Here is a 55861-nt window from a genome sequence, read left to right as displayed (position 1 = left end):
GCCGGGATCGTAGATATCGCTGCGCTCATATCGCGTGAAGACCTCCTTCAGTGCCGTGTCCCTGCTCCGCCCGAGATAGACCAACGGAGCCGTCAAAGCCCCGGCGCTAACCCCGGTGACGAGATCAAACTCAGGTCTCGTGCCGGCATCGCCCCAGCCGACCAAAAGACCGGCGCCAAAGGAACCATTATCTCCCCCGCCAGAGATTGTGAGAATATTCAGCCGGCCCGATTGAAATGCCGCGGCACCTGGCGCTGTCCCCGGCTGCTCGGTCGTGGAGAGCGCGGCAAGCGCTTCCGGCGGAGCGTCTCCCCATACCCGAATGTTCGGCATTCCCGCGAGTTCGGCCTCGTCGATGAGGCGTTTCGGAACAACATCGCGCGGAAACAGGGAGGGCGCATCCGCAAAGAAGAACGGTCGTCAAAAGGAGCGCGAACAAGCGCATGACCAATCTGGACAGGCACACAGTCGTCACGATCAGCAAGCCTAATCCGACTCGCGAGAAGGCTGAGGAATGATTGGGATGGTCATCCGGGCCATCCCGTCCTGAACAGCGAAAAACCAACATAAGCTACAGCCCCGTACACGACGGCGAGGATGACCGTCATCATGGCGACCTTCGCGGTTGATCCGTGCAGGCAGCGTCCGTCGTTCCGGTCGTCCATAGCCGCGTCACCGCTTTCGCGTCGCCGCCGGACCGTCGTCGGTCCATTCAGGAGGAAGTCCGAGCTTGCCGCCGACCAGGCCAGCGATGCCAGGCGCTCGGCCATACACTTCGCAGGCCACGTATTTGGGGGCGAGACCGATGTTCGAACCGACTTTCTCCAAAGAGGGTATGTCGATGCTGAAGCCCTCGAAGGGGCTTTCGCCCTTACTGAGCATCTTCGCAAAGTCGTCGCCGAAGTCCCGGGCGAGGTCGTAGGCGTCACTCGCTTTCGATGCCCTCGGTGTACTGAAAAAGGCGGTCGCTCCTCTTCCCCAGACCATGGCGGCCTGCTGCCGCCCCGCGGCGTCGACGGCCTCAGCTTCGATGGACATATCCCCCAAGCCTACGGGAATGCGCGGCACCGGAATCGGCACGCTCGCATCGACGAAGCTCGATCCGAGACTCGCAGCAGCCGAGACGCCAGCGGCGACTTCATCAGTCGGCGTAGCGCGCGTAATGGCCGCACGCACCGTCAAATCTGCCCGCTGATCGGGCGGCACCAGTCTGAATCGATCGCTCAAGTTGATGCACAGGGCGCGACTAACCGTATTGGCAACAAGGACGCGCTGTTCGTGCGTCAGGTCGGGCGCAACATGCGCTGGGAATGCTGTCGGTGCGACGTTGATGGTTTTTGCTGCCGCTACCTGCTCCTTCTTCACCTGAAGGCGGGACTTGGTGATCTTTCCGTCGGACTGCTTCAACCCATCGTATGAGGAGAGGCCGTTGCCCTGCACCAGTGCGGGAGTCGCGCAGCCAGGTAGCACGGCAAGGATCGGCACGGCCGCCAACCACATCGCCTTGTTTCGGGCACCCACCGTTTGCTTCCGGCTCGCAGCGATCTCGGCGCAGAGCCGGTTACGCGGGTCGTATGGGATCTTCGCGCGCGCCTGCCGGCACAATAGCAGTCTCAGAGGCCGGAGAGCGCGGACGATCAGGAAGAACGCACTTGGAACGTTCTCGCCGAAAGCGTGCGTCACCGGGATCGCCACAACCCGAAGGAGCGAGCACGACATGCCGAGCAGCCGCGATACGCCAAATCCAAGAGGCCCCCGGCGCTGGTACGGAAACGACTTATGTGACCGAGACTGGTTAAAACCGGCGGCGGAGCGCATTCAGACCCCCATATTGTGACCCTGCGCTTTTGATAGACGGGCTACATGGCTCGGAATCTGGCCGCGGATGACCTAATGTTGCTACTCGACCGCCATTTGTGTCGAAAGATGTCCACGCGAATTGGGGGACAGCCTTCGTTACAAATAATACTCTTCCAGTTGCTCGAACCGGACTAAACCGGCCCTATGCACGTTCCACAAATCCTTGTCGTCGATGATGATTTAGAGATCCGAAAGCTCCTTGCTCGCTACATCAAGGAGCAAGGCTTTCGGGTGCAGCTCGCGTCGAGGTGCGCCGAGGTGCACGAGCGGATCGCCACGAGCCAGATCGATCTGATCGTGCTTGACGTGATGCTTCCCGACGGATCCGGCCTCGATCTTTGTCGCGATCTCCGGTCCAGACGATCCCGAGTCCCCGTCATTCTACTCACCGCTCTGAAGGAAGACGTGGATCGGATCATCGGCCTGGAGATCGGCGCCGACGACTATCTTGGCAAGCCGTTCAACCCGCGCGAACTGATCGCCCGCATCCGGGCCGTCCTCCGGCGGGGCGAGAATGATCGCTCCTCTCCGGGCGGAAAGGGGCGCTATCTCTTCGAGGGATTCGCTGCCGACCCGTCCGCCCGGTCGGTGATCAGTCCGCAAGGTGGTTCGATCGACTTGACCGGCGCCGAGTTTGATCTCCTGTTGACCTTTCTCGATCGTCCCGGTCGCGTGCTGTCCCGAGATCAACTGCTCGAGCTGACACGCGGGCGCGACGGAGACGTCCTCGACAGATCCATCGATGTGCTGATCAGTCGACTGCGGCGCAAACTTTCAGAGAATGGCGCGAACCACATTTTCAAGACGGTGCGCAATGGTGGCTATCAGCTCGCCGCCAAAGTCACGTATCTGGACGAGCACTCTTAAGGCTGCTGCCCCGCAGTCCTCCGACCAGTGATGCTGGGTTTGAATTCCTGCTTGGTGCGACCGAGGCATGAAGCTGCGGGATCGCGCCGACATCCACGCCTCTGGTCGGTTCATCGAAGATGATCAGCGACGGCGGCGCGCCGACGCCGGTTGCCACCATCGAGATGCTGGCGGCGAGACTGCCGCATCTGCAGCTGCTCAGCGCCTATGGGGCAACCGAGACAACCTCGCCCGCGACCATCATGCCGCGAACGCAGTGGCGCGGACATATCGACAGCGTCGGAATGAGCGTACCTTGCGGCCGGATCAAGCTCGTCGATGACACCGGTATCGAAGTTTCCAGGGGCACGCCGGGCGAGCTGTGGATCGCCGGACCGATGGTTGTCCCCGGATATTGGCAGCGGCGATCATGCTGCGCACGACACCGCTGCCGCGCAATGCAAACGGCAAGGTTCTGAAAGCTGAGTTGCGCGAGAGCAAGACATGAAACCGCCCCGATTGTCAGGGGCCTGCAAATCTTGAGACGCCTGCTGACGTTACTGTCGGAAGACTTTCCTTGATCCAGGTGCGCACGTCGTGCAAGCTATTCGACAGGCGGCAGGTGATCGAATTGACCTGGCACGTGTCGCGGCCTGGCACAATGGTGCAATAAAGTTGTACTGGCCCTTTCCACCCTACGACCCCGCCTTCCCCTTGCGCGCAGCGATCTGCTGAAGCGCCCAGCGCGCGTTCTTGCGCACGTCGGGATCAGGATCGTTGGCGATCACCACGAGGTATGCCTCGCCCTCGGGGGCGGCGATCTCGCCGAGCGCGGCAGCCGCCTCCTTCCGCAAATTCGCCTGCTCATGGTTGATGCAGTTACCGATCGGACGCAGGGCGCGCTCGACCTTCATCTTGCCGAGGCTGCGGATCGCCTTGAGCCGCACCTGCCAAAACTCGTCGGCAAGTGAGACGATAAGCTGATCGGCGGCGAGCGAACCATTGACGTTGAGCCCGAGGGTCTCGGCTGCCATCTCCCGGACCATCCAGTCCGCATCCCTGAGTGCGCGGGTGATCGTCTCGGCCGCCGGCTTCATCTGCGAGAAGGCGAGCGCGCTCACGGCGGCGCGGCGTACATGGGCGTCGGGATCATGGATCAGCGCGGTGAGCGCCGGGATCGATTCTTCGAGCTTCAGGAAACCGATGACGCCGATCGCCTGCACGCGGACGGCCGCGTCACCATCCTGGAGCGCTTCCAGCGCGGGCTTCAGCGTGTCCTTGCGGCGCAACTCCTTGAGCGCGCGCAGCGCGCCCATGCGGACGAAAGCGTGGGCATGCTTGACCAGCGGCAGGATGATTTCGGCGCAGGCGGGGTCCTTGAATTCGGCCACACTGTCGGCTGCGGCCGACGCCACGATTCTCTCAGGGTCGACGAGCAGCTTGACGAGTGCACTCGCCGCTTCCCGCCCGTCGAACTCGCCAAGCGCCATCGCGACCTGCTGGCGCACGCCCGCGTCGGGATCTGACACCATGTTGGCGAGATGCGTAACCGCAACCGGATCGCCGGAATGGCCGAGCGCAATGATGGCGACGCGCCGCTCGGCTGGATCTGCGGCTTGCAACCGCTCGTCGGCGTCTTCGAGATCGTCATAGGATTCGAACGGGCTCGACATGACTACCTCAAGAGATAGGGAATGTTCACGGTGACGGCGCCGGTCGGGCAATCAGCCTCGCAGGGCATGCAGTACCAGCACTCGTCATAGGCCATATAGGCCTTGTTGGTCATGTCGCTGATGCGAAGCACGTCGAGCGGGCAGACGTCGACGCAGACGGTGCAGCCCTTGTCGGCGATGCACTTGGCGTCGTCGACGACCACCGGGACCGATGTCTGATAGGACGCGAGAGGCATCGTTGATCTCCTGTTGCTTGTCGTTGGCGGTGGATCAGGCGGTCGCGCGGATGCGCTGCTTGTCGTAGAGATCCTTCTCGTCGTCCGCGATCGGGACGACATAGGGTTCGACCGCGCGCTTCTCGCTGGTCATCCTTCCGTTCTGTTTGCTCAGCAGGGTGTGGCAGAACCATTTCTCGTTGTCCTTCTCCGGGAAGTCCGTGCGCCAGTGATAGAGACCCCAGCGGCTCTCCTCGCGGTAGAGCGAGGCATGTACCGCCATGTCGGCGCAGTCCATGATCGACTGCACTTCAAGCGCGCGGAGCAGCTCGTGTGCGTTACGCGCAATCATGTGTTCCTGCATGTCTTGCCGCGCCTCGGCGAGGCGGCGCATGCCGAGCTCGTATTTGCGCGTGACCTTCGGCGGCTGGAGATAGTCGTTGACGAGACGGCGGGTCTTGTACTCGACCTGGTTCGGCGGAATGCCGTCCTCGCGCCTGGTCGGCGCCATCACGCGGTCGCGCTCCCTGGCCACGTCGGCGGCATCGAAATCCGCGAAGTCGTGGCTGTCGGCGAACTCCATCGCGTCGATGCCGGCCACCGCGCCGTTGGTGAAGGCGCCGAGCATGTAATTGTGCGGCACGCTCGCCATGTCGCCGGCGGCGTAGAGGCCGGGCACGGTGGTGCGCGCATTGTCGTCGACGAACACGCCGGAGGCGCTATGGCCGGAGCAGAAGCCTATCTCGGAGATGTGCATCTCGATCGAATCGTTGCGGTAATCGACCCCGCGTCCCTGCTGGAACAGGCCACGCGTCGGCCGCTCCACCTTGTGCAGCGTTGATTCGATTTCCGAGATCGTATCCGGGTGGAGATGCTTGAGCTGGAGGAACACCGGGCCCTTACCCGACAGCAGCTCGTTGTAGAATTCGAGCATCATCTGTCCGGACCAGTAGTCACATTCGATAAAGCGCGATCCCTCGTTGTTGGCGGTAAAGGCGCCGAAGGGACCGGCGACATAGGCGCAGGCGGGACCGTTGTAATCCTTGATCAGCGGATTGATCTGGTAGCATTCGAGGTTCGCAAGCGCGGCGCCGGCGTGATAGGCCATCGAATAGCCATCGCCGGAATTGGCAGCATTCTCGTAGGTTCCGAACATGTAGCCGGAGGTCGGCAGACCCAGGCGGCCGGCCGCGCCCATGCACAGGATCACGGCCTTGGCCTTGATCACCAGCATCTCTGCGGTACGCGTATTGACGCTGATCGCGCCAGCGATGCGCCCATCTGCCGACTTGAGCAGACGCGTCGCCATGTATCGGTTTGAGATCAGGATGCGGGCACGCCGGAGCTGGCGGTAGAGCGCCTTTTTCACTGTCTCGCCGTTCGGCATCGGCAGCACGTAGGTGCCGATGTGATGCACCTTCTTGACGGCGTAGTCGCCGTTCTCGTTCTTCAGGAAGCGGATGCCGAAACTGTCGAGCTCTTCGATGATTCCGTAGCAGTTCTGCGCGTATTTATAGACCGCCTTCTGGTCGACGATGCCGTCATTGGCGATGGTGATTTCCTTGGTGTACTGCTCCGGCGTCGCATAGCCGGGAATGACGGCGTTGTTCAAGCCGTCCATGCCCATCGAGATCGCGCCGGAGCGCTTGACGTTGGCCTTTTCGAGCAGGACGACGTTGGCCTTCGGATTCTTCAGCTTCGCCTTCAGCGCCGCCATCGGGCCGGCCGTGCCGCCGCCGATGACCAGCACATCGCAGGAAACCTCCGAAAGTCCGTCGACGATCTGATCTAGTGCCATCGCTTGCTCCTGGTTCGCCGGCATTTCCGGCGCCTTTGCATCAGATTTGTTCAGAGGGCGTCTCGGCGATAGCAATTAGTTGTCGCCGGGACGCGATTTGCGCCTCAGCGCTCGACGAAGGCTTTCTCGATTACGAAATGGCCGGGCTGGCTGTGGTTTCCTTCGACGAAGCCGTGCGCGGAGAACATCGCGGGGAGCTCCTCCAGCATCGCCGGGCTACCGCAGAGCATGATGCGGTCGGTCTCGATATCGAGGCTGCCCTGCCCGATATCGTCGAAGAGCTGGCCCGAGGCGATCAGATCGGTGATGCGGCCACGATTCCTGAACGGCTCTCGGGTGACGGTCGGATAGTAGACGAGCTTGTCGCGGATCAGCGGTCCGAAGAACTCGTGATTGCGAAGGCCTTCGACCACGTGCTCGCCATAGGCGAGCTCCGAGACCTGGCGGCAGCCGTGGGCGAGCACGATGGCCTCGTAGTTCTCGTAGACGTCTGGGTCCTTGATCAGGCTGGCGAACGGCGCGAGCCCCGTGCCGGTCGAAAGCAGCAGGAGGCGCTTTCCCGGAATGAGGTTGCCGGTGATCAACGTCCCCGTCGCCTTGCGGCCGACCAGAATGATGTCGCCTTCGCTGATCTTCTGGAGGCGCGAGGTCAGCGGACCGTCCTGCACCTTGATCGAGAAGAACTCGAGCGCTTCCTCGTGATTGGCACTCGCCATGCTGTAAGCCCGCATCAATGGCTTGCCCTCGACCTCCAGCCCGATCATGGCAAACTGGCCGTTCTGGAAGCGAAAGCCGGGATCGCGCGTCGCGGTGAAGCTGAACAGGGACTCGGTCCAGTGCCTGACCGACAGAACCGTCTCTTTCTGAAATGCGCTCATCCGCCGTCTCTCCATGCCTCGTTTGCGCACAAGGTTTCGGAGAGACGAGAATCCGGCAACGCGGAAGTGAATTTCCCGGTCGATTAGTTTCACATTTCGCGGGCGATGATCGGAGAGCAGCCGGCGTTGGCAACTAGTTGCTATTCGCGCGCGTCCGCGACGACGTAGAAGGGGGTCGGAGATACGCCATGACCGCGACATTGGTAGCACCGACCGTGGCCGACTACGAAGCGAGCGCCGATCTGGCGACGCTACTCGTCCGCACCACACAGGATCACGCGCTGAGCGTCCCTGCCGAAAAACTTCGCCTCTCCTGCAAATGCGCCCACTGCACCCGCGCCCGCTTTGACGGCCGCTTCCCCGAGCACTTTACCGGCATCGCCATCACCGAGATCGGCGACCTCGGCTATGGGCTGAACATCTCGTTTTCGGACGGGCATAACAGGGGGATTTATCCGAAGCCGTATCTGCTGAGTTTGGCGGGGGATGACCCATAACTGGGGTCGTCATTCCGGGGCGCCCGAAAGGCGAGCCCTGAGTGGCGCAGAAAGTTAATCACCCCCAATCTGGCACGGACATTGCTCCTCTTTAGAACGATTTGAACGTTCCGGAGGCAGATGATGTTGCAGGCGGCGAATGCGGTTCGCGGGGCTGTTCCCCCGGCAGTCCGGCCTGCAGGCAGCTCCTCGCTGCTGCTCACCGAGAACCAGCAATGGATCGGCGGGCCCCCGCCGCTGATGGACAAGCTCTCCCCGCGCGAGCGGGAGCAGGTGCTGAAGCAGGGCCGCCGAAAAGTGCTCAACCGCGGCCAGACGCTGTTCAGCCAGGGCGGCAAGCATGACGGCATCTGGCTGATCGAGAGCGGCCGTATCCGGGTGTTCTACACCTCCCCACTCGGGCGCGAGATCACGCTGGCCTATTGGCACGTCGGCAATTTCGTCGGCGGGCCGGAAGTGTTCGAAGGCACCGTGCATCAATGGTCCGGTGTTGCGTCCAGCAATTGCAGCGTCGTGCACCTTCCCGGAAAGGAGCTGCGATCCCTTGCCGTCGAGATCCCGAACCTTGCGATCGGCCTGATCGAAGGCCTGACGTTCAAGGGCAAATGCTATTCGGCTCTCGCGCAGATGCTGGGAACGCGCTCGATCACGCAGCGCCTTGCGCATTTGCTGCTGCATCTCGTCGAGCTCTATGGCGTCGAGGACGCCGATGGCCGGGTGATCGCGGCCGCCTTCACCCATGCCGACATCGCACACATGGTCGGGGCCACCAGGCAATGGGTCACGATCAGCCTGAAGCGGATGCAGGAAAAGGGAATCGTACAGACCAAGCGGTCACAGATCGTGGTCTGCCGGACGGACGTGCTGGAGGAGATGCGCGGCCACGCATCCGACTGACCGAATTTGCGACCATCGCCCCTGCACAGGCAAGCGGCTTTATAGTGCAGAACTGCTCAAGGAGTATGCAATCAGCTTTTCCCGGCAACTAATCGACTGCAGCGCTCATTCCGGATTTGCCCTGTCCGGGCCCTCACCCAATCATGGCAACCACAGCACATCCAACCGAATGAGGATGAGAATGGTCCGCCGTCTTCCCACGCTCTCGATCGCGACGTCGGCGACGTCGCTGGCCCTTCTGGTCGCGCAGCCGGCCTCGGCGGAAACCGTCACGCTCGGCATTGGAACGCAGGATACGACAACCAACACGGTGACCGCCGGTGTCGTCATCCGCCAATTGCACCTGCTCGAGAAATATCTGCCGAAAGACGGCAAATACAGCAACATCAAGTTCGAGCTGGAGTGGCAGAACTTCACCTCCGGCCCGCCCGTCACCAACGCGATGATGGCGAACAAGCTGCAGATCGGCATGATGGGCGACTATCCGCTGATCGTGAACGGCTTCACCTTCGAAAGTAACCCGGAAAGCAAGAGTCGGCTGATCGGTATCGCCGCCTACAGCCTGTCCGGCTCCGGCAACGGCATCGTCGTTCACAAGGACTCGCCCTACTATGATCTCGCCGATCTCAAGGGCAAGCTCGTCAGTGTGCCGTTCGGCTCCGCCGCCCATGGCATGGTGCTGAAGGCGATGCAGGACCGTGGCTACACGTCCGACTTCTTCCAGCTCGTCAGCCAGAGCCCGGAGGTCGGCTCGACCAATCTCCAGGAAAAGAAGATCGACGCCCATGCCGACTTCGTTCCCTTCGCCGAGTTGCTGCCGTTCCGCGGCTTCGCGCGGAAGATCTTTGACGGCGTCGAGACCAATGTCCCGACCTTCCACGGCATCGTGGTCCGCACCGATTTCGCCGAGAAATATCCGGAGGTCGTCACCGCCTATCTGAAGGCGGTCATTGCCGCCAATCAGTGGCTGCGCGACGATCCCAAGATCGCCGCGGAAAAAATCCAGGAATGGACCGGCATCAGCAAGGAAGTCGTGTACATCTTCCTGGGACCCAGCGGCAACATGACCACCGATCCCACGGTCAAGCCGGCATTGATCGACGCCGCCACCGCCGACGTCAAGGTTCTGCAAAACCTCGGCCGGATGAAGGAATTCGATCCGAAGAAATGGGTCGACGATGGCTATATCCGCAAAGCCTATGCCGAGATGAAGCTCGATTACGACGCTCAGCTCGCGAGCACCAAGAATTACGAGATCGCTGGCGCGGACGCCTTCTGCAAGAAGCCGATCACCGATCCGCGCAAGGCCGGCGAGGTCTGGGTGGATGATGCCGGCATCATGCCGTTTGCGTCAGCGGCGTGCACCTTGGGGGCCTATGCCGACTTCAAGGCCAAGGGCAAGAAGATCAACGTCGCCTACGTCTTCGACACCACGCGCGGCATCAAGCTATTCGCCGACCAGGCCTTCTTCGCGGTCGGCGATGGCGACGTCGCGCCGTTCCTGCTGAAGAAGGACGCAGAAGCCTATGCCGCCAAGTTCGGCGGCAGGGTGCTGGGCTTCGACGACGCGGTGAAGGCGGCAGTCGGCGGAGGCAAGACGTGAGCAGTCCCGCCATCCTCAGACATCCCGAGGACAGCATGCCGGCAACAGCCATTGCGGAGACGGGTCCGGAGCCCGTCGCCACCCCGCCCTCCTTCGGAACGCTCGCGCTGCGCTGGTATCGACTGAACCGCAGCGGCCTGCGCGCGATCGCGATCGGCATCACCTCGCTGCTGGCGTTCCTCCTGGTCTGGCACCTGCTCACGACCTATCGCGTCGTGTTCTTCGTGCGCTTCACCAACGTGCCCTCGCCGCTCGCGGTCTATGCCAGCTTCATCAAGGCGATCCACGATCCCAAATTCCTGATGCACATCGTCTTGAGCTGCCGGCGCATCCTCGTCGGCTTCTCCCTCGCAGCCATCATCGGGGTGCCGCTCGGTCTGGTGATGGGTCGCTTCAAGCTCGTCCATGAGGTCATCTTCCCGGTCGCCGAAGTGCTGCGACCGATCCCGGCAATCGCGTGGGTGCCGATGGCGATCATGCTGTGGCCGACCAACGAGCAGAGCATCGTCTACATCACCTTCCTCGGCTCGTTCTTCCCGATCCTGGTGAACACACTTCACGGCATGACGCTGGTCGATCCCGTGCTAGTGCGCGCTGCGCAGTGCCTCGGCGCGAGGGAGCGCTCGATCTTCCGCGAGGTGTACTTTCCGGCATCGCTGCCGCACATCTTCACCGGTCTTACGGTCGGCATGGGCGTGGCCTGGGTATCGCTGATCGCGGCCGAGATGATCTCCGGCCAATACGGCATCGGCTATTTCACTTGGGAGGCCTACTCGCTGGTCCAGTACGCCGACATCGCGCTCGGCATGATCGCAATCGGCGTTCTCGGCCTGGGATCGAGCCTGCTGATCCGGGGCGCCGGACAATTGGTGATGCCGTGGAGAGCGAAATGAGCGAGATCCCCGCCAAGGCACCGCAGGGCCATATCGAAGTCAGAAGCTTCTCCCTCAGCTATGACAGTATCGAGGGACCGGTCCAGGCCGTCACCGATACACAGATCCATGTGAAGCCAGGCGAATTCGTCTCGATCGTGGGGCCCTCCGGCTGCGGAAAGTCGACGCTGCTCAACGCGGTCGCGGGCTTCCTTAAACCCACCACAGGGATCGTCACCGTCGACGGCGAGCGTGTGAGCGGTCCCAGCGCCGAGCGCGGCATGGTGTTCCAGCAATATTCGCTGTTTCCCTGGAAGACGGTGCGGGAGAACGTCGAGTTCGGGCTGAAGATGCGCGGCATGCCGCGCTCGCAGCGCGAGCGCGCCGCCCGGACGCTGCTCGGGCTGGCGGGCCTGGAAGCCTTCGAGAAGCACTATCCGGAAAAGCTCTCAGGCGGCATGAAGCAGCGCGTCGGCATCGTCCGCGCGCTCGCGACGGGGCCGAAAGTGCTGCTGCTGGACGAGCCCTTCGGTGCGCTCGACGCCCAGACCCGCGTCATCATGCAGCAGATCCTCACCAATATGTGGCAGCGGCTGAAGATCTCGGTGCTGTTCGTCACCCACGACATCGACGAGGCGATCTTCCTGTCCGACCGCGTCTACTGCATGACCGCGCGCCCCGGCTCGATCAAGGCGGAGATCCCAATTCCGCTGGAACGGCCGCGGCAGCAATCGATGATGATGTCCTCGGAATTTTTGGCGCTGCGCCGCGGGCTGATGTCCCTGATCCGCGAGGAGAGCCTGAAGGCGATGGGCGGCGAGATCAACGACCTCGGCATGCGGGGATTGAACATCGAGCTGCACGGCCAGTCTTTGGCCGAGGTACTTTAGGCGAAGAACACCCCAAACCCGCACTGATCTAGATGCTGCGATAGCGCGCGATAGCTGAGAGATCCGGCACTATTCCGAGCCCCGGGTCGTCACTCAGCTGAACCATGCCTTCACGCACGTCGATCAGGGAGCCGCAAAACAAATCGCGCAGCGGATTATCGTTGGCGTCGACCTCCAGCCAGCCATCTCCTCCGATACCGGCCAGCAGATGAGCCGAGGCAAGCAGTCCAATGCCGCCGCCGAGATAGTGTGGGCAAAACGTCTTGCGCACGTCGAGAATGTCACGCGCCAGCCCGGCACAGACCGTGAGTCCGCCCCATTTCGCGATGTCCGGCTGAACCACGCCGAGCACGTCCTCGGTCAGCACCTGCCTGAAGCCTTCGACGCTCGAGATGTTCTCGCCGGCCGCAATCGGCATGTCCGCGCCTGCCCGCAGTCTTTGCCATTCTTCGCGTGGCCGATCGGCGCGGATGGGCTCTTCCAGCCAGCGCAGATCGAACCCGCCGAGCCGCTCCAGCATCTGAAGCGCCTGTTCGACCGACCAGCCCTGATTGGCGTCCGCCGCGAGCATGCCCGCGCCGACGATCTGGCGCAGGGCTGCGAGATTGGCGAGGTCGATGTCGGCGCCGAATCCGACCTTCAGCTTCAACGCGCGATGACCTCGCTCGAGTGCGGTTTCGGCCGTCTGCGTGGCGCCGCCGGGATTGATGCCGCTGGCATAGACCTTGATCGTGCTGCCGTGCCCACCGAGCAGCCGCCACAGCGGCAAACGCCGACGGCGCGCCGAGAGGTCCCATAGCGCGAGATCGATGCCCGCGATCGCCTGCGCAAACGGACCGGGTTCGCCGCATTGCAGCGCCAGCACTTCGGTGCCCCCACTCAGGCTCTCGAAGGCTTGAGCCGGACCGTCGAACTTGCGCCCGACGAGACCCGGTGCGAGCACCTCGTTCACGAGCCGTGCGCGATGCTCCGCACCCGGCGCGGGAAAATTCGACCAGGCTTCGCCCCATCCCTCGACGCCATCTTCATCGACAGCACGAATGAAGACAGCGGGGCGGTTGAGCATGCGGCCGAACGACGTCACCACCGGCGTTGCCAACGGATAGCGATAGCAGAACGCTTCGATCGAGCGGATTGTGAAGCTGTCAGACGTCATGTTGCAGATCCTGCGATCGGGATCAGACCACGCGGAACGGCCATCAGCTCAATACGCGCGCGCGAAGTCCCCTTCCCGCTTGATATCAGTAAATACGGGAAAGCGCGCCTTCCACGGCGTTCCCTTGGCCTTTGTCAGCTCGTTGAGCCGTTCGAGCACACCAAGGCCGTCCTTGCGCAGGCTGGCGGCAACCGCCGCGCGGTCCGGGAAATTCTTCAAGACGGCATCGAGCCAGATCGTGCGGCCCGCCAAAAACCCGCCCGCGCCCGCGGCATAGGCAAAGTCGAGCACCCGTTCGAATTTCTCGGGCGCAGCACCGCCGGAGAGCAGCACCCAGGGGATGCTGCGCGCGCGGCAGATGTCGCCAATCGCATCGAACTCCGTCTGCGCGGCTTTCGCCTCGGCGCTGCCATCCCGGGCAGGCAGACTGTTGGCCGCCAGCGGGCTCTCCAGCTTCAGAAGGTCGACGCCATATTCCGGCTTGGCGAACTCGCGCACGCTCTCGATGACCAGATCTGGAAGTTTTCCGGGCGACTCCACGTAGTCGGCAGTGTGATTGGCACTGCCGAGGAACGGATAGACCAGCAGTTCCAGGACGTAGGGAATGTCGTGACGGGCGCAATCCTGCCCGATCTCGCGAACGAACCGCTTCTGATGCTCAATGACCGCAGCATCGGCGTCCGGCCGGTACCACGCCAGCACCTTGACAGCGTCGCCGCCCATGGCGCGGATCTTCTCAACGCTCCAATCGGTGATCGCCCGCGACTTGCGTCCGCCCGACGTCTCATCCACCCGGTGCTCTTCAAGGGTCATGATGAGACCGCAACGCGGCGGCAGAAGATCGATTGCCGCGGGCACCGCGAAATTCGGATCGAACAGCATCGAGCTGCAATGCGGCGCGAGGTTCTCGACGAGCAGACGCTTTGCTGCCGTCACGTCGGAATATTCGACCTGGTCCCGCGTAATCCCCTTTGCTTTCGCAATAGCATCAAACAGCGGCGGCCGCTGATCCAGCGCGACCATGCGAAAATGACCGTCCGCGTCGGCCAGACGCGCCAGGCCGCGGTTCTTTCCAATCGTTCTCATGGCTTCGTCCTCATGAATGCAAGACACTCGTTGATGGTGGGGATTCCGTTGCGTCCGCCTGCGTGGCGGCATTTCATCGCGGCCGCCGCAGCCGAAAACGCCATCGCGTCGCGCACGTCGAGACCGGCGCCGATCGCGAGGGCATAAGCGCCATGGAAGACGTCGCCGGCGCCGGTGGTGTCGACCACATCGACCGCGAAGGCCGCCTGTCGGTGCAGGCAGCCGTTCTCGTACCAGCTCACGCCCTCTTCACCGCGCGTGACGGCGATGATGCGACACCCGAAGCGGGCGAGCGCGGCGAGGGTTTCATCCTTTGCCGAGCCGCCAAAAGCCGTGAGCGCGGGCTCGGAGAAGATTGCATGGTCTGTCAGGGGCAACAGCCGCTCGAACACCTCGGCATCGGCCATGTCGCCGTCGAGCACCGTCGGGATCCCGCGCGCGCGGGCTTCGCGGAACAACGTCGCGGCCCCCTCGACCCAGCGCGGATCCGCCAGCACCGAGGATGCGCGGGCAACGGTCTCCAGCGGCAGCCAGTCGGCTGCTTCCGGATAGAGACCGCGGAAATTGACGATCTGCCGTTCGCCGGAATTGTCGACGATGACACCGGAGACGGACGAGCGGCCGTCCGCAAACAGCCGGAAATTCTCGATGTCGACGCCTTCCGCGGTGAAGGCCGACTTCATCTCGTGCCCGGCAGCATCATTCCCTGCCCGCCCCCAGAACGCGACGGATGCGCCGAGCTTTGCGACCGCAACGCTCGCATTGGCGGCCATGCCGCCGCCGAGCGTGCCGTACTCGACGGCCTTGATCTTCTCGCTTCCACCCGAGAACGGCCGGTCGACGCGCCAGACCTGGTCGAGCGCAGACAACCCGAGACAGATCACGTGCACGGGCCTCGCCTTGGACGCGACGTCCGCCAGCGCCGAGAGATCGCCGATGTTGACCAATGCGCTCACCGCACGACCTGTCCATTTGCGGCATCGAACAGATGCGTCTTGCCGGGCTGCGGTCGCAGATTGATGCGATCGCCGACCTTCGGTCGTAGCGACGGATCGACCCGCGCGATGGATGCCGCGCCGGCGAGATCGAAATGGATCAGCGTGTCCGAGCCGAGCGGCTCAACGAGCTTGACATTCACTGTAATGCCGTCGGCAGCATCGGTGGCAACGGCAAAATGTTCGGGGCGAATGCCAAGCACAGCCCTGCCGGCATGCCGCAGCCCGTTTGCCGTCTCCTCGCCCAACGGCACCACCGTTCCGCCTTGCGAAAGGATCGCACGCTCCTGTCGCCATTCGACCGGGAAGAAATTCATGGCTGGCGAACCGATGAAGCCGGCGACGAACTGGTTGGCCGGCCGCTCGTAGACCGCCTCGGGCGTGTCGTATTGCTGGATCGTGCCGCTCTGAAGCACCACGATGCGGTCGGCCATGGTCATGGCCTCGATCTGGTCATGCGTCACGAAGACCATGGTGGTCTTGAGTTCCTGCGACAGCGCCTTGATCTCTGCGCGCACCTGCCCGCGCAGCTTGGCGTCGAGATTTGAGAGCGGCTCATCGAACAGGAAGGCTTTTGGATTGCGCACGATCGCACGCCCCATGGCGACGCGCTGGCGCTGGCCGCCGGAGAGCTCCTTCGGCTTGCGGTCGAGATACGGCTCGATGTGCAGCAGCGCCGCCGCGCGCTTCACCCGCGCGTCGATCTCCGCCTTCGGCGTTCCCCGCAGCTCCAGCGCAAAGGACATGTTGTCGTAAACCCGCATGTGCGGATAGAGCGCGTAATCCTGGAACACCATCGCGATGTCGCGCTGCGCCGCCTGTACGCCGTTGACGCGCGTGTCGCCGATGTAGAGGTCGCCGGAGGAAATGGGCTCGAGACCTGCGATGATCCGGAGCAAGGTCGACTTGCCGCAACCGGACGGGCCGACGAAAACCACGAATTCGTGGTCCGCGATCTCCAGATTGAGATCGGGGATCACAGTGAAATTGCCGTAGCGTTTGGTAAGGTTGCGGATCGAGATCGAGGCCATGATCGCTTAGTCCAGCGCCAGTACAGGCTTGATCAACTCGCCCTTGGCGAAGCGGGCGAAGTTCTCGGGCAAAGCGGACAGGCCGAACTCGCCGTCGACGAGAACGCGGTATTCGTCCTTGTACCTGCGCAGCAGTTCGACGTTAGGCTCGAAATCCGAGACCGGGAAGTAGAAGGTCCGGATCATGTAGAAGTCCTTGCGGCGGAACACCTTGCCTTCCTCGATGGTCCAGGGCGCGGCGTTCTCGCCGACCAGCACCAGCGCCCCGCGCGGCAGGACGAGCTCGATGCCGAGATTGCGTGCCGCATGCGCACCGGAGCATTCCATGATGAGGGCGAACCGTTTCGATGTGTCGCCGACCGGATGCGGTTTCGCGCCGAACGATCGGGCGATATTCAAGCGTGCGGCGTTCGGATCGGCCACATGGATGTCATCATAGCCGAGACTGCGGAGTGCCAGCACGACGCCGAGACCGACAGGCCCCGCTCCCATCACGAGGACCGCACCTGCCTCGTCCGGCGGCACGACACGACTGACGAACCGGACGGCGTGGCCGGAGGTGCCGATGGTGTCGAGCAAGAGCGGCGCGAGGCTGTCTTCGATATCGTCGGGCACCGGCAGCAGGCAATTCTCCGGCACCGGCACGTATTCGGCGTAGCCGCCCGGCCTGTTCCAGCCGATCAGGCTCGAGACCTCCAGGCACATCTGGGTGTCGCCGCGCTTGCAGGCCGCACAGTGGTCGCAGTGCAGCGGGATATAGACGGCGCAGCGGCGGCCATGCAGGCGGTGGCCGGGCTGCTCGACCACGCCAAAAATCTCGTGACCGGCGGTGAACTCGGCGCCCTTGTGCCAGAGCTTGAAGTCGGAGCCGCACAGCGCGGTGCGCGAGACCCGCACCAGCACCTCGCCTGCCCCGACGTCGGGCATCCGCACCGGCTCGATGGTGATGCGTTCGTGACCATGGAACACCGCCGCCTGCATGATCGCGTTCGGACGAGGCATTTCGTTCATCAGATACCTAACCTTTCACCGCGCCGAGCGTCAGCCCGGACACCAGCCAACGCTGAACCAGAGCCGCCAGCACCAGCGGCGGCAATGCGATCAGCGTCGCCGCGGCCATCAGGGCGCCCCATTGCGTCGAGCCCTCGCCGATGAAATTGAAGGCGGCCGCGATCAGAGTCTTGGTGTCGCCATTGGAGAGCACCAGCGCAAACAGGAAGTAGTTCCACGAGAATACGAAGGCGAGTATGGCCGAGACGGCGATGCCGGACGCCACCAGCGGCAGCGCGATGCGCCAGAGGATGCGGGTGACCCCGCATCCATCCACCTGCGCCGCCTCGAACACGCTACGTGGAATGGCATCGAACGACGGCAGCAAAACCCAGATCACGATCGGGAGTGTGATCACCGCGTGGCTGAGGATCAGCGCCGTGTACGACCCGATCATGCCGACCTGCCGGAACATGACGTACCACGGCAGCAGGAATAGCGTTCCCGGTGCCATGCGCGCCGCGAGCGTCAGGATCGCCGGCCACGAAATACGCGTCCAGGAGACGACGAACGCGGCAGGGATTCCGAACAGGAGCCCAAGCGCGGTCGAGCCGACGGTGACGATCAGGCTGTTGAGGGCGTAGCTCAGGAACGGCGTCGTCTTGGTCAGCTCGACATAATTGTCCAGCGTCGGCGTGAAGATCAGTGTCGGCGGATAGGCCGTCACCTCGAAGGACGGCTTGAAGGAGGACAGCACCATCCAGACCGTTGGCGTCATGATGATCACGCCGGCCAGCACGAGTTGCACCAGGTTGAGCCAGCGTATCCAGCGGTCGGTGTTGACTGCGTCGGTCATGAGATCACCACGCTACCGCGCCGCGCAGGCGGTTGAAGGCGAGCACGGCGCCGAACACGATCGCGGTCAGCGTCAGCATCAACGCGCTGGCATAGCCGATGTTGAAAAACTCGAAGCCGACCCGGAAGCCGTAGATATTGAGCGTATTCGAGGCGTTGCCGGGGCCGCCCTGGGTCGTGATGTAGATGATGTCGAAGAAGCGCAGGAGATCGACGCTGCGCAGGATGGCTGCAGTGACGATGGTCGGCAGCAGCAGCGGCAGCGTGATGCGCTGGAAGGTCTTGAACGCAGATGCGCCATCGATCTGCGCGGCCTCGTAGACGCTCGGCGGCAGAGATTGCAGGCCGCCGAGCACGATCAAGGTGACGTACGGCGTCCATTGCCAGCTATCGATCAGCGCGACCGTCGGAATGACCCATGTCGGCGACGCCATCCAGTCCGATGGCGGCAAGCCGAGCGATTGCAGGATGTAATTGGCCGCGCCCAGCGACGGATCGAGAATCACGAGCCACATCATGCCGGCGACCACCGGCGGCATCATGAAGGGCGAGATGAACAGCGAGCGCACGATCCCAGGAAGGCGCTTGGCATGAAACAGCACCAACGCAAGCCAGACGCCGAAGACGAGCTGCAGCACCAGCGAGAGCACGAACAATGCAATGGTGATCCACAACCCATGCCAGAACTCGACGTCGGAGATCAGCTTGGTGTAATTGGCAAGGCCGGCAAAGGACTGCTTGCCGGTCGAAGAGAAAGTCTGGAAGCCGAGCCAGATCGTATAGACGACCGGAAATGCGATCATCGCGACCGTGAAGATCACGGCCGGTGCCGAGAGCGCCGCCATTTCCAGCTTCTGCCGGTCCTGCGTGAGTGTCGCAGCCGTATCAGACATGTATTCCTGTCCTCGATCGAGTTAGGTGCCGGCCGGCGCGGACACCAGCCGGCACCAGGCGGTCAGTTCAGCGCGATCAGCGCGTCCAGCGCCTTGTCGGCGTCCGCACAAGCCTGATCGACGGTCTTCTGCTTCAGGATCAAATCCTGCACCGCCTGACCAATGAACTCGCGCGATTGCGGATTGGCGACGATGGGATAGCCGACTTCGGACGAGCCCTTGGTGGCGAGCACATCGAGCGCGGCCTGCCATTCCTTGCGCACCGGCTCCTCGTCGATCCATTTGCGATATTCGGGGTCCTTGGCGACGGACGGACGCGGCGGGGCAATGCCCTGCAGGGCCATCTTCTTCTGCACCTCGGGGCTCGTCGCCCACTGCACGAAGTACCAGGCCGCATCGGGCTGCTTGCTGTGCGAGGACACCGCCATGCCCCAGCCGATCGTGGTCGGCACCTGGCCGGCCTCGCCCGCCGGGAACGGCAACAGGCCGGTGTCCTTCAGGCGCGCGCCGCCTTCCATCACCGTGCGCAATTCATTCGAGGATTCGAACGCCATCGCCGCGCGGCCGCCGCGATACAGCGCCGAAATCTGCTGGAAGCTATAATTGACGACGCCGGGCGGTCCGAAGTCGCGCAGCAACCGGCTATAGGTGTCGAGCGCCTCCTTGCCCTTGGCCGAGCACAGGCTCGACTTGCCGCTCGCGATATACGTGCCGCCGATATTGTGCAGCATGTTGCTGAAGGTGTAGGCGATCGCAGGCTTGAGGCCACGCGAGACGAACGGCGTCACCGTGCTGTCGCAGGTCTTGATCTTCTCGGCGGCGGCCTCGACGTCCTTGATGGTCTTCGGCGCCTCGAGGCCGCACTTCTTGAAGATATCGGTGCGGTAATAGAAAATCGGGCCCTCGATGTTCATTGGCATGCTGGTCAGCTTGCCGCCGAACGTCGCGGCCTTCAGCAAGGCCTGGCTCAACCCCGCCGGATCGTAGTCCTTGGCGACCTCGTTCTTGGCCATCGCGGTGAGATCGCCGTACCAGCCGGCAGCGGCGAATTGCTCGCCTTCGCGCGAGGGCAGCGTCATGAACACATCAACCTCGTCGCTGTTCGCATTCATGACGGTGACCAGACGCTGGCGCATCTGCTGTTCCTGATAGCCGTCGACCTTGAGGGTCATGCCGGTCAGCTTCTCGAAATCGGCCTTATAGGTGAGCAGCGCCTGCGAAACCGGATTGTTGTTGGCGAGAAAGGTGACGGTCTTGCCCTTGAACTTCATCCAGTCGAAATCGGCTGCGCGCGCCTGCGCGCTGACGGCGGCAATCGCAAGAACGGGCAACGCGACGCGCGTCGCGAGCATCCTGACTTTCATCGAACTCTCCTCCCGCTGGCCGCATTATGCTGTCGGCACTTTCTGAAAACGGTTACATCCTAAGCGCCAACGCACCTCTGTCAAGCGATAGACAATCGATCCTTTGTGCGGCATTATCGCAATTGTTCTGCTTACCTCGCTCGTGAGACGATATTGTAACGTTACATTATGAACGCACCGTCCGCCAAATTGACGAAGCAAGGCATCCGCGCCGTCGCGGCACGAGCCGGCGTGTCGACGGCATCGGTCTCGCGTGCGCTCAACAATCCCGATGCGGTGAGCCCGTCCCTGCGCGCGCGCATCGCGCAGGCAATCGAAGCCGTCGGTTACATCCCGCATGCGCCGGCCCGCATTCTGTCATCGCGGCGATCGCGTACGCTTGGCGCGATCGTGCCGACGATCGACAACACGATGTTCGCGCGCGGCATCGCCTCGCTGCAAAAATACCTCTCCTCGGTGGGTTACATGCTGTTTCTCACCACGAGCGGATACGATCTCGACGTCGAGCTGCAACAGGCCCGCAACCTGATCGGCCGCGGCGTCGATGGCCTCGTGCTGCGGGGCGACTGCCATCACGAGGGGTTGCGCAAGCTACTCGCGGACAATGCGGTGCCTTTCATCAATGTCGGGATCTATCAGCCCGACCGGCCCTACCCTTGCGTCGGCACGAACAACGAGGCCGCCGCCCATCGGGCGGCCGAGCATGTTATCGAGCTCGGCCATCGCCGGATCGGAATCGTTTCCGCGCTTCAGCGCAACAACGACCGCGCCGGCGCCCGCGTCGCCGGCTTTCGCCGCGCGCTCGCGGAGAACTGCCTGGAGCTGCCTCCGGAATGGCATGTCGAGGTGCCCTATACCCTGGACGACGCGCGCGAGGCGGCCCGCCATCTCCTCAACCTCAAGAATCGCCCGACGGCCGTGGTCTGCGGCAACGACGTCATTGCCTATGGCGTCCTGTTGGAAGCGGAGCGCAGCGGCTTTTCGGTGCCGCGTGATCTGTCGGTCGTCGGCTTCGACGACCTCGACTGGAGCCGCCATTTGCGACCGAGCCTGACGACGATCCAGGTCCCAACCGACGAGACCTGGCAGCGGGCCGGAGAATACCTGGTGCGCAGCCTCGCCGGCGAGCAGACCATCATGCATCGCGAGATCGACTTCTCGCTGGTGGTCCGGGAATCGACGGCTCCGCCTCCTGCAATCCCGAAGTGAGATCCCCCGATGAGTGCCAGCTTTTCTCTCACCCCCGGCTTTCATGCCGTCGTGATCGGTGGCGCCGGCGACATCGGCGCCGCGATCAGCAACCAGTTCTGCGACCTCGGGGCGACGGTGACCGCCACAGGCGTCAATGACGCCGATCTCGCACGCTCCCTGCTCAAGCCGCGCGCCGGACTTGCGCTCACGACGCTCGATGTCACGAGCGATGAAGCCGTCGGGTCACTCGCCGGGCAGCACCAACGCGTCGACGCGTTGATCAATTGTGCCGGCATCCTGGCGCGGGACAAGGAATACGAAATCGAGACCTTCATGAAAGTGCTCGACGTCAATCTCACGGGCACGTTCCGGACCTGCATGGCGTTCCGCTCGCAGCTGGCGAAGATGAAAGGATCGATCGTCAACATCGCCTCGATGAATGCAACTCTGGCTCTGCCGCGGATTCCTGCCTATTGCGCCAGCAAGGGCGGCGTCGTGATGCTGACCAAGGCGCTGGCCCTGGCGTGGGCCGAAGACGGCATCCGCGTCAACGCCGTTGCGCCCGGCTATGTCGAAACCGCGATCAATGCAGCCGGCCGCACCGACCGCGCCCATTATCAGCGCATCGCCGACCGCACCGCGTTCAAGCGCTGGGGCCAGCCCGAGGACATCGCCGGTGCCGTCGCCTTCCTCTGCATGCCGGCCTCGCAATACGCGACCGGAACGGTGGTCGCGGTGGATGGCGGGTTTCTTGCGGGGTAGTGGCTGGCGCGGCCGCAGGTGCAGCCGCGCCGATCCAGCTCAGCGGAAGTTGCCCTTGGTTTCGGGGATCACGATCGCGCCGATCAAATAGATCACGAACACGCCGACTGCGAAGGAGGCCAGCGACATCGGAATCTCCGCGGGGCTGCCGCTTACCAGCGAAACGAACGTCGGCATCATACCGCCCAGCGCAAAGCCGATGTTCCATGACAGGCCGGTGCCGCTGGCGCGGAGCGCCGTGGGGAAACGCTCGTTCAGGAAGATCAGCACCGGCGCATAGCCGGCATTGCCGATGAACGCGATGGCAAGCGCAAGAAGCGTGATCTGCGTGGTGTCCTTGGTCGCGGCGAGGTTCAGATAGCACAGCGGCAACAGCACCGCCGCCAGGACCCCGATCAGCAGGAACGTCTTCTTGCGGCCGATGAGATCGCTCAGCGCGCCGACCAGCACCGCGGCGAAGAACGCCGAGACGCTGGCGCCCATCAGGATCAGCGAAGAGATCTGGTTCGGAACCGCGTTGATGACTTTCAGGAAGCTCGGCAGGTACCCCGAGGTCAGATAATACCCGGCGCCGCCGCCGAAGGTAATGAGCAGGTTGATCAGCAGGACGCCGCGATACTCGCGGGACAATACGTCCTTGACCGGCGCCTTCGAGACCTTCGCCTGCTTGTTGCCCTGCTGGCGCTTGAGCTCCTTGAAGTAGGGAGATTCTTCAAGATTACGGAAGATGAACCAGCCGAGCAGCGAGCTCAGCAGACCCGAGAAGAACATGAAGCGCCAGCCCCAGACGGCAAAGGCATCTCCGGGGAATACCGAGGACGTGATCAGGAAGATGAAGGACGCCAGCAGCGCGCCAATGCCGGCGCCGCCGCCGCCGACCAGGCCCGACATCGCGCCGCGCCAATGCGGCGGCACCGATTCCGTACCGATCGTGTGGGTCGAGGCTACGACACCACCGACGAACACGCCCTGCACCAGGCGTAGGATCAGGAATACGATGGGAGCGATCACGCCGACCTGCGCAATGGTCGGCAGCAAGCCGAACGCGGCCGTGCTGATGCCGACGCCGATGATGGCGATCAGCATCGCCTGCTTGCGGCCGTGCACGTCGGCGTAGTGCCCGAACACCGCCGAACCGAGCGGTCGCATCAGCAGCGTAACGGCGAACGAACCGTAGACCGCGGCGAGCGACAGCGCCGCATTGCTCGACGGGAAGAACAGCGCGCCAACCACCGGCGCCACATAGAGCAGAATGAACAAATCGAACAGGTCGAGTGCCCATCCGAGCACTGATGCGATGATCGCATTGACCATCTGCTTGTTATCCGTCGATGCCCGTGCACCGGCGACCGGCATATCCATCTCAGCCATTTTGTTTTACCCTCCCCGTTTGAATAGGGCCGCGATCCGCGCCATTGCGAACCGCGGCAGCTTGTTGCGTCGCGTATCAGCGACCGGCGAATTTCGGCGGACGCTTGGCGTTGAAGGCCTCGACGCCTTCCCTGAAATCTTCCGACTGGCGCAGACGGCTGTAGCAATGGCCTTCGAGCTCGATGGCGATGGCGAGCGTCGAATCCTCGGTGTCGTTCAGGAGTTTCTTGGCGGTGCGCTGCGCCAGCGGCGAGAAGCTGCGGAGCTCGTCGACGAGCTTGTCGGTCGCCTTCTCCAGTTCGGAATCGGGCACGCATTCGGTGGCGATGCCCCACTCCAGCGCCTGCTTCGCCGAGATGCGCTTGGAGCGCATCACGATGTCCTTGGTGCGGGTGATGCCGACCATCTTCTGCAGCCGCGCCGACCCGCCGGAGCCCGGGATCTGTCCGAGCTTCTGCTCGGGCAGCGCGTACTGCGTGGTCTCCGAGGCGATACGGAAGTCGCAGGCCAGCGACAGCTCGAAGCCAACGCCGAAGCAATAGCCGCGATTGGCGACGATGACAGGCTTGGCGCAACGCGCCGGCGCGGCGATGTTCCAGGCGAGCTTGGAGACGTGCTCGGGGCTCGCTTCCATGAAGCCTCCGATATTGCCGCCGCTCGAGAAATGCTCGCCCTCTCCGCGCAGCACGATGATGCGCACGCGCGGATCCTCGTCGAGAGTCTCGAAGGTCAGCCGGAGCTGGTCGCGCTGCGGCATCGCCACGACGTTGTAGGGCGGACGTCCCAGGATGATGTCCGCGCGCTCATGCGCCTCATCGATCTCGACTTTGAACCCATCGAGCTTGGCGAGCCGAGGATCGGCAAAAGTATAGGGTGACGGCATTTTCGCTTCCTTCTGTTGATGCGTGACGATCAAGCGCCGTCCGATGGCGGCCGGCGCTCGGTCTCGTATTCTCCGGCGACGAGCAGGCGCCGCAGCAGCTTGCCGACCGGCGATTTCGGAATCGCGTCGACGAAGACGTAGCGGCGCGGCCGCTTGAAATTGGCGAGGCCCGAGGTGCGGCAGAACTTCTCCAGCTCGATCTCGGAAACGTTGCGATTGCGCTTGACGAAGGCGGCGACGACCTTGCCCCATTTTTCGTCGGCGACGCCAACCACCGCGACCTCGTCGACGGCCGGGTGCAGCGACAGGCAGCTCTCGATCTCGACCGGCGAGACGTTCTCGCCGCCGGTGATGATCATGTCGTCGACGCGGCCCGTGACGAACAGGTCGCCGTCCGGATCGATAAAGCCGGTGTCGCCGGTGAAATACCAGCCCTCGCGCAGCGACTTGGCGTCGGCCTCGGGGCGGCGCCAGTAGCCGTCAAAGGCTTCGTCGCCCGCGAGCGTGGCGATGATCTCACCCTCCTCGCCCACCGCGGCAAGCTCCGTCACCGAACGCGCGCCGATGCGCACGACCTTGACGTGCTGGTTCAGCCCGGCCTTGCCCGCCGAGCCGGGTTTTGCCGTAGCGTTCTGATCGATGGTGAAGGTGTAGATCTCGGAACTGCCGTAATGATTGACAAACAGCTCCGGCCTGAAGGCCTCGTTCAGCTTCTTCAGCAGGCCATCCGTCATCGAGGCGCCGGCAAAGCCGAGCTTGCGCACGCTGGAGACGTCGGTCCGGGCAAAGGCCCCGTGATGGACGAGATCGTGATAGAGCGTCGGCACCAGATAGAGATTGGTGATCCCTTCCCGCTCGATCAGCTCCAGCGCCTGGCGGCTGTCATAGCGCGGCAAGCAGATGAAGCTGCCGCCGATCAGCGACATCGCGAGCAACGAGCGGACGCCCATGGTGTGGTAGAGCGGCATCACGCCGAGCGTGCGCTCGCCGCGGCCGTAGAGGTTTTGCGCGACATGGGCGATCGCCGCGGCACGCTCGGCGCGATGACGCCGCGGCACGCCCTTCGGCCGCGAGGTTGTGCCCGATGTGTAGAGCATGATGGACCAGGCATCAGAGTCGACGCACGGCTCGGCGTCGAGCGCGCTGCCCCTGATAAGATCGGCAAAGCCCACCGCGTCGCCTGTGCCCGGATCGACCGACACGCGTAGCACCCGGCCGGCGAGCGCCGAACCCTGCACCGCCTCGGCAGAGACATCCTGGTAGAAAACTGCGCGGGCTTCGGCGTTCTCGATGCAGAAGTCCAGCTCGTCGGCCTTGGCTCGCCAGTTGATCGGGGTGATTACAAGTCCTGCGAACTGGCAGGCCCAATGCAGCGTCGCGGCCTCCCAGCGGTTTTGCAGCAGCGTGACGACGTGGTCGCCGGGCTTGAGGCCCAGGCGGCCGAAGGATGCGACCAAAGCAGAGACCTTGTCGTACCATTGCCGGTAGGTCAGGCGGAGATCGCCGTCGACCAGAGCGATGGCGCGCGGATCGCGCGCGGCGCTGGCCATGAAGCTGCTGGCGAGATCAAGCATCTGACGTCTCTTTTTTTGATGAAGCGAGCTGGGCGGCGGCTTCGAGGGCCGCCTGGATGATCGGCGTGTAGCCGGTGCAGCGGCACAGATGCCCGCTGAGGAGATCGCGAATCTCCGCCTCGGTCGGCGCCGGGTTCCTGGCGAGATAATGATCGAGCGACATCAGGATGCCGGCGGTGCAGAAGCCGCATTGGAGCGCGTGGTGACGGCGGAAGGCCTGTTGCAGTACGCCGAGACGATCGGCCGCGGGTGCAAGCCCTTCAACCGTCCTGATCTCGCAGCCATCGACCTGCGCCGCCAGCGTGAGGCAGGAACGGGTCAGCATGCCGTCGACGACGACCGTGCAGGCGCCGCAGACGCCGTGCTCGCAGCCGACATGGGTGCCGGTGGCGCCCAATCGGTGGCGCAGGAAATCGGACAGCAGCGTCCGAGGTTCGGCTTCCCCCGCGACGGGCTCGCCATTCAGCGAGACGTGGATGGGATGGCGGGCGTCGGATTTGAAACGGCTCATCGGAGAACCTCGCCGATCAGATCGCGGCCGATCATGCGCACGAGGTCGCGGCGATAGCGCGCGGTGGCATGGACGTCGTCGCGGGCGCCGAGCTCGTAGGCAAAGGCGTTGAGGGCATCGTCGACCGCGCTGCCCTCGAGTCGCGGCCAGTCCCGCGCGGTCGGGACGTCCGCAACGCCACCGACCGCGAGGCGGACGCCGGATGGCGTCTTCGTCGCGGCGCAGGCCACGATGGCAAAATCGCCGTGCCGGCGTGCGACCTCGCGGAACGCGAAGCGAGATCCATTGATGACCGGAAGCGAGATGCCTTCGATCAGCTCGTCGTCGCTGCGCGCCGTCAGCATCATGCCGGCGAAGAAATCCTTGGCCGCGACGCGGCGACGGCGCCTGGCACTACGCAAAAGCACCTCGCCGCCGAGCGCGACCAGCGCGAGCGGCATCTCGGCGCTGGGATCGGCATGCGCGAGCGAGCCGCAGATAGTGCCGCGGCTGCGGGTCTGCATGTGACCGACGCAGGGCAGCGCCAGCGCCACCAGCGGCAATGCCTCGGCCAGATCCGGCCAGGCCAGCAGATCGGCCTGGCGCACGCCGGCACCGATGACGACGGCATCAGTTTTACGCTCGATCTTGCGGAGCTCCGGGATCCGCATGATGTCGATCAGAAGCTTCGGCTTGGCGAGGCGCATGTTGAGCATCGCCATCAGTGACTGTCCGCCGGCGAGCACACGGGCATCGCCGCCTTGTTGCGCCAGCCCGTCAAGGACTTCGCCGACGGTCTCGGCGCGGAGATAGTCAAATGCGGGCGGCTTCATCGGCGCCCCCCGAACAGGCCGGCGACCTTCGCCAGCAGAGCCAACAGCGAGAAGCCGCCCGACGCACCACCACCGCCGGCCCTGCGGGCCAGCGCGGCGAAGAACTGGCCGATGATCACCCGCGTCGCGCCGTCGAGCAGCCGGCCGCCGATGCTTGCGATCTTGCCGCCGATCGCGGCGTCATAGCTGTAGGTCAGCTTCGTCCCGCCGCTGCCGTCGGGCGCGAGCGTGACGCGCCCCTCAGCGCTGCCGAAGCCGAGCGCGCCGGTGGCGCCGCCGCGCAAGGTGACCGCGCGCGGCGGATCGAGATCGAACAGCTCCACGTCGGCGCGATAGCGCCCGGTGACGGGTCCGATGCCGAGCGTGACGTCGGCGCGGAAATGCGTCTCGGTGATCTTGTCGACGCGCTGGCAGCCGGGAATGATCGATTGGAGCGTGGCGGGATCGAGCAGCATGACCCAGACCTGCTCGGGCGTCCCCCTCACCGAGGCCTGCCCTTCGCCGCGAAGCCGCCGATCTGATTCGCGCGCAGGCGCCGCGGCCACGCCATCCGCGGGAGGCGGCGGCTCGGCGCCGCGCACCAGCTCGGCAAGCCGCGCGGGCACCAGCGGCAACGTGATGTCGGCAACGCCGAGCGCGTCCGCAACCGCATTGGCGAGGCACACCGGCGTCGACATGCAATTGCCTTCGCCGACGCCTTTCGCGCCGAGTGGCGTGAACGGCGATGGCGTCTCCATGTGGAAGATCTCGGGCTCCGGCACCTCGGTGGTGGTCGGCAGCAGATAGTCCGCGAGCGTTCCCGTGAGGAAACTGCCGTCCTCGGCGTAGGCATATTCCTCGTAGAGCGCGGCACCGAGCGCCTGCGCGAAGCCGCCACGGATCTGGCCATTGACCATGCCGGGATGCAGGATGGTGCCGCAATCGTGCATGGTGACGTAGCGGTCGATCCGCGTCTGCAGAGTAATGCGGTCGATCTCGACGCCGCAGAAGTCGAAGATGAAGCCATGGCACAGCGAGGAGTTGATGCGGTCGTCCTCGCCGGGCGGCGTCAGCTCCGGCGGTGTCCAGAACACGGTCTCACGGATGGTCTGGCCGGCATCGTCAGGCAGCGAGCCCGGCGACCAATGACTGAGCGCAGCGACGCGCGAGAACGCGATCCGGTTTTCCGGATTTTGTTTTGAGGTCACGAAACCTCTCGCGAACACGATGTCCGCGGCCTCGACGTTGAGTTGGCTGGCAGCAATACGGGCGAGACGGCCGGCGACGCGCTCGGCCGCGATCTTGGCGGTGCCCGCCACCGCCGCAGCAAAACGGCTGGCATAGTTGCCCGACGCGATCGACCAGGCGTCCTTGGCGGTATCGATCTCGGTGTTGACGCGGATATCCTTCGGCTCAAGGCCGAAAACGTCGGCGACCACCTGCGACAGCACGGTGCGATGGCCCTGCCCCTGCGGCACGGAGGCGACGTGAACGGTGACGCTGCCGACCGGATCGAGGCCGACAGTGGCGGTCGCCTGCGCCCCGTTCTTCGGCCCGGCCTTGCGGCGCTCGGCGGCAGTCAGCACCGTTGTGATGTAACCCATATTGGAGACGCTGGGCTCCACCACCGCCGTGAAACCGATCCCGTAGAGACGCCCCTCTGCCCGCGCAGCGTCGCGCCGCGCCTTCAGTTCCGCAAGCCTGCCCTGCTCGACCGCGCGCGCGATCGCGTCCTGGTAGTTGCCGGAATCGAGCAACGCGCCGGTTGCGGTACGATAGGGAAAGGCACCTGCCTCGATCAGATTGCGCTCGATGACATCGAGCGGATCGAGACCGAGCCCGATCGCGATGCGCTGCACCAGGCGTTCCAGCGCGAAATAGACCTGCGGCCCGCCGAAGCCGCGGTTGAGGCCGGTCGGTGTCTTGTTGGTGACGACGACGCGGTTGCGGATCCTGACGTGGCCGATGTCGTAGGCCCCCGTCATGTTGCCGTGCATGCGGTAGAGCGTGGCGGGCTCGGGCGCGCGCAGATGCGCGCCGCAATCCTCGACCTGGTCCCAGTCGAGCGCGAGAATCTTGCCGTCGGCCGCAACCGCCGCGGCCAATGTCGTCGCGCGGTTGGTCGCTGACACCGACGCGGTGAGATGCTCGAGCCGGTCCTCGATCCACTTCACCGGCCGGCCCGTGACGCGCGCCGCAGCTGCGATCAGAACGATGTACGGAAACACACCCTGCTTGACGCCAAAGCTGCCGCCGGAATCCGGCGGCGTGCGCAGCCGCAGCCGATTGCCCGGCACCTTCAGTGCACGCGCAATCACGGTGTGAATGCTGAACGGCCCCTGAAAATTCGCGAGAACCTCAAAGGCATCCTCGCCGGCATCATGCGAGGCGACGACGCCATAAGTCTCGATCGGCGTGCAGGAGTTGCGGGGATAGCGGATGTCGATGGAGAAGCGATGCGGCGCATCCGCAAACGCTTTTTCAGGATCGCCGTAGCGGAACGCGCGGTCGCTGGCGAGATTGCCGGGAAAACCGTCGTGCAGGACCGGTGCACCCGGTGCTATCGCCCCGAGCGGGTCGACTGTGGCCGCTCGCGGGCGATACGCGACATTGATGAGTTCGGCTGCATCTTCAGCACGGGCACGATCAGTCGCCACGATCACGGCGACCGGTTCGCCGACATAGCGCACACGCTCGACCGCGATCGGCCAGCACTCGACCGGCGCCTTCACGCCGACGACGAGGCTTGTGGTGACCGCCTTGATCTGCTCGCCGGTCAGGACCGCGGCAACGCCCGGCAGCCGCCTGGCCGCTTCAACGTCGATCGAAACAATATCGGCGTGGGCGTGCGGCGAGCGCAGGATCGTCGCATGCAGCGTGCCGGGCTGGACGCCGAGATCGTCGATGAAGCGGCCGCGACCGCTGAGCAGCGCGGCATCCTCGACGCGTTCGATTGAACGCCCGACCCACGGCTTGTCGTCACCCTGATCAACCGAATTTGCGGATTGAACCGCGGCCTGCACCATGTCCCGGCATACCTCCCGACGCGTTCTCTGACGCGACGGCGACGTTTGTCAGGACAGGAGGCGCGAGGGCCATACCGCCCGCTCTCACGACTTACCAAATCGTCTCATTCGAGAGCGTGCAGCGCAATATCAGCCCGCAAGGATCAGCCCGCGAGGCGCGAGACGTTGCGAAATTCGCGCGGGCTGACACCGGCATGATCGCGGAAGAAGCGCGTGAAATGCGCAGGCTCCGGAAAGCCGAAGCGCTCGCTGAGCTCGCCGAGCGGCGTGTCCTCGCGCATCACCGCGTCGAGTGCGCGCTCCATGCGGACGACGTTGAGGTAAAGCTTTGGCGAAACGCCGAGCGAGGTCTCGAACAGGCGGAAGAACTGCGCGCGCGACAGGCCCGCGCCCTTCACGAACTGATCGACGTTGGCATAGGAATCGTTCACGCGCATCGCGTCCATCGCGCGGCGGATCCGCCAGTCGCAGCTCACCGCGCTCATGCCGCGGATCGAGGTCGGAAAGCTGCGCCAGGGCGTGAAGCGCTCGATCACCGCGATCATGAGGTCCGAAAGGGTCTGCTCGTGGGTTCGCACCGCATCGGGATTCGCCATCATTTCGGCCGCAAGATGCAGCGTGAGTTGCCGAATGCGCGGCGAGACTTCGCCCGAGGGCCGCTCGAAAAAGCCCGGCGCGCCACTCGCGGCCCATCCGGGCCGGAACTCCTTCAGCCATTCCGGCTCGATATAGAGCGCCATGATGAGCGTGCGCGGGCGATTGACGTCATGCACATAGGCATGCGGCTTCCAGCCGTCGACCAGAACGGCGGCCGTGTCCGTCAGCGGCGTGACCTGGTCACCGACCAGAAACTGGGTGTCGGCGCCCTCGACCTTGAGCAGGACGTGGCAGTGATGATGAGCGTGGCGGACCAGCGAACGGTCCATGTCGAGCAGAGCGACCCTGCCGAAAGCGCCATGAGCGATGCGCAGGGCCGTCGACATCAGTTTCTTCCTCCCGGCGTTGCGCCGCAAAATGGTTGCCTTGTTGGTGCGGCATTATAGGCCGCCCCAGCTACATATTCCAACGGCGCAAACGGACGCAAGGCGCTTCCGGGCGGCAACCCGCTCACATCCGCGCCTCCGCAAGAAGGCGCGCGACCGCAGCGCCCGGATCGGCCTGCAGGGCTGTCGTCAAGTCGACGTCCTCCTCGCCCTTGACGCGGATGCGCTTGAAGGCGAGCTCGGACGCCCTGACCGGCGCGGTCGCGTCGAGGCCCATCTTGGCGCCGATACCGTCATCCGTGGTCGGATCAAGTTTCGAGCCGAGCGCGCCGGCGACGACCATGAGATCGCGGTCGGCCTGGAAGCGCGTCGCCACCGCCCATTCGATCTCCTCGGAGGAAGAGATATCGACATCCTTGTCGACCACAACCACCTGCTTGATGTCGTAATGCGCGCCGAAGGCGCACATCATGACGTTCTTCGGCTCGCCGTCATTGGTCTTGTCCATCTTGATCGCGAGATGGTAGCGGCAGGTGCCGCCGCGCGTGAGGCGAACATCCAGCACGGACGGGAAGCTGCGGCGCAGATGCTGGAGCAGCGTCGCTTCGCGCGGCACGCCGCCGAGGATCAGGTGCTCGAAGCCGCCGCCGACGATGGTATGGAAGATCGGCGCCGCGCGATGCGTGATCGCATCGACTTCGATCACCTCGCGATTGGCGCGCGGGCCGTAATATTGCGGGAATTCCCCGAACGGACCCTCCGGCTCGCGTACGCCTTGCAGAATCCGTCCTTCAATCACGATCTCCGCATGGGCGGGAACGCGAACCGAATTGGTGCGACATTTGACGACGTCCACGGGCGAGCCGAGCAGCGCGCCCGCAATCGCCATCTCGTCCTCGTCAAGCGCAGCAATCGCCTGCGAAGCCAGCAGCAGCGCCGGATGCGCGCCGATGACGATAGCGATCTCCAGCGCTTGGCCCAGCTCCTCCGCGAGACGATAGTAAGAGAAAGTGTGCCGCGGCAGTAGCAGAACGCCGATACGATTCCTGCTGCTGACCTGACAACGATGAATCGAAACGTTCTGAACGCCGGTCCTCGGATTGCGGGCGATCAGCAGGCCGGCCGTGATATAGGGACCGCTATCGCGTTCATTGTGCTTCGGCACTGGAAGCTGTCGGAGCAGATCAACGTCGTCGTGAACGACCTCTTGCACTGGACCGTCGGGAACTTCGCGGGTCGGCAGCGGATTGCTTGCGGCAGCAAGGAATCGTGGCAGCAACTGGTCCTCGGTGACGCCGATGGAATCGGCGACCCAATCACGGCCGGCAAACAGGTTGGCGATGACGGGAATTTCGTGCCCGTCGGGGCGCGGGAACAGCACCGCGCTGTCGCGCTCCAGCCGCTTCGCGATAGCGGCGAGCTCATCGGTCAACGCAATGCCCTCGCGGGCAATCGCGAGCTTGCCGCGCTCGGCGAGGTAAGCGAGCCAGGCACGCAGATCGGCCGGTGCGTTCGTGCTCTTCGCCGAATTTTGCATTCGCATGACGTATCTTTCCTCGGCCGTTCGGGTCAGGGCGCGATCTTGCGCAGCGACGGCGAGCGGCGCTTGAGCGCTTCGTCCTCGCCCCAGCGACGCACCACGCCGATATCGATATCGAAGAGGTCGAGCACCCGGCCGACGGTGTGCTCGACCATGTCGTCGAGATTCTCGGGTTTTGCGTAGAAGGCGGGCACAGGTGGCGCGATGATCGCGCCCATCTCTGATAGAACCGTCATCGTCCTGAGATGCCCGGAGTGCAGCGGGGTCTCGCGCACCATCAGCACCAGGCGCCGGCGCTCCTTGAGCACAACATCGGCGGCGCGGGTCAAAAGCGTCGTGGTGACGCCCGAGGCGATCTCGGACATCGAGCGCATCGAGCACGGCGCCACGATCATGCCGGCGGTACGGAACGAGCCGCTCGAGATTGCCGAAGCCATGTCGTCGATCGCATGGCTGACATTGGCGAGCTCCCTCACCTCCGCGATCTTCAGGTCGGTCTCGTAGGCAAAGGTCTGCTCGGCCGTCTTCGACATCACCAGGTGAGTCTCGACGCCGGCATTGCGCAGGAGTTGCAGCAGGCGCACGCCATAGGTGACGCCCGAGGCGCCGGAAATGCCGATGATCATGCGCTTGGGCGCTGCGTGCTGCATATGTCTGATTTCGCTCCCGTAGGCACGTACCCTCGAGGTCACGTGGCCGGCCGCAAAACTAGGCAATCTCTGCCATCACAACAAATAATGATTGATTATATCATTCATCATCAGAGATGATGGATCGCGAGCGAGTTGGCGAACGAAGGACTGGCCTCGTGGAACTCAGGCAGATGCAATATTTCCTGTGCCTGGCCGATGAAAAGAACGTCACGCGGGCCGCGCGCCGGCTCAACATCGTGCAGCCGGCGCTCAGCATGCAAATCGCCAAGCTCGAGGCCGAGCTCGGCCAAAAGCTGTTCGACCGCAGCGTCCAGGGCATGACGCTGACCAGCGCCGGCGAGGCGCTGGTGCGGCTGACGGCGCCTATCGTGCGCGATGCCGAGTATGCGCGCCAGGAGATGGCCCAGATCGGCGGGCGGATTTCGGGCCGCGTCTCGGTCGGCCTCATCACCTCGGTCGCGCAGAGCACCATGGCAAGCTCGTCGGCGACCGTCGCGCGCCGCTATCCCGAGATCATCCTCTCCGCGTGCGAAGGCTACACCGAAACGCTGGTCGACTGGGTCAACAGCGGCCAGCTCGATTTCGCGCTGATCAACGTGCCGCGCCGAAGGATGCCGCTCGCCGCGCATCACATCATGGACGAGGAAATGGTGTTCGTCTGCCGCAAGGACGGCCCGATCAAGCCGCCCGCAAAACTGCGCTTCGACCACATCGCGAATTTCGATCTGGTGCTACCATCCAAGCGCCACGGACTGCGGCTGATCCTCGATGAGCACGCCGCAGCCCTCGGCATCGACCTGCGGCCGCGCCTGGAGCTCGACACGCTGCCCGCCCTCTGCGACGTGATCGCGACCACCGACTTCGCGACCGTGCTGCCGACCATCGCGCTCCGGCAGTCACTGGCAAGCGGAACCATTCGAGCCCATCGTTTCGACGCGCAACGGATCGTTCGCTCGATCGCCTGGGTGCATCACCCGCGGCGAGCGGTCTCGGTTGCGGCCAAGGCCGTGCTGGACGTCATCAGCCACGATCTGGCGCAGGCCGCCGCGGTGGCAAAGGAGTTGGCTGAACCTGGCTCCGGCCGCGCAGCCTCGTCATCCCGCAAGCGGCGTCACAAGGCTGGGAAGATGATTTCCTGAATTCCGAACGCTCATTCGGACAAGATGTCGCGCCCGTTGCAAAATGAGACGGGTTGGTAAGTTTCGAGACGAGCCGGCATGACGGTCACGTCAAGCCGCTAACTACGGTCCAGGCGCAGAAAATCGCGGCCTGGCGCTCCTCCCGGACATTCTTGTCACGGACGCTCCCAAGGCTTGCAGAACAAGACACGGTCGGGAGATTCAGTCCGAGATGGCAAGGTTCGGTCACAGCAAGATCACGGACGGCACAGCGCCGCGCGTTGAAGGATTTCACCCTGACCGCAGGTCTTTGCTCTCGCTCGGCCTGGGCGCAGCTCTCTCCGCCACCGGGCCGCGTCCTGCGCAAGCGCAAGACTACCCCGCGCGTCCGATCCAGGTGCTCGTGCCCTTCGCAGGCGGCAGCGCCAGCGACGTCATCACGCGCATCCTCCTTAACCGCATGTCGGCGTCATTGGGACAGGCCTTCGTGGTCGACAATCGCCCTGGAGCCGGCGGCAATATCGGTACCGCGGCCGCTGCACATGCCGCCCCGGACGGCTACACGCTGCTGATGAGCACCTCGGGCCCACTGGCCGCGAACCGATCATTGTACAAGGAGCTGCCCTACGATCCGCTGAAGGATCTTGCCCCGATCGGACTGTTTGCCACGCTGCCGAATGTCATTGTGATCAATTCGAGGCTGCCGCCGAAATCGCTGCGCGAACTGATCGAGTACACCAAGGCGCGCCCCCGGGAGCTGAACTACGGGACGGTCGGAGTCGGCTCGTCGCAGCACCTCGCGGCCGCCTATTTCGAGCAGCTCACAGGCACCGAGATAACCCACGTTCCTTACCGCAACATCGCCGCTTACACGCCGGACTTCATCGCGGGCCAAGTCCCACTGGGCTTCCAGCTCTTGCCGAACGTCATCGGTCTGATCAGGAGCGGCGACGCGCGCCCGCTCGCGGTTGCCAGCGACAAACGCATGACGGCGCTGCCGGACGTGCCGACCGCGGCCGAGGCTGGCCTGAAGGATTACGAGAGCGCGGCGTGGCTTGCCCTGCTCGCGCCCGCGGGCACCGGCACCGCCGTTATCGACAAGCTCTATGCCGCCATGATCGAAGCCATGAACGATCCGAAGGTGCGTACCCTCTTGGTGGAGCAGGGCGCCGAGCCCCTGGTAATGGACCCCCGAGGTCTTAAGGATTTCATGACCGCGGAAACCAAGAAATGGGCCGGGATCATCAAGAAGATCGGCATCGAGCCGATGTGACTTACAGCTTTTGGGTAGTCGTCAGCCGCTTCCGCGTGATCCGCTATCCGCGCTCTGCTCGCCCAAAGCTCGCTCGCTGACCGGCCCGCGCCTGGCTCAACGCTGCGGCGCTCGCGGTATGAGCTCGCGTTACGGCAGATTGTCCCGCAGAAAAATGTCGATGCGGATGCGCTCCTGGTCGGCGCTGATTGGCTCGCCCGAACAGTGCGCGAGCAGAATGCGTGCCGCGGAGCGCGCCTCGTGCCCGGGATCCTGATTGATCACGGCATCGAGGGTGCCGCGAACCAGGAAACGCCGTGTGTATTGGGTCAGCTCATGGGTAATCCAGACCACTTCGCGAGCGCGGCCCGAAGCCTCGAGCGCATCGGCGATGCCGCGGTTTCCGGCACCGCAGCAGTATATGCCGCGAAGATCTGCATGGCGCGCGAGCAGCGCGGCCGTGAGCTCCCGTGTGCGATCGCTATCGTCGCGGCCCTCGATGACCGGCAGCGCGGGCAGGTTTGGATACTCGCTGGACAGGATCTGGTGGAAACCGAACTGCCGTTCGGTGTGATCGCGCAGCGACAGCGATCCCGCGATCACCGCGACCGTCCCCTCGCGCCCGGCGAGGAAGCGCCCCATCAGCGTCGCGGCAGTGCGGCCTGCGGCGGGATTGTCGATGCCGACATAGTGCAGGCGGCGCGAGCTTGGCGCGTCCGACACGAGGGTCACCACGGCGACCCCGCGTCCGACGAGCTCGTCGATCGCGGCCCGAACCCTGGGATGATCGAGCGCGATGACGGCAACGCCCTGGTAGGCCGGCGACAGGGTCTCCAGCGCGCCGGCGAGCACATCCGCATCGAACACATCGACATGGAGAATGTCGATGAAGCCGCGCTGGCCGGCGAGCCAGTCCGCGGTGCGCAGGACCTGCTCGCTCAGATTGGTCATGAAGCTGTTGCTGCCGGTCGGCAGCACGAAGGCGAAGCGGAATGTTTGCCCACGGGCGAGCCGCGCCGCCGCGAGGTCGGCGCGATAGCCGAGTTTTGCCACCGCGGCCTCGACACGCGCGACGGTCTTGGCGCGCACGCCCTCGCGCCGGTTGACGACTCGATCGACGGTCGCAAGCGAAACGCCGGCCGCACGCGCGACGTCCTCGAGCGTGGCGCGAATCGCCGGCTGCGTCGCCCCACCCGTCATTCGCGCGCCGCCCACAGCATGCCGCGGGTCATCAGTGTCCGGATCTCCGGCACGTCGAGCTCGTAGGCACGGTGGCCGAGCGAAGAATAGAACACCCTACCCGCGCCGTAGCGCTTCTTCCAGACCACGGGCATCACCACACCCTCGATCCACGGGGCGTGCTCGCCGGTGAAGGTCGTCGTCGCCAGCACCTCGTTGGCGGGGTCGACATGCATGTAATACTGCTCGGAACGATGTTCGAAACTGTTCAGGCCCTTCATGATGGGGTCATCCGGCTTCGTCAAGTCGACCTTGTAGTCGATGATGTTGCCGGGATGGGCAACCCACTGCCCGCCGCACATGAACTGGTAGTCGACGGAATCGCGGAACGCGTCGCACATGCCGCCATGATGGCCGGCGAGCCCGACGCCGCTCCGCACCGCCGCGCAGAGATTGAGCGCTTCCGCCTTCTCGATCTTCGACATCGTGTAGATCGGGATGATCAGCGACATGTCGTGGATCTCAGGATCGGCGAATGCCGCCGTCGTCGTCTCGATCCGCACCTCGAAACCTTCCGCCCTCAGCCAGCCGCGAATCATCGAGGCGCAGAGATCCGGATCGTGTCCCGGCCAGCCGCCCCATACAATCATTGCTTTGCGCATGGTCATTCCCTCAGTCGACCTGTCCCGTTTCACGTCCCGCCGGCAGCATCGCCGGCCGCTCGACGCTGCTCTCGATCTTGACGCGGCGCCCTTCATCGGCGGAGGTTTGGAACGCCTCCATCACCTCCAGCACGTGGAACGCAAGCGCGCCGCTGGCGCGGTGCGGTCGGTTGTTCAGGATCGCGGACGCCATGTCGGCGACCCCGATGGAGCGGAACTCGCCTTCGACATGGCCGTGCGTCCACGGCATTGTTTCCCATTCGCCGCCGGTCCTGGCGAGGTGCACCTCGCCGCCGAAGCGGTTCGGGTCCGGCACCTGCAGGCTGCCCTTGTCGCCATAGATCTCGATCGGCGCGTGCCGGTGCTTCGGTACATCAAAGCTCATCGCGATCGAGATGACCGCTCCGCTCTCGAATTCAAGCGTGCCCGCGACATGGGTCGAAACCTCGACCGGGATCAGCGTGCCGTTCATCGGCTGGCTGGTAACCAGGCGCTCGGATCGCGGCCGCGCCGTCGAGCCCATCACGCTCGCGACCGGGCCGAGCAATTGCACGAGATCGGTGATGTAGTACGGCCCCATGTCGAGCATCGGCCCGCCGCCGCGCAAGTAATAGAAGCCCGGCGCCGGGTGCCAGCGCTCATGGCCGGGGCAGCCGAAGAAGGCACTGCCCGCCACCGGCGTGCCGATCGCACCGTCGTCGATCAGCTTGCGGGCGGTCTGATGCCCGCCGCCAAGGAACGTGTCGGGCGCGCAGCCGACGCGCAGGTTCTTCTGTGCGGCGAGATCGATCACCTTGCGGGCTTCGGCGGCGTTGATGCCGAGCGGCTTCTCGGAATGGACATGCTTTCCGGCATTCAGCACCGCGAGACTGACATCAGTGTGTGCCAGCGGCACCGTGAGATTGATGACGACCTCGACGTCATCGCGTTTGAGTAATTGATCGACCCGCATCGCCGGCAGCCCGAAAACGGCACCCTGCCGCTCCGCGACTTCACTGCGCATATCGGCGAGCGCCCTGACCTCCATGACCGGGAAGCGTTGCGCCGCCTTGAGGTAGGCGGTGCTGATGACACCGCAGCCGATGATTCCAATTCCGACTTTTCTCATTGTGATCTCCGTAAGGGTTCGTTCATCCCTTGACCGCACCCGCAGTGAGGCCGGCAACGATGTGCTTCTGCGCCAGAAGGAAGAGAATGATCGTCGGCAGGATGGTCAACGTGATGAAGGCCAGGATCAGGTGCCATTCGGACGAATACTCGCCCTGATAGACCATGATGCCGAGCGGCCAGGGATAGAGCGCATCCGTGTTGAGCATCACCAGCGGCAACAGATAGGCGTTCCAGCTGTTGACGAAGGTGATGGTCCCGACGGTCGCCAGGATCGGCCGCGACAGCGGCAACGTCACATAGCGGAAGAACTTGATGTAGCTGCAGCCGTCGACCAGCGCAGCCTCGAGCAGTTCGTAGGGAATGTCCTTGAAGAACCGCCGTAGCAGCAGCACGCTCATCGCGAGGCTGAAGGCCACCTGCGGCAACGCAACGCCGAAATAGGTATCGAGCAGCCCGAGATCGCGCACCTTGATGAACAGCGGAAGCACCGCGGTCGCCGCCGGAAACAGCAGGCCGAGCGTGAGATAGCTCAGCAGCATCGAGCTGCCGTAGAACTTGACATGGGCAAAGGTGAACGCCGCCATCGATGCGGTGATCAGGGTCAACACCACCGCGAGCGACGATATGATCAGCGAGTTGCGCAGGAGCTGCCAGTAGCGCGCGGAGAACAGGATGTCGGAGTAATTCTGCCATTCCCATTGACGCGGCAAACCGAACGGGTTGACGCGCAATTCGCCGAGCGATTTGAAGCCGCCGAGCAACGTCGCGAGCAGCGGCACCAGCACGAAGATGGCCACGATGGCGAGGAACACGGCCTTGAACAGCACGGCAGGATCGACCGGGCTGCGGGAAATCTTCGCACTATTCATCGCGCATGAACCAACGCTTGTAGGTAAAGGCAAAGGTCACGCAGATCGCGAACAGGATGACGCCGATGGCGCTGCCATAGCCGACCCGCATGCGCGAGATGCCGTTGTTGTAGAGGAAGCTCACCATCGTGTTCGAGGAGTCCGCAGGCCCCCCGCGTGTCAGCGGCATGACGAGGTCGAACAGCTGCAGCGAGCCGACAATGGCGAAAAACACCGAGAGGCGGATCGTCGGATAGAGCAAGGGAATGACGACATGGCGCAGGGCTTGCCAGCGCGTCGCACCGTCAATGCGTGCCGCCTCGATCAGGCTCTTGTCGAGACTCTGGAGCGCCGCGATGAACAGCATCATGTGGAAGCCAAAATACTTCCACACGATCACGATCAGCACGGCCAGCATCGACGTGTCGGTCGAGGCCAGCAGATGCGGCGGCTCGGCGCCGAAGCTGCGCCAGATCGAGGCGACGAGGCCGTAATCGCCGTCATAGACGAAGCTGAAGATCAGCCCGGTCGCGATCTCGGCCAGGATATAGGGCATGAAGAACAGCATGCGCAGCGCCACCGACCCGCGAAAGCGTTCGGCGAGCATCAAGGCGAGCGTCAGCGCGAGCGGAAGCTGGATCGCGAGCGAGACCGCAATAATCAGCCCATTGTTGCGCAGCGCGAGCCAGAAGGCGCGCGTCTCCAGCACGAAGCGGTAATTGTCGAAGCCGATCCAGTTGGTCGGCCTGCCGAACCCGTTCCAATTGAAGGCCGAATACCAGGCGGCCTCGCCGATCGGCAGCACCACGAACAGCGTGAATAACAGCAGCGCCGGCGGCAGGAACAAGATCAGAACCGTGAAGCGGCCGTCCCAGGCCGGGCCGCGGACCGCGAGCGAAGAGAACGGTGTCCCCGCAACGCCAATCGCGGGCGAATTCGCGATACGCCGCGCCACCGTCAGTTGCCCTGCTTCCACGCCGCCTCGATCGCCTTCGCCGCATTCTGCGGGCTCATGCTGCCACCGGCGATCTCCGCGGTGACGTCGTTGACGACGCGGCCGACCGACGGACCAAGGCTCTGGTCATAGAAGTTCTGGTGGTAGTTCGACTTCGCCAGATTGGCCGCGATCAGCTTCATGAAGGCATTGTTGAGACCAGCGTCCGCGCCCTGCACCACCGGGATGATGAAGTTACCCGCCGCAAGCCGCGTCTGCACGTCCTTCGAGACGAAGTACTTCAGGAAATCGACCGCCTCCTTCGGCGAACCTTTCGTGACCAGCCAGCCGGTAATGCCGCCGAGCGTGTCGGTCGGCGCGCCCTTGCCGCCGGCCACCACCGGGAAGTCGAACCAGCAGATCTTGTCTTCGCTCAATCCGACCTTGTCGGCGGCGAGAGCGCGCTGCAAATGATAGACAGTGCTGATCGCGAGCGTCATCGCCGCCTTGCCGTCGCCGAAATAGCCGACGGCCTGAGGATTCTTGAAACCAAGGAAGCCATTCTGGAACGGCTGGAGATCGACGAGTTGCTTGAACAGCTCGCCGGATTTCTGGAAGGTCTCGCCGGCGAAGCCGCTGTCCTCGCCGCGCAATGCCGCGTCGAATGCCGGCTTGCCGCCGATGCGCACCGCAAGATGGGTCCAGTAGAAGTGCAACGGCCATTTGTCGGCGCCGCCGACCACGATCGGCGTCACACCGGCGGCCTTCAACGTCTTCACCGCCGCAAGCAGATCGTCCCAGCTCTTGATCCCGGCAGGATCGACTTTCGCCTTGGCCATCAGCTCCTTGTTGCAGAGGAAGCCGACCTGCGATAGCGCGGTCGGCAGACCATAAACGCGGCCGTTGGCGGTGAACGCGGCGAGCGCGGCCGGCGTGAGACTATCGCTGTAACCCTTCACCTGTTCGGTGATGTCGTCGAGAACGCCTGCCTCGATCTGGGTCTTCAGGACGCCGCCGGCCCAGCTGTAGATGATGTTCGGGCGATCCTTGGATTGCAGGATGGTCGGCAGCTTGGCCTTGTAGGCTTCGTTCTCGAGAAACTGCATCTCGACCTTGACGCCAGGATGGGAGGCCTCATAGGCGCGCGCGACCTCCTCCCAGATTTTCACCTGGGCCGGATTTGCCTCGATGTGCAGCCACTTTACGATCGTATCGGATGCTGCGGCGTCGGCCAAAAGCAGGCATGCGGCAGCGGCGAGTCCCAGCTTCCTGAGCAGTCTCATCACATCTCCTCCCGACCGATCTTATTCTTTGCCGCGATCCTGCTCCCGATTTCTGAGGTACGCAACTAAAATTCTGATCTACGTACCTCAGAAGCAAGCACGCGCATTCGCCAAAACGCTCGATGTTGTGTTTAGCAATGCGACAATGTTGATTTCAGCCGCTCGCGGCCGGCAAGCCCGTCGTCTGCTGCGGCACGCCGGCGCGGTCGACAAGCAGATCCGTGAGTCCCGCCCCCAGCCACATGCCGCCGAGCACGAGCCAGGCGGTGAGTGCGAATACGGAGGCACCAGTCACGCCGGCGCCGACCGCGCAGCCGCCGGCGAGCATCGCGCCAAACCCCATCAGCACCGCGCCGAACAGATAGCGCCGCATGCCGAGCCCGTCCGAAAATCCCTCGAGCTTAAGTTCATGCGCGCGCGCCGCGGCCAGAAACGAGCCGAGGAATACGCCGGGGACGATGCCGAGGTCGAAGCCGAGCCGAAGCTGCGCGCTGTTGAGCACCAGCATCAAGAGCTCGGCCGACGGCCCGCTGAAGGTGAGGCTCTTCAAGGTCACCGGCGCGAAGGAAGCCTGCGACAGCTGGTAGGTGAAGAGCCAGCCGGCGACGACGGCCGTTCCGGTCGCAATCGCGGCAAGGATCAGCCGGCGCGGCAACCGGCTGCGAAAGGCGAAGGCCAGCCCCGCAATCAGCCACAAACCTCCGAATGCAAGCTTCTCGGGCGTGCCGGCACCGAACATGGCCATGATGTCGCGCGACGGACCGCCATCGACCAGCCACAGGTTGGTCACCCATTCACGGGCGGGCGACAGCAGGCCGCGATAGGAGGCTTGCGCGGTCACCGCAAACACCAGCCCCGACAACAATGCCCGGAGATTGCCATTGGCCGAGAGCACCAGCAGCCGGCTGGCGCAGCCGCGCGCCAAAATCATCCCGCAACCGAACATCACACCGCCCAGGAGAGCGCCGGAGATGCTGCCCTGCTGCGCGAGCTGGCGCGCCTCGGATACGTCGAGCCAGCCGAGCGCGACCAGGCCTTGCGTACCCACCAGCGCCGCGGCAAAAGTCAGGAGCCAGACGGCAAGGCGCGGCCCGCCCTCGCCTCGGGAAAATTCGACCGCCGCGGCACGCAGACAGAAGCGGCTGCGCTGCGCGAAGAACCCGAACAGACCCCCGACCATGAGGCCGCCGAACCATGACAGCGGATCTTCACCCAAGAGATCGATGATCGGCGTCAGCACGTCCGCCTCGGCTGTTGCTGCGAGCATGCAATTCTAGCGATCGCGTCGTCGCGTCCCATGAGCCAGATCAAAGCTCGATGTCGCAGGATGCCGGAACACAGCGGCCTCAGGGGCGCAAATAGGCAAATCCCTGCTGTTGCAGCTCGACGAGCCGCACCACGCCGCCCTTCTCGGCCACCACGAAACCGGGCGTGAGATCGTCCAGCTTGACGCCCTGCGCCTTCATCGTATTGGCGCAGGCATCGAAGCCGACGCCGGCATCGACGAGCTTCGTCATCATCGCAACGGTGTGGTCCTGCGCCGCGAGCGCGTGGAAGGCACGCAGCGCCGGTCCGTGCACGACCAGCCTGATGTCGGCCTTGCCGGGTCCACCGACGCCGTCGACATGGTTCTGCAGATTGCCCAGAACGAAGACGACACGATCGGAATCGGCCAGATGATAGACGACGCGCTGTCGCGCGGGCGTTTCCGTCGCCGCGGACGCCTGGCGCACCGCGAACGCACCAAACAGCCCGGCAACGCTCGCGCCAAGCATGGATCGACGCTGCATGGTCCCTCCTATCGTGCCTGCTTGATGAACTCGGCGATTCGATCGGCAACGTCTTCCGCGAACAGGTCGCGGAAGAAATGATCGGCGTCCTCGATCTTGTCGAGATGCACCCTGCCCCCGCTCGAACCGGCAAGCGACGTGAAGGCGGCCGCCACGTCGGGCACGACGGTGTCCTTGGTCGCGGCGAGCACCAGCACCGGCAGCTTCACGCGCGCCACCAGCGCGGCCGTGTCCTGGCCGGCATCGGGACCGTAGAATGACGCAAAGGCCCGCGCGGAAACCACGGCATTGCGGCAATAGACGAAGCCCGGCACGTCCATCCACTCCCCGCCCCGGCCCGCCGCAACCGCTTTCGTCGCCAGCTCCAGAACCGGCTCGAGCGGCTTGCCATAGGTCTTGGCGTAGGAGGCGCGCAGATCGGCCTCGGCTTTTGCGGTCACCGGCGCCAGCAGCACCCCACCCGCCACCGGCGAAGTCTCGTTCGCGGCAAGATACCGCGCCACCTGGTTGCCGCCGCGCGAATGGCCGAACGCGAAGACGAGCCGGGACATGCCCCTCGCCCGCGCGACCCAGGCGCCGATCTCCGCGACTGCATCCTCAACGACATAATCATGCCGTGCGGTACAGTCGTACATGCCTTTGCGGCGATCGAGCCCCAGCGACAGCGTATGGGCGAGCGAAGCGATGCCGCGCTGCTCAAGCGCCTTGGCAACGCCCTGAATGACCTCCATGTCCTTGTGCGCAAGCGTGCCGTGGGTCATTACGACGAGCGGCGTGTCCGGTGTCATCGCGGCTGGCGTGCGCAGTGTCGCGAGCGTGGTGCGGCCGTCGACCGACAGTTCGAGCTCCTGTTCAGCCGCATATGCGGACCCTGCGAACGCGAGCAAGACGGCCAGTCCTATCAACCATCGCATCAGCGGCTTTCTCCTCAGGGCCGGACAATCGTCCAGTTCTTCTCCGCCAAATCCATCAGCGCGGCAACCCCGACCTGCGTGACGCTGACGCCCTCAATCAGCGGCGGCCGCTTGTCCTCCTTCGCCGCCAGCGTCTCCAGCGTGTTGCCGCAAGCGATGAAGCTCACATTGGGCATCGATTTCAGGAAGTTCGCCAGGCGCTCCTTCACCGGCGAGCGGTCCTGAAGCAGCATGTCGAGGCCGCCGTTGAACGCAACCACTGCGATTTCGACATCCTCGCCCTGCCCCGAATAATGCCGCGAGACGTTGGCCGCAACATCGAGCACGGCGCGCATCTTGACCGGGTCGTCGTCGCTGATCTGCAGCGCGAGCCTGTGAGGTTCGGCCGCCTGGGCCACGGCCGGATGGATTACGATGAGCGAGCCAACAGCGAGAGCCGCATGCAGCACCGCGCGGCGGCTCGCCCGGCCGTGTCTCACTCCACGCCCCGCGACTTCTTCTCCTTGCCGTCCTCGGGCGTCACGTCGATGGCGGCAGCGCGCCCCGTAATCTTCACCGGGGCGATGCAATTCTTCATGCAGGGGTCTTTCTGCCAGAACGACTTCTCGCTGGTGGCGCGGTCGTCCATCACGAACCCTTGCTCGTTCGGCATCTTGATCGTCGCAAGGGTCTTCTTGTTCAGCTCGAAGTTTTGATCGGTGACGACGTCGTTCAGATAGAGGACGTAAGCGACCAGCGCATAATATTCATCGACGGACAGGGATCCCGTATTGCCATAAGGCATAGCGTGACGGACGTAGTCGAACACGGTGGACGCGTAGGGCCAGTACGAGCCGACCGTCTTGACCGGGTTGTCAGACGTCAGTGAGCCCTTGCCGCCGGCCAGCACCGGCCAGCGGCCGTTGCCCTCGCCGAACTCGCCGTGGCAGGACGAACAATTGTCCATGAACAGCTTTTCGCCCTGCATGGCCGTGCCCTTGCCGTCCGGCAGGCCCTGGCCGTCCGGGCGCACGTCGATATCCCAGCCGCTGATCTCGTCCGCGGTCGGCGCGCGGCCGATGTGATAGCGTGGACCGTTCTTGGCGTCCGCCTTCTGCTGCGCGAGCGCCGGCACGCTCAGCGCGCATGCGAGCAGCGCGGCTGCAGTGAACTTAAGCGACTTCGACATTCTCGACCTCACCATTGGCCTGCACATGCCAGGTCTGGATGCCATTGTTGTGATAGATGGAGTTGACGCCGCGGATCTTGCGCAGCTCCGCCTTGCTCGGCTGCACGTAGCCGGTTTCGTCCTGCACGCGCGATTGCAGCAGCAGCGGCTCACCGTTCCAGTCGAACTCGTAGTAAAAACGCGTCAGCGCCTTGTCGAGAACCGGCCCGTCGAGCCGCGCCGGCCACCAATTTCGGCCGCCGTCGAGTGACACGTCCACGCGCTTGACCTTGCCGTTGCCGCTCCAGGCCAGACCCGAGACGATGGTAAAGCCTTTGCCGTGCTTGATCGGTGCTTGCGGGCTCGGGCTCGTGATCACGGACTTGGCGTCCATCGACCAGGTGAAGCGGCGCGCCTTGCCGTTCGGCATGAGGTCCGTGTATTTCGACGTCTCCTCGCGAGTGTGCCAGGGCTGGTCGCCGACCTTGATGCGGCGCAGCCACTTGACCCAGAGATTGCCCTGCCAGCCTGGCACCACGAGCCGCATCGGATAGCCCTGTTCGGGATAGAGCGCCTCGCCGTTCATCTTGTAGGCGATGATGCAGTCGTCGAGCGCTTTCTCGATCGGCAGGCTGCGGTCCATCGCCGCCGCGTCGGCGCCTTCGACCAGCAGCCACTTGCCGCTCGCCTTGACGCCGGCTTCCTCCAGCAGGGTGCGCAGCGAGACGCCGGTGTACTGCACGCAGTGGATCATGCCGTGGGTGAACTGGCAGCCATTAAGCTGGGCGCCGCGCCATTCCATGCCCGAATTCGCCGCGCATTCCATGAAGTGGATGCGGTTGACGCGCGGATAGCGCTTCAACTCCTCCAGGGTGAGAATGAGCGGACGCTCGACCAGCCCGTGGATCATCAGGCGATGATCGGCCGGATCGATCTCGGCGATGCCGCCGTGATGCCGCTCGAAACAGAGGCCGTTCGGGGTGATGATGCCTTCGAGCTCATGCAGCGGCGTGAAACTCACCGAGGATTCGCGCGAGGCGGTCAGCCATTCGACGTCGCGCCGGACGACGTCCTTCTCGAATTTCGACGGCTTACCATACGGGCGCACCGCGACGCCCTCGCCGAGCGACTTGGTCCATTCCGGCACATTGGGCGGCTGGTTGGCGGGATTTCCGCCTGCGGCCGCCGGCCTTGCCAGCATCGAGGCTGCGACGCCGGCGCCGGCGGCCAGGAAGCTGCGACGGGATTGACTGTCCATCTTCGACATCGCTTCTTACGCTCCGGTAACTTTGACGGCCCGGTTGGGCTCGAGCCGAACGGTTTTCTGTCGCGTCAGGTAATTCGCGACGACGTCCCAGATCGGCGGCCCTTCGGTTCCTTCGTTGACGCTGGCCCAGCCGGCGACCTGATATTCCCTGGCGGGCTCGATCGGTGTGCCGGTCTTGAGGACCTGCATGTCGGAGATGCGCTGCCCCTGCGGCTTGGTGACGTCGATCGCGTAGGAAAGCCCGCCGATCCGCACCATGTCGCCGCCCTGCTGATAATAGGGGTCGACATTGAAGAGGTTATCGGCGACGTCCTCGATGATCTCCTTCAACCGCGAACCCGTCATACCCATGCGGTAAACCGCCGGATACGTGATCGCGGTCGCGTTGGTGACGTCCTCGAAAGTGATGTCCTGTCCGGGCAGCACGCTGGTGCCCCAGCGGAAACCGCGCGAGAGTGCGATCTCGGCATCGCGCTCCTGCAGCAGCGCCTGGCAGATCAGATCGTCGAACGTGCCGTTGAAATTGCCGCGCCGGTAGAGCAGCGAGTCGGTCTTGCCGAGTACCTTGGCCAGATCGGAGGCGAAGGGTTTGCGGACCTCGGCGATCTTCGCGGCCATCTCGGCGTCCGCCGTGATCACATCGGAGAACAGCGGAATGAGCTTGTAACGGAACGCTTTGACCTCACCGTCGCGGACGTCGAGATCGAGCCGCGAGACGAACTTGCCGGAGGAGCCCGATGCGATCAGCAGGGTCTTGCCTACCTTGACCGCCTCCGGCAGCGCGTCATGGGTATGGCCGGTCAGGATAACGTCGATGCCCTTGACGCGGCTCGCGAGCTTGCGGTCGACATCGAAACCGTTATGCGACAGCAGCACGACGAGCTGCGCGCCGCCTTTGCGCGCCTTGTCGACTTGCGCCTGGACGTCCTCCTCGCGCACGCCGAACGACCAGTTCGGAATCATCCAGCGCGGATTGGCGACCGGTGTATAGGGGAAGGCCTGGCCGAGCACCGCGATCTTGACGCCGCCGCGCTCGATCATGGTCGAGCCCTCGAACGCCGCCTCGTTCCATTCGGTGTCGCGGATATTGAGGCCGAGGAACGGGAAGCCGAGGCCTTCGATGGCCTGCTTGACCCGCTCGCTGCCGTAGGTGAACTCCCAATGCCCGGTCATGGCGTCGGGCTTGAGCAGTGCCATGCAGTCGATCATGTCCTGACCGCGCGTCTTCAGTGACGACCATGAGCCCTGCCAGGTGTCGCCGCCGTCGAGCAATGCGACCTTGTCGCCGCGCTCGGCACGGATCGCCTTGATCACGGTCGCGGCGCGATCGAGGCCGCCGATCCGGCCATAACTCTTGGCGAGCGCCTCGAAATCCTCCGAGGTCAGGGCGTAGGCCGCCGAGGAGCCGGGCGCGATGCCGAAGCGGGCGAGAAACTCCTTGCCGGTGACGTGCGGCGGAAGGCCCTTGGCCTCACCCACGCCGAGATTGGTCGAAGGCTCGCGGAAATAGAGCGGCATCAGCTGACCGTGGATATCGGTCACATGCACCAGCGTGACGTTGCCGAGCGGCTCGAAGGCCAACAATTCCTTTTCGGTCAAGCGCTGCTGGGCGAACGCACGGTTCAGGCTGGAGCCCACACCGGTCGAAAGTCCTGCCGTTGCCGCGGCAACCTGAATGAACTCGCGGCGAGAGATCATGCGCAACACTCCTGCAAGCTCAACGTTTCAGTTGCGCACCGACGGCGTCTCGACCGGAAGGCCGATGCCGCGCCAGGCCACATAGAGCTCGAGCGCGAGGAACTCGTCCGATAGCGGCTTGAACGGCTCGGCGCGCACGTCGAACATGCAGCCTTCGAATCGCTCATGCAGTGGCACCAGGCGCTGGTCGCGCAGCCGATAGGTCGGAAAACCGTTGGTCTGGCCCTGGCTCAGGAAGTCCGCGCGCATGAACTTGCCGTTGTTGCGCTCGTGGCAGGACTCGCAGGCGAGATCGAGTTGGCCGTAGCGCGTGTAATAGATCTGCTTGCCGCGCTCGAACCAGGGCGACATCGGCCCGTCGGTCTTCACCGAGACTTTCATGCCGCGCGATTGGTAGCGCACGAACGCTGTCATGTCGGTCAGCTCACGGGATTTGAATTTCCAGGGCTCGGCCTTCATGTGCTCGCTGCGGCAGATGTTGATGCGCTGTTCGAGATTGACCGGCTTCTTCAGCTTGTCGTCCCATTTCGGCATGGCGGCGCCGACGCCCTTCATGCTGGTCTCGGCCTCGCCGTGACAGCTCATGCAGGACTTGCCCTCGCTGCCCTCGACCTTCTTCCAGACGTCAGCCGCGCGCTCCACGGCGAGGAAGCCCGGATTCTCGAGATCGTCGTCCTGCAGCGCGCGGGTCTCCTTGCTGCGAAATTCGTAGCCGGAGATGATGGTCTTGAAGACGTGGCCGGGCGGCGCCGCGATGCCCTTGCGCTCGGCGTCCTCAGCGACCGCGAGCGTCGCAACCGACGCGGCGGCCGCGACCAGAGCGGCCAACCCAACATATCGTCGCGCCATTGCGTGCCTCCCTCAATGCGCGATGCGCATCATGCCTTGAACGCAATCTTCTCTTCAGCCGTGATCACCGTGCCATCGTCGTCCGTCCAGGAGAACTTGAACGTGCCGGCTTCGTCGACCCGCGCGTCGAACTGGACGTAGGGATTGGCCGAGATCGCAGGCTCGAGCGCGCAGGAGAACACCGGCTTTCCGTTGAACTCGCAGGCGAACTTGTTGATGATCTTGCGCGGAATGGCCTTGCCCTGCGCGTCCTTGCGCTGGCCGGATTCCATGACATGCGAGACCAGGGTCTTGATCTGGATCACCTCGCCTTTGGCCGCTTCCTTGGGAAGCTTGATGCGCGGTTTGTCTGCCATTGTTCCTCTCCTGACGCCCTAGCCGCCGCAGCCGCCGATGGTGACCTTGACGGTCTTCTGCTCCATGAACAGCGAACCGTCACTCATCTTCGCGACCGCAATCACGTTCTGCGTGGTCGCAAGCCGGATCCGGATCGAAGCTTCCGCCTTGCCCGACAGCGGCGTAAACGACAGCGTCGCCACGCCCGCATTGGGGTTGCCGTCGGCGATGATCAGAACGTCTTTCACATAGGCGTCTGCCGTCATCGGGCTCTCGATGTTGATCGAGAGCGGCACGGTGTTGCCGTTCTCCGCGATCTCCGGCAGGTCGAGCGCGATCTTGCCCTTGGCAGGCGGCTTGCCGCCGGTGAACGTCTCGATCCACTTCGCCGCATCGCCCGTCACCTCGGCATCGGCTGCGATGGGCATCAGCGTCAGCATGACGAAGCCGCCCCCGAGCGCAAATGCCTGCCGTCGATTGATGGCTCTCATTCCTGATCCTCCTCGCCGTCAGTTCAGCGTCTTGAGAAAAGCGATGACGTCCTCGACCTGCGCGGCCGTCAAAATGGACTTGCCGACGAACTCCGGGCGCACCCGGCTGAGGCCATCATTCCGGAAGAACGCCGGCATGACGGTGTCGGTAAAGATGCGCTTGGGGTCGGCGATGATGAGGCGCAATTGCTCCTCGGTGTAGCGGCCGGCCACGCCGTCCAGGGATGGACCGAACTCGCCGTGGAAATCCTCGGACTTCAGGCTGGTGACCTGGTGGCAGGCCAGGCAATTGCCGAGCGTGCGCGTCAGAAATACCTTCTTGCCGGCGGCGGCATTACCGGGCGCGCCGGTCAGGGATTTCGGCAAGGAGTCGTTGACGATATCGAGCCTGATCGGCTCCTTGTTCGGATCTTGCGCCAGAGCGCTTCCGGCCGACAGACAAAGTGCAAACGCAGCTGCAAGCGAGCGCCGCATGTTCCTACCCTCGGATCGCGGGGTGACGCCCGCTTGGTCACGACGGACTCACAGTCCATCAAATTCAGTTATTATGATATGTTCATATAAACGCTGGCGTCAAGCGGAATTCGACGGCGTTCCGCATCAGCCGTTCGCGGCGAGAAAATCCCGGAACGAGCCGCGCTCGTAAGCGCGCTCCCGCACGAAGCGAAACATCGCCAGGAAGTGCGGCGGCTTGAGATAGCCGGGTGCCCGCGCCACCTCGCGCGCCATTGCATCCTTTGTTTCGAGGCCATCGGCGGATGGTGGAAAGAACTGAAAGGTCGGCGTGAACCGGATCCCGTATTTCTGGGCGAGCTCTTTCTCTGTTAATTCCTGGCGGTCGAAGTCCGTCACCTTGCGCGAGCCGATCAGGTTGAGCTGCAACACCTCGAAATTGTCGCGGATATAGCTGGCGATGCCGGCATCGGCGAAGTTCACAAGATGCGTCTCGCGGCAATAGGGGCAGCCGCGCAGCTCCCACATGATGGCAAGCCGCTTGCCGCCGGCCGCAGCGCCCTCCAGATCCTCGCGCAGATCGAGGAAGCTCTGCAGAAACCAGGGCTCGTGATAGAGCCCGTCTTCTCCGACGACTGCCTCGGCCGCCGCCGCGCCGCGGCCGGCCAACGCCGCGCCTGCAGCGAATGCGAGGACGCCGCGTCGCGTCGGCTTGCGAAGCGAGGTCGGGGTTTCGTGCCTCGGAAGGTCTTGCGCGTTGCTCATTTTCATTATGATATTCGAATACACGAATGTGACAAGGAGATCCTATCTTGCGCTGCACCATCGTGCTGCTGGCATGGCTGGCCTCGAACGCGCTCGCGCTCGGCGCGGAAGCCGATAGACCTGCGGATTTCGCATCGGCGATGGCGCCGATCATGGCCAATCTGCGCACCGCCGCGAGCTATGCGCGCACTGGAAATTTCGCACTGGCGCAGATCGAGACGGACGAAGCGGTCGCCGGGTGGAAGCGGCTTGTGCCGAGCACATCCGGTCCCCCGCCCGCTTATGCGCCGGCCGAATTGACGCGATTTCTCGACGGAGGTCGCGAGAGACTCACGGCGATCACGGGCGCGCTGGACCGCGGAGACAATGTCGCCGCTGGCCGCGAGTTGCTTGCGGTTCGGCAGGCTTTTCACGCGCTCAGGCGTCACGCGGGCCTGTACGACCTCGGCGATTGCATCTTCGAGATCGCGCCCGCCATGGAAGCGTTGCGTATCGCCGCCACCAGGTACGGCGAACAGCCGGCATCGGCGAATGCCGAGGACACCGTCGCCGCCGCGAGTGCGTTCCGCGATCGGCTTCAACGCTGTAACGAATGGGCAAACAGCGAGATCGCCGTCCAAGGTGAATTCCGCCGCCTGATCGACGGCGCAATCGCCAGCAGCGGCGAGATCGCTCATGCCGCGATGGCGGGCGACGGCCCGCTCGTGCATCGTTACCTCATCGAACTGCAATCCTCTGCCCAGTTGCTCGACTTCCGTTACGGCTAGCCTCAGCCGATGCTGGTCAATGCAGGAAAATGCTCGAGCAGCCATTCGGAGACCACGGGCATCAATCCGGTCAGGAACATCAGACCCGTCGCGACCAGGAATACGCCCATCGTCTTCTCGATCAGACCGAGATGCCGGCGCACACGGCCAAGCGCGGCAATGAAGCGACCGGTGAAGGCCGCCGCGACCAGGAAGGGAATGCCGGTCCCGACCGAATAGGCGAGGAGCAGCAGTGCGCCCCGTCCGGTCGTGTCCTCCGATCCCGCCATCAGCAGGACGGCGGCGAGGATGGGGCCGGCACAGGGCGTCCAGCCAAACGCAAAGGCCAGGCCCATGACGAAGGCCCCCGCCACGCCGGCCGGGCGGTTGTCAACTTGCACGGTCGCGCTGCGATAGAGCAGCGGAATCCGAAGGAGCCCCAGGAAATGCAGGCCCATGACGATAATCAGCCCGCCGGCGACGATGCCGAGCGTCGACAGGTGCGCGGAAATGAAGTGTCCCGCGATCGAGGCGGTCGAGCCGAGCGCGACGAACACCAGCGAAAAGCCCGCCACGAAGGCCAGCGCGGAGATCAGGATCCGCGGCCGCAGATCCGGCCTGTCGCCGGACAGATCCGTGACCGAGACGCCGGCCATGTAGCACAGGAAGGGCGGCACCAGGGGCAGGATGCAGGGCGACAGGAACGACAACAGGCCCGCGACGAAGGCCGCACCCAGCGTAACGTCCAAGGTCATTTCCGCCCCATCCCTAGCACATATACGAATTTAATGATATAAAGCGCCGAGGACGTTTGGAAAGCAAGTCCTTCACGAGGAAGTCTGCAAAGGCCGGTTACGCAGCATGCACAGAATCATCGTTTTGCTCGCGCTCGCCGTCGGGCTCACGCTGCCCGCGACGGCATCGCGCGCCGCCGAGCTCGTCATGTTCGAGCGCGCCGGCTGCGCCTGGTGCGCGCGCTTCAACGCCGAGATCGCCCCGATCTACGGCAAGACCGACGAAAGCCGGGCTGCACCACTGCGCCGGGTCGACCTGAACAGCCCCCTTCCCGCCGATCTCGCCGGAATCGATCCGGGTCCCTTCACGCCGACCTTCATCGTGGTACAAGGGGGCCGCGAGATCGGGCGCATTCGCGGCTATCCCGGCGATGCCTTCTTCTTCGGCTTGTTGGACCGAATCCTGTCAAACACGGGATCGGAACCCGGGAGGTCGTGACCATCTTGCGGATTTTCTGAGAGGAACTTGACGCGATGCCGTTGCCAAAGCTGAAGGATATCGAGGGCTCCGCCGAACTCGAGCAGATGATCGAGAAGGCGCGCGAGGCCAGCGACATGCTCAAGGCGCTGTCGCACGAGTCCCGATTGCTGCTGCTCTGCATCCTCTCCGAGGGCGAGAAGTCCGTGACCGAGCTCGAGCAGTTCCTTGGCGAGCGCCAATCGACCGTCTCCCAGCAGCTCGCGCGGTTGCGGCTCGATCGGCTGGTGACGACCCGCCGCGACGGCAAGACGATCTACTACAGTCTCGCCAGCGAGGACGTCCGCAAGATTCTCACCGCCGTTTACGACGTGTTCTGCGAGCCGGTTCGCCGGCGCCGCCGGTAGTTCTCCACGCTGGATTTTCGCGCCCCACCGGGGCAGACTACCCGCAAGGCAGAACCAAAAACGAAGCGGGAGGAATGCTGAGCCCTTCGACCATAGCGTTCGCATGCGGGCTTGCCGCCGGTGCCGTGCTCGGCGTTGCCGGCCGCGCGGGTCGTTTCTGTACGCTGGCGATGCTCGAGGACGCATTCTTCGGATCGGATTTTCGTCGGCTGAAATCCTTCGCGCTGGCCGCGGCAGTCGCTCTGCTCGCGACCCAGGCGCTCGCCGCGTTCGGCATTGTCGATCTGTCGCGGTCGATCTACCTCACGGCGTCGATCGGACTTGGCGGTGCGATCATCGGCGGGCTGATGTTCGGCGTCGGCATGGCGCTGGTCGGCACCTGCGGCTTCGGCACGCTGGTGCGCGTTGGCGGCGGCGATCTGCGCGCCATCGTGGTCTTTCTCGTGCTCGGCCTGTCGGCGCTCGCGACCATGCGCGGCATCACCGGCATGCTGCGCCTGATGCTGATCGAGCCGTTGTCGTTGCGGCTACCCGAGGGAAGCACCCAGACCTTGACGTCGCTGCTCGGCGCAGGCAGCGCGATGCGCGCGATCCTCGTCGTGGCGATGTCCGCCGCGCTCGCCTTCTGGGCCCTTGCAGATGGCAGGCTGATCCGGTCGCCGCGGCTCCTGGCCTCCGGCATTGCCGTCGGCGCCGCGATTGCGTTCGGCTGGTTTGCCACCGGATGGCTTGCCGACGACGAGTTCGACCCCGTGCGGGTCTCCTCGCTCAGCTTCGTGGCACCGCTTGGTGATGCCATTCTCTACGTCGCCACCTTCTCCGGCGCGCGGCTCAATTTCGGCATCGGCTCGGTTGCCGGCGTCGTCGCCGGCTCGTTTGCCGCCGCGATGCTCGCGCGCGGATTCCGCTGGGAAGCGTGCGACGACGCACGCGAGCTGAAGCGTCACATGATCGGCGCGCTGCTGATGGGCATCGGCGGCATCATGTCGATGGGCTGCACCATCGGTCAGGGCCTGAGCGCGCTGTCGACGCTCGCGGTTTCGGCCCCCGTCACGATGGTGGCCATCGCCTGCGGCGCCCGCCTCGGGCTCGAGTTCACGATGACCGGCGAGTGGCTGCCGGCCGTTCGCAGACTGTTCGGGGTCTCGACCTGACTCGAAAAACGCGGATCGCCGTCGAACTGCCGGCCTCGTATCCTCCTGCAGTCCGGTTGCCCTTTCAAGCATGACGGCAGACACACCTTCGCATTCTCGCGGCTGATTTCGCCCGAGCTTTGCTTGGTCTCGCTACCCTCTAAGGCCAAGAGGGCGCAGGGAAGGCCGGGTGCTGGCTCGCACCCGCGGTCTGCTGCGCGAAAAGCACGCGCCGGAAGAACCGCACAGCAGCATACAGGTGGTGCCGATCACTCGGCCTTCCCTGCGCGATGGCTGGACGGCTTATGCCGTGATCTCCCGGGAGCCGACCATTCCTTCTGGCCTCCCTCGCCCCGCGAATTTGGATGATGCAGTCTGCCCGGTTGGGCTCGCTCGCACCTTCGCAAGGACTTGACCGTGGCAACGACGGCCAGGACCACACGGTTTTGCCGTACGCACGGCCCGCCATTTCACCGCAGTTTTTCCAGCCCTGTCGACAAAGCCGGAAACTTACAGACGAGACGAAGCCTGGCAGCGCCGTCGTCCACACGAAGCCTCGGGCTCACAGGGACTACCCGCCCTG

Annotated in this window: 57 protein-coding genes (1 of these 57 cut by a window edge); 15 read left to right on the top strand and 42 right to left on the bottom strand. The window is 64.1% G+C overall.

All coding sequences use genetic code 11. The features are described from left to right. Both BM190_RS33905 and BM190_RS33900 read right to left on the bottom strand, forming a co-directional pair. Positions 1-333, bottom strand: the start of a protein-coding gene (locus tag BM190_RS33905) for a patatin-like phospholipase family protein (protein WP_246786111.1). 786 nt of this gene lie to the left of the window's left edge; the window shows 333 of its 1119 coding nt (coding positions 1-333); the start codon lies at positions 331-333; its stop codon lies beyond the left edge, outside the window. 339 nt (positions 334-672) lie between these two features. After that, positions 673-1818, bottom strand: coding sequence for a DUF3313 domain-containing protein (locus BM190_RS33900; protein ID WP_244550806.1), 1146 nt, complete (start codon positions 1816-1818; stop codon positions 673-675). 186 nt (positions 1819-2004) lie between these two features. Between BM190_RS33900 and BM190_RS33895 the strand changes: the two genes are divergently transcribed. Both BM190_RS33895 and BM190_RS33890 read left to right on the top strand, forming a co-directional pair. Further along, positions 2005-2727, top strand: a complete 723-nt coding sequence (locus BM190_RS33895; RefSeq protein WP_092261907.1) for a response regulator transcription factor — start codon at positions 2005-2007, stop codon at positions 2725-2727. Positions 2728-2846: 119 nt separating this feature from the next. Continuing rightward, positions 2847-3185, top strand: coding sequence for an AMP-binding protein (locus tag BM190_RS33890; protein WP_092261906.1), 339 nt, complete (start codon positions 2847-2849; stop codon positions 3183-3185). A 216-nt stretch (positions 3186-3401) separates the two neighbouring features. Here the strand turns inward: BM190_RS33890 and BM190_RS33885 are convergent, their stop codons facing one another. The 4 genes from BM190_RS33885 to BM190_RS33870 all read right to left on the bottom strand — a co-directional run bounded on the left by BM190_RS33885 (position 3402) and on the right by BM190_RS33870 (position 7270). Continuing rightward, positions 3402-4379, bottom strand: a complete 978-nt coding sequence (locus tag BM190_RS33885) for a HEAT repeat domain-containing protein (RefSeq protein WP_092261905.1) — start codon at positions 4377-4379, stop codon at positions 3402-3404. 2 nt (positions 4380-4381) lie between these two features. Next, positions 4382-4615 carry a 4Fe-4S dicluster domain-containing protein gene (locus BM190_RS33880; RefSeq protein WP_007593252.1) on the bottom strand — a complete coding sequence of 78 codons (234 nt, stop codon included), beginning with the start codon at positions 4613-4615 and terminating at the stop codon, positions 4382-4384. A 34-nt stretch (positions 4616-4649) separates the two neighbouring features. Further along, the gene (locus tag BM190_RS33875) at positions 4650-6392 is read right to left on the bottom strand and encodes a fumarate reductase/succinate dehydrogenase flavoprotein subunit (RefSeq protein WP_092261954.1); all 1743 of its coding nucleotides are present in this window, start codon (positions 6390-6392) and stop codon (positions 4650-4652) included. Positions 6393-6496: 104 nt separating this feature from the next. Next, on the bottom strand, positions 6497-7270 hold the full coding sequence (locus BM190_RS33870) for a ferredoxin--NADP reductase (protein ID WP_092261904.1): 774 nt from the start codon (positions 7268-7270) through the stop codon (positions 6497-6499). Between the two features lie 188 nt (positions 7271-7458). Between BM190_RS33870 and BM190_RS33865 the strand changes: the two genes are divergently transcribed. From BM190_RS33865 to BM190_RS33845, 5 genes are all read left to right on the top strand, one after another. Further along, a complete protein-coding gene (locus BM190_RS33865; RefSeq protein WP_092261953.1) occupies positions 7459-7767 on the top strand; it encodes a gamma-butyrobetaine hydroxylase-like domain-containing protein in 309 nt (102 codons plus the stop codon). 120 nt (positions 7768-7887) lie between these two features. Further along, positions 7888-8664, top strand: coding sequence for a Crp/Fnr family transcriptional regulator (locus tag BM190_RS33860; protein ID WP_092261903.1), 777 nt, complete (start codon positions 7888-7890; stop codon positions 8662-8664). A gap of 181 nt (positions 8665-8845) precedes the next feature. Next, a complete protein-coding gene (locus BM190_RS33855; RefSeq protein WP_177237458.1) occupies positions 8846-10267 on the top strand; it encodes an ABC transporter substrate-binding protein in 1422 nt (473 codons plus the stop codon). Then, positions 10264-11160: an ABC transporter permease gene (locus BM190_RS33850; protein ID WP_092261901.1), complete on the top strand. Its 897-nt coding sequence runs from the start codon at positions 10264-10266 to the stop codon at positions 11158-11160. The genes BM190_RS33855 and BM190_RS33850 overlap by 4 nt, the downstream gene beginning before the upstream one ends. Further along, the gene (locus BM190_RS33845) at positions 11157-12029 is read left to right on the top strand and encodes an ABC transporter ATP-binding protein (RefSeq protein WP_177237457.1); all 873 of its coding nucleotides are present in this window, start codon (positions 11157-11159) and stop codon (positions 12027-12029) included. The genes BM190_RS33850 and BM190_RS33845 overlap by 4 nt, the downstream gene beginning before the upstream one ends. A 28-nt stretch (positions 12030-12057) precedes the next feature. On the opposite strand, the gene BM190_RS33840 is transcribed toward BM190_RS33845, so the two are convergent. From BM190_RS33840 to BM190_RS33805, 8 genes are all read right to left on the bottom strand, one after another. Continuing rightward, positions 12058-13185, bottom strand: coding sequence for a mandelate racemase/muconate lactonizing enzyme family protein (locus tag BM190_RS33840; protein ID WP_092261899.1), 1128 nt, complete (start codon positions 13183-13185; stop codon positions 12058-12060). Between the two features lie 48 nt (positions 13186-13233). Then, complete coding sequence (locus tag BM190_RS33835; protein WP_092261898.1) at positions 13234-14271, bottom strand: tagatose 1,6-diphosphate aldolase; 1038 nt, start codon at positions 14269-14271, stop codon at positions 13234-13236. After that, the gene (locus BM190_RS33830) at positions 14268-15227 is read right to left on the bottom strand and encodes a sugar kinase (protein WP_092261897.1); all 960 of its coding nucleotides are present in this window, start codon (positions 15225-15227) and stop codon (positions 14268-14270) included. Before BM190_RS33830 ends, BM190_RS33835 begins: the two co-directional genes overlap by 4 nt. Then, on the bottom strand, positions 15224-16297 hold the full coding sequence (locus tag BM190_RS33825) for an ABC transporter ATP-binding protein (RefSeq protein ID WP_092261896.1): 1074 nt from the start codon (positions 16295-16297) through the stop codon (positions 15224-15226). Before BM190_RS33825 ends, BM190_RS33830 begins: the two co-directional genes overlap by 4 nt. 6 nt (positions 16298-16303) lie before the next feature. Further along, positions 16304-17308, bottom strand: coding sequence for a zinc-dependent alcohol dehydrogenase family protein (locus BM190_RS33820; RefSeq protein WP_092261895.1), 1005 nt, complete (start codon positions 17306-17308; stop codon positions 16304-16306). A gap of 7 nt (positions 17309-17315) precedes the next feature. After that, the gene (locus tag BM190_RS33815; RefSeq protein ID WP_092261894.1) at positions 17316-18143 is read right to left on the bottom strand and encodes a carbohydrate ABC transporter permease; all 828 of its coding nucleotides are present in this window, start codon (positions 18141-18143) and stop codon (positions 17316-17318) included. Between the two features lie 4 nt (positions 18144-18147). Further along, the gene (locus BM190_RS33810) at positions 18148-19035 is read right to left on the bottom strand and encodes a carbohydrate ABC transporter permease (protein ID WP_092261893.1); all 888 of its coding nucleotides are present in this window, start codon (positions 19033-19035) and stop codon (positions 18148-18150) included. Positions 19036-19097: 62 nt separating this feature from the next. Continuing rightward, positions 19098-20399: an ABC transporter substrate-binding protein gene (locus BM190_RS33805; protein ID WP_092261892.1), complete on the bottom strand. Its 1302-nt coding sequence runs from the start codon at positions 20397-20399 to the stop codon at positions 19098-19100. Between the two features lie 168 nt (positions 20400-20567). On the opposite strand from BM190_RS33805, the gene BM190_RS33800 reads away from it, so the two are divergent. Beyond that, the gene (locus BM190_RS33800) at positions 20568-21608 is read left to right on the top strand and encodes a LacI family DNA-binding transcriptional regulator (protein WP_092261891.1); all 1041 of its coding nucleotides are present in this window, start codon (positions 20568-20570) and stop codon (positions 21606-21608) included. Positions 21609-21617: 9 nt separating this feature from the next. Continuing rightward, on the top strand, positions 21618-22352 hold the full coding sequence (locus BM190_RS33795) for an SDR family NAD(P)-dependent oxidoreductase (protein WP_092261890.1): 735 nt from the start codon (positions 21618-21620) through the stop codon (positions 22350-22352). Positions 22353-22391: 39 nt separating this feature from the next. On the opposite strand, the gene BM190_RS33790 is transcribed toward BM190_RS33795, so the two are convergent. The 9 genes from BM190_RS33790 to BM190_RS33750 all read right to left on the bottom strand — a co-directional run bounded on the left by BM190_RS33790 (position 22392) and on the right by BM190_RS33750 (position 33681). After that, positions 22392-23723 carry an MFS transporter gene (locus tag BM190_RS33790; RefSeq protein ID WP_092261889.1) on the bottom strand — a complete coding sequence of 444 codons (1332 nt, stop codon included), beginning with the start codon at positions 23721-23723 and terminating at the stop codon, positions 22392-22394. Positions 23724-23799: 76 nt separating this feature from the next. Further along, entirely contained in the window at positions 23800-24606 is an 807-nt protein-coding gene (locus tag BM190_RS33785) for an enoyl-CoA hydratase/isomerase family protein (RefSeq protein ID WP_092261952.1), read from the bottom strand. A gap of 29 nt (positions 24607-24635) precedes the next feature. Further along, on the bottom strand, positions 24636-26180 hold the full coding sequence (locus tag BM190_RS33780) for an AMP-binding protein (RefSeq protein WP_092261888.1): 1545 nt from the start codon (positions 26178-26180) through the stop codon (positions 24636-24638). Continuing rightward, positions 26173-26691 (bottom strand): (2Fe-2S)-binding protein, encoded by a 519-nt coding sequence (locus BM190_RS33775; RefSeq protein WP_092261887.1) that lies wholly within the window; start codon positions 26689-26691, stop codon positions 26173-26175. The genes BM190_RS33780 and BM190_RS33775 overlap by 8 nt, the downstream gene beginning before the upstream one ends. Next, positions 26688-27503: an FAD binding domain-containing protein gene (locus BM190_RS33770; RefSeq protein ID WP_092261886.1), complete on the bottom strand. Its 816-nt coding sequence runs from the start codon at positions 27501-27503 to the stop codon at positions 26688-26690. The genes BM190_RS33775 and BM190_RS33770 overlap by 4 nt, the downstream gene beginning before the upstream one ends. Then, positions 27500-30508, bottom strand: coding sequence for a xanthine dehydrogenase family protein molybdopterin-binding subunit (locus tag BM190_RS33765; RefSeq protein ID WP_092261885.1), 3009 nt, complete (start codon positions 30506-30508; stop codon positions 27500-27502). Before BM190_RS33765 ends, BM190_RS33770 begins: the two co-directional genes overlap by 4 nt. A gap of 143 nt (positions 30509-30651) precedes the next feature. Beyond that, complete coding sequence (locus BM190_RS33760) at positions 30652-31491, bottom strand: helix-turn-helix transcriptional regulator (protein ID WP_091952531.1); 840 nt, start codon at positions 31489-31491, stop codon at positions 30652-30654. Positions 31492-31615: 124 nt separating this feature from the next. Then, positions 31616-33034: a UbiD family decarboxylase gene (locus BM190_RS33755; RefSeq protein WP_092261884.1), complete on the bottom strand. Its 1419-nt coding sequence runs from the start codon at positions 33032-33034 to the stop codon at positions 31616-31618. A gap of 26 nt (positions 33035-33060) precedes the next feature. Beyond that, positions 33061-33681, bottom strand: a complete 621-nt coding sequence (locus tag BM190_RS33750) for a UbiX family flavin prenyltransferase (RefSeq protein ID WP_092261883.1) — start codon at positions 33679-33681, stop codon at positions 33061-33063. A gap of 173 nt (positions 33682-33854) precedes the next feature. Here BM190_RS33750 and BM190_RS33745 point away from each other — a divergent pair, with 173 nt between their 5' ends. Next, the gene (locus tag BM190_RS33745) at positions 33855-34823 is read left to right on the top strand and encodes a LysR family transcriptional regulator (RefSeq protein WP_177237467.1); all 969 of its coding nucleotides are present in this window, start codon (positions 33855-33857) and stop codon (positions 34821-34823) included. Positions 34824-35034: 211 nt separating this feature from the next. Beyond that, positions 35035-36075, top strand: coding sequence for a Bug family tripartite tricarboxylate transporter substrate binding protein (locus BM190_RS33740; protein WP_092261881.1), 1041 nt, complete (start codon positions 35035-35037; stop codon positions 36073-36075). A gap of 129 nt (positions 36076-36204) precedes the next feature. Here BM190_RS33740 and BM190_RS33735 read toward each other — a convergent pair whose 3' ends face one another. The 18 genes from BM190_RS33735 to BM190_RS33650 form a co-directional block, all read right to left on the bottom strand. Next, positions 36205-37254, bottom strand: coding sequence for a LacI family DNA-binding transcriptional regulator (locus BM190_RS33735; protein ID WP_026201594.1), 1050 nt, complete (start codon positions 37252-37254; stop codon positions 36205-36207). Further along, entirely contained in the window at positions 37251-37895 is a 645-nt protein-coding gene (locus tag BM190_RS33730) for a ThuA domain-containing protein (RefSeq protein WP_026201593.1), read from the bottom strand. Before BM190_RS33730 ends, BM190_RS33735 begins: the two co-directional genes overlap by 4 nt. A gap of 10 nt (positions 37896-37905) precedes the next feature. Next, on the bottom strand, positions 37906-39003 hold the full coding sequence (locus BM190_RS33725) for a Gfo/Idh/MocA family protein (protein WP_018316060.1): 1098 nt from the start codon (positions 39001-39003) through the stop codon (positions 37906-37908). Positions 39004-39025: 22 nt separating this feature from the next. Continuing rightward, positions 39026-39874, bottom strand: coding sequence for a carbohydrate ABC transporter permease (locus tag BM190_RS33720; RefSeq protein ID WP_092261880.1), 849 nt, complete (start codon positions 39872-39874; stop codon positions 39026-39028). Then, positions 39867-40808, bottom strand: a complete 942-nt coding sequence (locus BM190_RS33715) for a carbohydrate ABC transporter permease (protein WP_092261879.1) — start codon at positions 40806-40808, stop codon at positions 39867-39869. The genes BM190_RS33720 and BM190_RS33715 overlap by 8 nt, the downstream gene beginning before the upstream one ends. A 2-nt stretch (positions 40809-40810) precedes the next feature. Then, positions 40811-42070: an extracellular solute-binding protein gene (locus BM190_RS33710; protein ID WP_092261878.1), complete on the bottom strand. Its 1260-nt coding sequence runs from the start codon at positions 42068-42070 to the stop codon at positions 40811-40813. Positions 42071-42224: 154 nt separating this feature from the next. Next, a complete protein-coding gene (locus tag BM190_RS33705; RefSeq protein WP_092261951.1) occupies positions 42225-43310 on the bottom strand; it encodes a YeeE/YedE family protein in 1086 nt (361 codons plus the stop codon). A 106-nt stretch (positions 43311-43416) separates the two neighbouring features. Beyond that, positions 43417-43860 carry a DsrE family protein gene (locus BM190_RS33700; RefSeq protein WP_092261877.1) on the bottom strand — a complete coding sequence of 148 codons (444 nt, stop codon included), beginning with the start codon at positions 43858-43860 and terminating at the stop codon, positions 43417-43419. An 8-nt stretch (positions 43861-43868) separates the two neighbouring features. Next, entirely contained in the window at positions 43869-44774 is a 906-nt protein-coding gene (locus BM190_RS33695; protein ID WP_092261876.1) for an alpha/beta hydrolase, read from the bottom strand. Between the two features lie 14 nt (positions 44775-44788). Further along, on the bottom strand, positions 44789-45253 hold the full coding sequence (locus BM190_RS33690; protein WP_092261875.1) for a DsrE family protein: 465 nt from the start codon (positions 45251-45253) through the stop codon (positions 44789-44791). Continuing rightward, positions 45250-45942, bottom strand: a complete 693-nt coding sequence (locus BM190_RS33685; RefSeq protein WP_177237456.1) for a c-type cytochrome — start codon at positions 45940-45942, stop codon at positions 45250-45252. Before BM190_RS33685 ends, BM190_RS33690 begins: the two co-directional genes overlap by 4 nt. Then, entirely contained in the window at positions 45926-47188 is a 1263-nt protein-coding gene (soxC, locus tag BM190_RS33680; RefSeq protein ID WP_092261873.1) for a sulfite dehydrogenase, read from the bottom strand. The genes BM190_RS33685 and soxC overlap by 17 nt, the downstream gene beginning before the upstream one ends. A gap of 6 nt (positions 47189-47194) precedes the next feature. Further along, the gene (soxB, locus tag BM190_RS33675) at positions 47195-48886 is read right to left on the bottom strand and encodes a thiosulfohydrolase SoxB (RefSeq protein WP_092261872.1); all 1692 of its coding nucleotides are present in this window, start codon (positions 48884-48886) and stop codon (positions 47195-47197) included. A 27-nt stretch (positions 48887-48913) separates the two neighbouring features. After that, entirely contained in the window at positions 48914-49735 is an 822-nt protein-coding gene (gene soxA / locus BM190_RS33670; protein WP_092261871.1) for a sulfur oxidation c-type cytochrome SoxA, read from the bottom strand. Between the two features lie 29 nt (positions 49736-49764). After that, positions 49765-50091 carry a thiosulfate oxidation carrier complex protein SoxZ gene (gene soxZ, locus BM190_RS33665; RefSeq protein WP_092261870.1) on the bottom strand — a complete coding sequence of 109 codons (327 nt, stop codon included), beginning with the start codon at positions 50089-50091 and terminating at the stop codon, positions 49765-49767. Positions 50092-50109: 18 nt separating this feature from the next. Then, a complete protein-coding gene (soxY, locus tag BM190_RS33660; protein ID WP_092261869.1) occupies positions 50110-50562 on the bottom strand; it encodes a thiosulfate oxidation carrier protein SoxY in 453 nt (150 codons plus the stop codon). An 18-nt stretch (positions 50563-50580) separates the two neighbouring features. After that, complete coding sequence (gene soxX, locus BM190_RS33655; RefSeq protein WP_092261868.1) at positions 50581-51036, bottom strand: sulfur oxidation c-type cytochrome SoxX; 456 nt, start codon at positions 51034-51036, stop codon at positions 50581-50583. Positions 51037-51162: 126 nt separating this feature from the next. Next, positions 51163-51786: a SoxW family protein gene (locus tag BM190_RS33650; protein ID WP_246786110.1), complete on the bottom strand. Its 624-nt coding sequence runs from the start codon at positions 51784-51786 to the stop codon at positions 51163-51165. Positions 51787-51842: 56 nt separating this feature from the next. Here BM190_RS33650 and BM190_RS33645 point away from each other — a divergent pair, with 56 nt between their 5' ends. Continuing rightward, positions 51843-52547 (top strand): hypothetical protein, encoded by a 705-nt coding sequence (locus BM190_RS33645; protein WP_244550804.1) that lies wholly within the window; start codon positions 51843-51845, stop codon positions 52545-52547. A 2-nt stretch (positions 52548-52549) separates the two neighbouring features. Here BM190_RS33645 and BM190_RS33640 read toward each other — a convergent pair whose 3' ends face one another. Continuing rightward, the gene (locus BM190_RS33640; protein WP_092261867.1) at positions 52550-53281 is read right to left on the bottom strand and encodes a cytochrome c biogenesis CcdA family protein; all 732 of its coding nucleotides are present in this window, start codon (positions 53279-53281) and stop codon (positions 52550-52552) included. A 106-nt stretch (positions 53282-53387) separates the two neighbouring features. Here BM190_RS33640 and BM190_RS33635 point away from each other — a divergent pair, with 106 nt between their 5' ends. From BM190_RS33635 to BM190_RS33625, 3 genes are all read left to right on the top strand, one after another. After that, complete coding sequence (locus tag BM190_RS33635) at positions 53388-53759, top strand: thioredoxin domain-containing protein (protein ID WP_092261866.1); 372 nt, start codon at positions 53388-53390, stop codon at positions 53757-53759. 35 nt (positions 53760-53794) lie between these two features. Then, entirely contained in the window at positions 53795-54145 is a 351-nt protein-coding gene (locus BM190_RS33630) for an ArsR/SmtB family transcription factor (protein ID WP_092261865.1), read from the top strand. A gap of 74 nt (positions 54146-54219) precedes the next feature. Then, a complete protein-coding gene (locus tag BM190_RS33625) occupies positions 54220-55299 on the top strand; it encodes a YeeE/YedE family protein (RefSeq protein WP_092261864.1) in 1080 nt (359 codons plus the stop codon). Positions 55300-55861: the final 562 nt, after the last annotated feature.

The sequence above is a fragment of the Bradyrhizobium sp. Rc3b genome (genome assembly GCF_900114915.1).
In the GTDB taxonomy this organism is placed as follows: Bacteria; Pseudomonadota; Alphaproteobacteria; order Rhizobiales; family Xanthobacteraceae; genus Bradyrhizobium.
The sequence above is the reverse complement of the archived record's forward strand: the minus strand, read 5'-3'. Positions and strand labels throughout refer to the sequence as shown.

What these genes read in the sequence shown, in the direction of transcription:
- BM190_RS33900 (WP_244550806.1), bottom strand. Translation starts at nt 1,818, where the DNA reads ATGCGCTCCGCCGCCGGTTTTAACCAGTCTCGGTCACATAAGTCGTTT.
- BM190_RS33895 (WP_092261907.1), top strand. Translation starts at nt 2,005, where the DNA reads ATGCACGTTCCACAAATCCTTGTCGTCGATGATGATTTAGAGATCCGA.
- BM190_RS33890 (WP_092261906.1), top strand. Translation starts at nt 2,847, where the DNA reads ATGATCAGCGACGGCGGCGCGCCGACGCCGGTTGCCACCATCGAGATG.
- BM190_RS33885 (WP_092261905.1), bottom strand. Translation starts at nt 4,379, where the DNA reads ATGTCGAGCCCGTTCGAATCCTATGACGATCTCGAAGACGCCGACGAG.
- BM190_RS33880 (WP_007593252.1), bottom strand. Translation starts at nt 4,615, where the DNA reads ATGCCTCTCGCGTCCTATCAGACATCGGTCCCGGTGGTCGTCGACGAC.
- BM190_RS33875 (WP_092261954.1), bottom strand. Translation starts at nt 6,392, where the DNA reads ATGGCACTAGATCAGATCGTCGACGGACTTTCGGAGGTTTCCTGCGAT.
- BM190_RS33870 (WP_092261904.1), bottom strand. Translation starts at nt 7,270, where the DNA reads ATGAGCGCATTTCAGAAAGAGACGGTTCTGTCGGTCAGGCACTGGACC.
- BM190_RS33865 (WP_092261953.1), top strand. Translation starts at nt 7,459, where the DNA reads ATGACCGCGACATTGGTAGCACCGACCGTGGCCGACTACGAAGCGAGC.
- BM190_RS33860 (WP_092261903.1), top strand. Translation starts at nt 7,888, where the DNA reads ATGATGTTGCAGGCGGCGAATGCGGTTCGCGGGGCTGTTCCCCCGGCA.
- BM190_RS33855 (WP_177237458.1), top strand. Translation starts at nt 8,846, where the DNA reads ATGGTCCGCCGTCTTCCCACGCTCTCGATCGCGACGTCGGCGACGTCG.
- BM190_RS33845 (WP_177237457.1), top strand. Translation starts at nt 11,157, where the DNA reads ATGAGCGAGATCCCCGCCAAGGCACCGCAGGGCCATATCGAAGTCAGA.
- BM190_RS33840 (WP_092261899.1), bottom strand. Translation starts at nt 13,185, where the DNA reads ATGACGTCTGACAGCTTCACAATCCGCTCGATCGAAGCGTTCTGCTAT.
- BM190_RS33835 (WP_092261898.1), bottom strand. Translation starts at nt 14,271, where the DNA reads ATGAGAACGATTGGAAAGAACCGCGGCCTGGCGCGTCTGGCCGACGCG.
- BM190_RS33825 (WP_092261896.1), bottom strand. Translation starts at nt 16,297, where the DNA reads ATGGCCTCGATCTCGATCCGCAACCTTACCAAACGCTACGGCAATTTC.
- BM190_RS33820 (WP_092261895.1), bottom strand. Translation starts at nt 17,308, where the DNA reads ATGAACGAAATGCCTCGTCCGAACGCGATCATGCAGGCGGCGGTGTTC.
- BM190_RS33815 (WP_092261894.1), bottom strand. Translation starts at nt 18,143, where the DNA reads ATGACCGACGCAGTCAACACCGACCGCTGGATACGCTGGCTCAACCTG.
- BM190_RS33810 (WP_092261893.1), bottom strand. Translation starts at nt 19,035, where the DNA reads ATGTCTGATACGGCTGCGACACTCACGCAGGACCGGCAGAAGCTGGAA.
- BM190_RS33805 (WP_092261892.1), bottom strand. Translation starts at nt 20,399, where the DNA reads ATGAAAGTCAGGATGCTCGCGACGCGCGTCGCGTTGCCCGTTCTTGCG.
- BM190_RS33800 (WP_092261891.1), top strand. Translation starts at nt 20,568, where the DNA reads ATGAACGCACCGTCCGCCAAATTGACGAAGCAAGGCATCCGCGCCGTC.
- BM190_RS33795 (WP_092261890.1), top strand. Translation starts at nt 21,618, where the DNA reads ATGAGTGCCAGCTTTTCTCTCACCCCCGGCTTTCATGCCGTCGTGATC.
- BM190_RS33790 (WP_092261889.1), bottom strand. Translation starts at nt 23,723, where the DNA reads ATGGCTGAGATGGATATGCCGGTCGCCGGTGCACGGGCATCGACGGAT.
- BM190_RS33785 (WP_092261952.1), bottom strand. Translation starts at nt 24,606, where the DNA reads ATGCCGTCACCCTATACTTTTGCCGATCCTCGGCTCGCCAAGCTCGAT.
- BM190_RS33780 (WP_092261888.1), bottom strand. Translation starts at nt 26,180, where the DNA reads ATGCTTGATCTCGCCAGCAGCTTCATGGCCAGCGCCGCGCGCGATCCG.
- BM190_RS33775 (WP_092261887.1), bottom strand. Translation starts at nt 26,691, where the DNA reads ATGAGCCGTTTCAAATCCGACGCCCGCCATCCCATCCACGTCTCGCTG.
- BM190_RS33770 (WP_092261886.1), bottom strand. Translation starts at nt 27,503, where the DNA reads ATGAAGCCGCCCGCATTTGACTATCTCCGCGCCGAGACCGTCGGCGAA.
- BM190_RS33765 (WP_092261885.1), bottom strand. Translation starts at nt 30,508, where the DNA reads ATGGTGCAGGCCGCGGTTCAATCCGCAAATTCGGTTGATCAGGGTGAC.
- BM190_RS33760 (WP_091952531.1), bottom strand. Translation starts at nt 31,491, where the DNA reads ATGTCGACGGCCCTGCGCATCGCTCATGGCGCTTTCGGCAGGGTCGCT.
- BM190_RS33755 (WP_092261884.1), bottom strand. Translation starts at nt 33,034, where the DNA reads ATGCGAATGCAAAATTCGGCGAAGAGCACGAACGCACCGGCCGATCTG.
- BM190_RS33750 (WP_092261883.1), bottom strand. Translation starts at nt 33,681, where the DNA reads ATGCAGCACGCAGCGCCCAAGCGCATGATCATCGGCATTTCCGGCGCC.
- BM190_RS33745 (WP_177237467.1), top strand. Translation starts at nt 33,855, where the DNA reads ATGCAATATTTCCTGTGCCTGGCCGATGAAAAGAACGTCACGCGGGCC.
- BM190_RS33740 (WP_092261881.1), top strand. Translation starts at nt 35,035, where the DNA reads ATGGCAAGGTTCGGTCACAGCAAGATCACGGACGGCACAGCGCCGCGC.
- BM190_RS33735 (WP_026201594.1), bottom strand. Translation starts at nt 37,254, where the DNA reads ATGACGGGTGGGGCGACGCAGCCGGCGATTCGCGCCACGCTCGAGGAC.
- BM190_RS33730 (WP_026201593.1), bottom strand. Translation starts at nt 37,895, where the DNA reads ATGCGCAAAGCAATGATTGTATGGGGCGGCTGGCCGGGACACGATCCG.
- BM190_RS33725 (WP_018316060.1), bottom strand. Translation starts at nt 39,003, where the DNA reads ATGAGAAAAGTCGGAATTGGAATCATCGGCTGCGGTGTCATCAGCACC.
- BM190_RS33720 (WP_092261880.1), bottom strand. Translation starts at nt 39,874, where the DNA reads ATGAATAGTGCGAAGATTTCCCGCAGCCCGGTCGATCCTGCCGTGCTG.
- BM190_RS33710 (WP_092261878.1), bottom strand. Translation starts at nt 42,070, where the DNA reads ATGAGACTGCTCAGGAAGCTGGGACTCGCCGCTGCCGCATGCCTGCTT.
- BM190_RS33700 (WP_092261877.1), bottom strand. Translation starts at nt 43,860, where the DNA reads ATGCAGCGTCGATCCATGCTTGGCGCGAGCGTTGCCGGGCTGTTTGGT.
- BM190_RS33695 (WP_092261876.1), bottom strand. Translation starts at nt 44,774, where the DNA reads ATGCGATGGTTGATAGGACTGGCCGTCTTGCTCGCGTTCGCAGGGTCC.
- BM190_RS33685 (WP_177237456.1), bottom strand. Translation starts at nt 45,942, where the DNA reads ATGTCGAAGTCGCTTAAGTTCACTGCAGCCGCGCTGCTCGCATGCGCG.
- soxC (WP_092261873.1), bottom strand. Translation starts at nt 47,188, where the DNA reads ATGTCGAAGATGGACAGTCAATCCCGTCGCAGCTTCCTGGCCGCCGGC.
- soxB (WP_092261872.1), bottom strand. Translation starts at nt 48,886, where the DNA reads ATGATCTCTCGCCGCGAGTTCATTCAGGTTGCCGCGGCAACGGCAGGA.
- soxA (WP_092261871.1), bottom strand. Translation starts at nt 49,735, where the DNA reads ATGGCGCGACGATATGTTGGGTTGGCCGCTCTGGTCGCGGCCGCCGCG.
- soxZ (WP_092261870.1), bottom strand. Translation starts at nt 50,091, where the DNA reads ATGGCAGACAAACCGCGCATCAAGCTTCCCAAGGAAGCGGCCAAAGGC.
- soxY (WP_092261869.1), bottom strand. Translation starts at nt 50,562, where the DNA reads ATGAGAGCCATCAATCGACGGCAGGCATTTGCGCTCGGGGGCGGCTTC.
- soxX (WP_092261868.1), bottom strand. Translation starts at nt 51,036, where the DNA reads ATGCGGCGCTCGCTTGCAGCTGCGTTTGCACTTTGTCTGTCGGCCGGA.
- BM190_RS33650 (WP_246786110.1), bottom strand. Translation starts at nt 51,786, where the DNA reads ATGAAAATGAGCAACGCGCAAGACCTTCCGAGGCACGAAACCCCGACC.
- BM190_RS33640 (WP_092261867.1), bottom strand. Translation starts at nt 53,281, where the DNA reads ATGACCTTGGACGTTACGCTGGGTGCGGCCTTCGTCGCGGGCCTGTTG.
- BM190_RS33635 (WP_092261866.1), top strand. Translation starts at nt 53,388, where the DNA reads ATGCACAGAATCATCGTTTTGCTCGCGCTCGCCGTCGGGCTCACGCTG.
- BM190_RS33630 (WP_092261865.1), top strand. Translation starts at nt 53,795, where the DNA reads ATGCCGTTGCCAAAGCTGAAGGATATCGAGGGCTCCGCCGAACTCGAG.
- BM190_RS33625 (WP_092261864.1), top strand. Translation starts at nt 54,220, where the DNA reads ATGCTGAGCCCTTCGACCATAGCGTTCGCATGCGGGCTTGCCGCCGGT.